Raw genomic sequence first — 48999 nt, forward strand, 5'->3', positions numbered from 1 at the left:
CGCCGTCGGACGTGAAACCGACCGACGAAAACGCGTCGTCCGACGAGTCGCCCGACACGTCCGGCTCGCCGCTCACGCTGTCGCCCGAACTGTCGAGCACATCGACCATGCCCGCCCCGGCATCGGGCCCGGCCGCGACGAAGTAACGACGCACTGCCGCCCGCGCGGCGCACGAAACGAGGCGATGACTTCCCGGTCATCGCCTTTTGTTTTTCAGCGGCCGCGCCGTCACGCGCGCACGCGCCGCCAGCCCCACGTCACCAGCCGCCAGCCGAGCAGCGCGGCGACGATCGCCGCGTAGAGCTTCGGCTGCGCCAGATCGTGCTTGCCCGCCCGCATCCACCAGAAGTGCAGCACGCCGAACAGCGCGATCGCGTAGATTGCGCTGTGCAGCGTCGCCCAGTGGCGACCGAGCCGGCGCACCATCGCGCGCGGCGACGTCGCGGCGAGCGGAATCAACAGCACGAACGCCGCGAAACCGACCGTGATGAACGGGCGCTTGCCGACATCCTTCAGGATCGCGACGACGTCGAACCACTTGTCGAACCACAGGTAGGTCGTGAAGTGCAGCGTCGCGTAAAAGAACGCGAACAGCCCGATCATCCGACGAAAGCGCAGCAATGGCGCGAAGCCCGTGATGCGCCGCAGCGGCGTAACGGCCAGCGTGATGCACAACAGGACGAGCGTCCACAAACCGGTCGAACGCGTGATGAATTCGATCGGGTTCGCGCCGAGCCGGTCGGTCAGCCCGAACAGCACGATGCGTGCGAGCGGGTAGAGGCCGGCTGCGAACACCAGCACCTTGGCCGGCGCGAGCCAGCGCGGCGCGGCAGGACGGTTCGCCCCGGCACGCGCCGTGCGGGCAGCCTGCCCGGCGCCCGCGGCGCGCGCGGGTGTGAGCGTCGAAGGATGCATGTCGTTTCTCACGGTCGCGCTCAGAAATTCTTTTTCAGGTCCATGCCCTGATACATCGATGCGACCAAGTCGCCGTAGCCGTTGAACATCAGCGTCTTGCGCTTCGGCGTGAAGAAGCCGTCCTCGCCGATGCGCCGCTCGGTCGCCTGGCTCCAGCGCGGATGATCGACGTTCGGGTTCACGTTCGAATAAAAGCCGTACTCGTTCGCCGCGTACGTGTTCCAGCTCGTCTTCGGCTGCTTGTCGACGAAGCGGATCTTCACGAGCGACTTCGCGCTCTTGAACCCGTATTTCCACGGCACGACGATCCGCACCGGCGCACCGTTCTGGTTCGGCAGCACCTGCCCGTAGACGCCCATCGTCAGCAGCGTCAGCGGATTCATCGCCTCGTCCATGCGCAGCCCTTCCGAATACGGCCAGTCGAGCACGGGCGTCGACAGGCCCGGCATCTGCGACGGATCGGCCAGCGTGATGAACTGCACGTATTTCGCGTTGCCAGTCGGCTGCACGCGCTTGATCAGCTCGGACAGCGGCACGCCGATCCATGGGATCACCATCGACCAGCCCTCGACGCAGCGCAGCCGGTACACGCGCTCCTCGAGCGGCGCGAGCTTCAGCAACTCGTCGAGATCGAACACCTTCGGGTGCTGCACCTCGCCTTCGACACTCACGCGCCACGGGCGCGGCCGCAACGTGCCCGCGTTCTGCGCCGGATCGCTCTTGTCGGTGCCGAATTCGTAGAAGTTGTTGTAGGACGTGATGTCCTTGAACGGCGTCACCTTGTCGATGGCGACGAATGTCGGGTTGGTTTTTGCCGCGAGCTTCGCCGCCCGCGCGTCGGGTGACGCATACGCGGCGAGCGCCGCGCCGCTGGTGCCGAACAGGCCGCCCGCGGCCGCGAGGCCGGCCGCCTGCAACACGCGCCGCCGATTCTCGAATACCGCGCGCGGCGTGATCTCGCTCGGCGCGATATCCGCGCCGGTCAGTACGTTACGCAAAGGGCGTTTGATCCACATCGTGCAGTTCCTCCCGCATGCGCGACGCGCATGCTTCATCAGCGTTCGACCCGGCCCGTCGCGCGCCGTTCGACGCCCGGTTCGCCCGCTCATTACAAAAGAAAACCGCCGGGCACGCAGTGCACCGGCGGTCTATGGTCGGACGAGCGGCGGAAATCTTACAGCTTGCCGTAGCTGTGCAGCCCGGACAGGAACATGTTGACGCCGAGGAACGCGAACGTCGTGACCAGCAGGCCGGTGAGCGCCCACCAGGCGGCCACCGCGCCGCGCAGGCCCTTCATCAGCCGCATGTGCAGCCACGCCGCGTAGTTCAGCCACACGATCAGCGCCCAGGTTTCCTTCGGGTCCCAGCTCCAGTAGCCGCCCCACGCTTCGGCCGCCCACAGCGCGCCGAGGATCGTCGCGATCGTGAAGAACGCAAAACCGACCGCGATCGACTTGTACATCACGTCGTCGAGCACCTCCAGCGTCGGCAGGCGATCCGCGAGGATCCCGCGCTCCTTCATCAGGTACGCGACCGACACCATCGCCGACAGCGCGAAGCTGCCGTAGCCGATGAAGTTCGCCGGCACGTGGATCTTCATCCACCAGCTTTGCAGCGCCGGCACGAGCGGCTGGATCTGCTGCGCATCGCGCGCGACCGAGTACCACATCAGGAAGCCGACCGCCGCGCTGATGACCAGCAGCACGAACGCGCCGAGCGAACGCGTGCCGTAGTGGCCTTCGTAATACAGATAAAGCAGCGCCGTGATCAGGCTGAACAGGACGAACACTTCATAGAGGTTCGATACGGGGATGTGCCCGACGTCCGCACCGATCAGGTAGGACTCGTACCAGCGCACCATCAGCCCCGTGAAGCCCATCAGCACGGCGACCCACGTGAGCTTCTGGCCGATCGCGGCGCCCGTTTCGGCGCGCGCGAGCAGCCCGATCCAGTAGAAGATCGTCGCGAGCACGAACATCGCGCTCATCCACAGGATCGCCGACTGGCTCGACAGGAAGTACTTGAGGAAGAACGCCGAATCGGCGCGGGCGAGATCGCCCTGGTAGATCTGGATCGACAACAGCGACAGCACGGCGATCGACGCCATCATCAGCCGCGCAGGCTTCCAGCGCCAGCCGAGCGCGACGAGCGCCGGCACGGTGCCGATCATCACTGCCTTGTCGTAGTAATCCATGTGCGCGTTGTAGTGCACGAGCGCATAGCCCGCGCCCGCCACGAGCGCCAGGGCGAACAGCCAGTCGAACAGCGACAGGCGCGCGAGGAACGGACGCTCGTCGAACAACGGCGACGATGCCGGCGCCGGGGCCGACGCCGTACGGGAAGAGGAAACTTGCGTGAGATCCATGATGTTACCGGGTGGAATTCTCGGAATCGGAACCGCCGCCGACAGGCGGGCGGGCCGTCGAAGCCGCACCGGCGGGCGCGGCATCGCGAGGTGCGGCGCGCAAGGCGGCGCCGGCCGCGTCGCGCGTCTGCACGAATTCTTTCTCGAAATCGAAGGTCTTGCGGGCCGTGGACATTGCCATCACCACATCGACGCCCGAACCGGCGTCCTTCAGCCAGAACCAGAGTCGCCGCTCGCGCACGTAGAACATCGAGAAGATGCCGGCGACCAGCAGCAGGCTGCCAAGATACACCAGATTCTTGCCGGGTGCGCGTGTCAGCTGAAATACCGAAGCTTGCACCTGCTTGAAGGAATCAAGCTGCAAATAGACCGGCGATCCATACAAGAAGCTGTCGGATAGCGCATTGATCGCGTTCTGCACGAAGCGGATCGTGTCGGTGCCCTGCTGCGCGGCCGGCTCGCCGGCACGCTCGCGCGCGATCTGCCAGACCTCCCACATCGAGCCCTCGAGCATCCGCAGCAGCAGGCTCGCGGCCTTCTCCTGCTCGCCCTTCGGCACCGAGCGATCGATGAAGGTCGCCACCGCCTGAAAGCCGCCGACCGGCTGGCCATCCGCGCCGCGGCCGACGCTGTCGTCGCTCGCCGCAAAGAGGGTCAGCACCTTCGACGCGCTGTCCTGCAGGCGGCCGCGCAGCGACGCGTCGCCCGGCAGCGAGCGCTGCGCGAAGCGCGCGGCGGCTTCGGTGCGCACGGCCGGATCCTCGAGCGCGGCGCGCAGGCGCATCCATTCGCCGATCGAATCCTGGCTGTCGGCCGGGATCCGCATGTAACGGAACGGATCGTTCGGGCTCGCGCGCACGCCGGCGAGGAACACGCGTTCGCCGTTCATGTCGACGGGCAGCATGTAGTTGTTGAATTCGCGCGCCTGGCCGTCCTTGCCGCGAATCTTGTACTGCACCGACGGGCCGATGTTGTGGAGCTGCGTCGGCTTCGACGTCTTCGCGCCCGAGCCGAGCCGCTCGTCGAATACTTCCTTCAGCGAGCTGGTCGTCGCGACACCGCGCACGTCCGGCTTGCCGTTCGCGTCGGCCATGTTTTCGACGTTGATCGCGCGGAAATCGGAGAATTCGATCGTGTCGCCGTCGGCGCCCGGGACCTGCAGCGGCGCCGAGCTGCCGATCGTGCCCTTCACGGGAACGGTCGCCGCATGGCTGCCCGTCATCGGGTAGGCCGTCATCTGCATTTGCGAGCCGCCGTCCTGGAAGCTCGACTGGTAGATCGACACGCCCTTGTACGTGAACGGCTTGTTGACCTCGACCCGCGCCGGGATCTTCCGGCCGGTCTCGCGATCGATCACGACGATGTCGCTCGCGAACAGCTTCGGCATGCCCGTCGTGTAGTAATCGACGATGAACTTGTCGAGCTGGATCGAGAACGGCAGATCCTGGATCAACGAGCCGCTCGGCTGGTTCAGGATCGCGGTCGACACGAACTGGCCCTCCGGCACCCACGCATAGCCGCGGAACGTCGGGTTCGACGCGGACAGGCGATGGTCGGGCGAAATCTCGCTGATCGTCGCGCTCGTGTTGACCGGGCTCTTGCCGAACATCCACATCTGGAATTTGATCGGCAGGTTGCTATCGAGCAGGCCGCCGATACAGATCACGACGATCGCGAGGTGGGCGGAAATGTAGCCCCACTTGGTCATCGCGCCGCGCTTCGCGGAGATCAGCGTCGCGCCGTCGGTTTCACGCACGACGTGCTTGTAGCCGGCCTTCGTGACGAACGTGGCGAGCGTCGCCGCGACCGTCGCGCGCGTGCCCGACGCCGTGTACTCGGCCTTGTGGTGGAACGCGCGCAGGCTGCCTTCGCGGACCTTGTCCTTCCAGCTCTTCGCATCGGCGAGCATCTTCGGCGCATTGCGGATCACGCACAGCGAGATCGACACGACGAGGAAGATCAGGATCAGCATGAACCACCACGCGCTGTACACGTTGTACAGGCCCAGCGAGCGGAAGATGTCCGCCCAGAACGGCCCGAACTGGTTCACGTAGTTCGGATACGGATCGTCCTGGGTCAGGACCGTGCCGATGATGCTCGCGATCGACAGCACCACCAGCAGCGCGATCGCGAAGCGCATCGAGCTGAGCAGCTCGACCGCGCGTTTCGACGCACCCTGACTCGACTTCGACTGCAACCCCGACGTGGTAACGCTCATTCAAACTCCGACTCAGGGGAAACAGCCCCCACACTCACTATGTTCGCTGCGCCCCAACGGGCGATCGGCACGCTCGGGACGGCCCGGCGAGTGCCAACAAAAAAGGGCAAGGCGACCGCGAACAGCGGCGCCCCACCCTTTTCTTGTTCTGACTCCGGCCGCCCTTCGGGTAGCCGGTCATTCCATGCGCGGTTGACCGCTCAACGCAGACCCGCGATGTAATCGGCGACGGCCTTGATCTCGGTATCCGACAGCCGCGACGCGATCTGATGCATCGCCTCGTTGTTGTTGCGCGCGCCGGCACCCTGCTGGAACGCGGTCAACTGCGCGACCGTGTAATCGGCCCATTGCCCCGACAGACGCGGGTACTGGACCGGGATCCCCTGCCCCGTCGGCCCGTGGCAGCTCGCGCAGGCCGGTACGCCCTTTTCCGCGATGCCGCCGCGATAGATCTTCTGGCCGACCGGCACGGTCGCCGCATTGCGTGCGGTACCGAGCTTCGTCGTCTGCGACCCGTAGTACGCGGCGACGTTGCGCATGTCGTCCGCGCTCAACGCGCTTGCGAATCCGACCATCACCGCGTTGTTACGCACCGGCCCCTTCGCGCCCGGCTGCGTCTTGAAGTCGTTCAACTGCTTGACCAGATATTCGGGATGCTGGCCGGCGAGCTTCGGGAAACTGCCCGACGCACTATTGCCGTCGGCGCCGTGACACGACGCGCAGACCTGCCCGGCAATCGCCTTGCCGCGGTCCAGATCCGGCTTCGCCGCATCTGCCGCGTTTGCCTCCGCTACGAAACCTACGAACCCTGCTGCAACCTGAAGCACCATCAGAGACTTGCACAGTCGATTCATTCGCACACCCTGTTTCGTCTTGTGGGAATTTGAGGTTCTGCAAAAAACGACGGCGTTCAGTCTACCGCAGAAGCCACATAAAAGCGCGAGGCAGGCGCCCGTTGGCCTTCGGTAAAACCGCCGTATTGTACAATATCGTGCTGAAAGCTCCCGCGCCTATCGGGGCTACCCCGCCTCCACCAAGCGGCTCGCGCCGCCCGTCCTTCCGGTTCCCATGGCCTTTCTGCTCCATCAAGCCCGCTTCTACACGACCGTCAACCATCTGCGCGACCTGCCGCCGACGGTCCAGCCGGAAATCGCGTTCGCGGGCCGCTCGAATGCCGGCAAGTCGACGGCGATCAACGTGCTGTGCAACCAGAAGCGGCTGGCCTTTGCGTCCAAGACGCCCGGCCGCACGCAGCATATCAACTACTTCTCCGTCGGCCCCGCCGCCGAGCCCGTCGCGAACCTCGTCGACCTGCCCGGCTACGGCTACGCGGAAGTGCCCGGTGCCGCGAAGGCGCACTGGGAAATGCTGCTGTCGTCCTACCTCGCGACGCGCTCGCAGCTTTGCGGCCTGATCCTGATGATGGATTCGCGCCGTCCGCTGACCGATCTCGATCGACGCATGATCGAGTGGTTCGCGCCGACCGGCAAGCCGATCCACACGCTGCTGACGAAGTGCGACAAATTGACGCGCCAGGAAAGCATCAATGCGCTGCGCAACACGCAGAAGGGGCTCGACGCGTATCGCGACCAGGGCGTGAAGGGCAAGCTGACGGTCCAGCTGTTCTCGGCGCTGAAGCGTACGGGGCTCGACGAGGCCCATGAACTGATCGAGAGCTGGCTGCGGCCGTCCGTCGCCGACGAAAAAAGCGAGCCTGTAGCACAATGAGCGGGCAACGCGCGGCTGGGATCGGCTGTGCGCACCTGACGGCACCTGCGGATTCGGCCGGCTCATAAAAAAACCCGCCGTTGAACGGCGGGTCAAACAGCCTAATCGAAAAACGACAGGCACCCGCTCAGGGAGGAGAAGCGGGGAGCTGCACGCAACGCGTGCCGCTCGATCGCTATCATATACCAACGATCTCGAAAATGACCTAAGGGTTCCGTAAGGTCTTCTTGCCCTGATTTCTGCCAAATCGCCATGAGCTTCCATCCGCTTCATCGTCCGCGCCGGATGCGCCGCGACGACTTCTCCCGCCGCCTGATGCGCGAAAACCGCCTGACCACCGACGACCTGATCTACCCGGTGTTCGTCGTCGAAGGCACCCAGCAACGCCAGCCCATCCCGTCGATGCCCGGCGTCGAGCGCGTGTCGGTCGACCTGCTGATGCAGGTCGCCGAGCAGTGCGTCGAACTCGGCGTGCCCGTGCTGTCGCTGTTCCCGGCCATCGAGCCGTCGCTGAAGACGCCCGACGGCCGCGAGGCGGCCAATCCCGAAGGCTTGATTCCGCGCGCCGTGCGCGAGCTGAAGAAGCGCTTCCCCGAGCTCGGCGTGCTGACCGACGTCGCGCTCGATCCGTACACGAGCCACGGCCAGGACGGCGTGCTCGACGAGAACGGCTACGTGATCAACGACGACACGATCGAGATCCTGATCGAACAGGCGCGCGCGCAGGCGGAAGCCGGCGTCGACATCGTCGCGCCGTCGGACATGATGGACGGCCGCATCGGCGCGATCCGCGAGATGCTGGAAAGCGACGGCCATATCCATACGCGGATCATGGCCTATTCGGCGAAGTTCGCATCGGCGTTCTACGGCCCGTTCCGCGACGCGGTCGGTTCGGCATCCAATCTGGGCAAGGGCAACAAGATGACCTACCAGATGGATCCGGCGAACAGCGACGAAGCGCTGCGCGAAGTACGCCTCGACATCGACGAAGGCGCCGACATGGTGATGGTCAAGCCCGGCATGCCGTATCTCGACATCGTGCGCCGCGTGAAGGACGAGTTCCGCTTCCCGACCTACGTGTACCAGGTGAGCGGTGAATACGCGATGCTGAAGGCCGCCGCGATGAACGGCTGGCTCGACCACGACAAGGTCGTGCTCGAATCGCTGCTCGCGTTCAAGCGCGCGGGCGCCGACGGCGTGCTCACGTACTTCGCGCTCGATGCCGCGCGTCTGCTGAAAGCGCAGCGCTGATCGCGCACCGGCGCGCATCAGCAAAAACGGCGGGACACTTCGGTGTCCCGCCGTTTTTTGTTTATCGCCGATCGAAGCTGTCAGCCGGCCCGAATCTGCGATTCGCCGGTTCGCCCCGGCAAGCCATCGTCATACCGTCGGCACGGCCGCCCGATCGAGGCTGCGCAGGAACGTGTCGGCCGCCTGATAGCCGACCACCCGGCCGATCTCGTTGCCGTTGCGATCGAAAAAGATGATGCCCGGCGGCCCGAACAGGTTGAAGCGCTTGAGCAGCGCCTGATCGTCCGGGTTGTTCGCGGTGACGTCCGCGCGCACGAGGTGAAGCCGCGCGAGCCGCGCCTGCACGCGCGCGTCGGTGAACGTCAGATGCTCCATCTCCTTGCAGCTCACGCACCAGTCGGCATAGAAGTCGAGCATCACGGGCCGGCCCGACGTCTTCAGCAACGCGTCGAGCTCGCCGCTGGAGCGCACCGGCGCGAACGCGGGGCCGTCCGCAGCCGCCGCACTGGCCGTCGCCGCACCGCCGGACGCCACCGTACGCGCCGCCAGCACGGCCAGCGGCTTGACGGGATCGGTCGAGCCCGCAGCCAGGCCCACGAGCAGCGTCGCGGCCCAGATCGCGAGCGCGGCGCCCACGCCGCGGCCCAGGCGACGCCAGATCGACGCGGCGCCGGCGTTCGGCGTGAACAGGCCGAGCGCCGCCGCCGCGATCAGCAGCCACAACGCCGCGAGCACCATCTTCAGCCCGCCGGCCAGCACCGGCCACACGATCCACAGCGCGGCCGCGAGCAGCACGATGCCGAAGAACACCTTCACGCCGTCCATCCACGCGCCGGCGCGCGGCAGCACCGTCCCGGCCCCGACGCCGACCACCAGCAGCGGCACGCCGAGGCCGAGCCCCATCGCGAACAGCGCCGCGCCGCCGAGCAACGCGTTGCCGGTATGCGCGATGAACGCGAGCACCGCGAACAGCGGCGCCGTCATGCACGCGCCGACGACCAGCGCCGACAACGCGCCCATCGCCGCGACCGCGACGAAGTGGCCGCCCGGGCGCGCGCTCGATGCCTCGGCCGCGCCGTTCTGCCAGCGCTCCGGCAACGCGATGTCCTTGCCCGAGATCAGCGACACTGCAAACGCGGTCAGCAGCACGCCGAACGCGCCAAGCACCCACGGATTCTGCAGCCACGCGCCGAGGCTCTGGCCAACCAGCGCGGCGGCGATGCCGAGCACCGTGTAGACCAGCGCCATGCCGACCACGTAGGTCAACGACAACGCAAAGCCACGCGCATGCGTCGCGCGCGTGCCCTGGCCGATGATGATCGCGGACACGATCGGAATCATCGGATACGAACACGGCAGCAGGCTCAGCACGACGCCCGCGACGAAGTAGAGCGCGACGATCGTGAAGAAGCCGTGGCCTTCGAGCAGCGACTGCGCGAAATCGGCGCTCGTGACCTTGTCGAACCAGCTACCCGCGGCAGCCGTGTCGCCGGACGACGATGCGGCGCCGAGCGCGGCGCCATCGACCTTCATCACGTGCTCGGCCGGCGGATAGCAGATCCCTTCGTCCGCGCAGCCTTGCGACGTCACCGCGAGCTCGAACGGCCCGGCCGCCTGCTTCACCGGCACGTGAACGACGACTTCGTCGCGATAGGTCTCGACGTCCTTCTGGAACGTCTGGTCGAACTTCACGTGGCCGGCCGGGAACTGCGGCTCGCCGAGCGTCGCCTGGCCACTCTTCACCGCGAACGCGAACCGCTCGCGATACATGTAATAGCCGTTGGCGATCTTGAAGCGGACGTCCACCTGTCCCGGCGATTCGCTCGCGCTGAACTTGAACGCGACCGACGGATCGAGGAAATCGTCGGCCGCGCGCGCGACGGACAGACCGCCCAGCACGAACACGAACGACAACAGGACCGCAAGAAACCGCAGCGCGCGCACGCGCACCGAAAGCGCCATACCGTTAAACATGAAATAGACGTTGAGTTTCGTTGGTCACCCACTGGCCATACGCGGCCGATGCCGTCGTTTGCCACGAGACGATTTCAGGCGTCTCGTAAGGATGATGCGCGACAATAAATCGCTCCAGTTCGAGCGCCCGCATGGGGCTCGTCTTGAACAGCAACTGGATCTCTTCGGCCGTTTCGACCTTGCCCTGCCAGTGATAGCGCGACTTGATCGTGCCGAGCTCCGATACGCATGCGGCCAGCCGCGCGTCGAGCGCGCCGTCGGCAAGCGCCGCAGCCGTCGCCGCATCGGGCACCGTCGTCAGCATCAGCACCACTATCATCCGCGCCCTCCTCGCTGGTCTGCCGGCTCCTGCCGGCGCCGGTCACCCCCGTTCAGGGGCCGCACCGGTTGCCCCGTATCGTAGCGCAGCCCGCGCGACGCTGCCGGCACCGGCCTGCGACAATCGATCGCAGCCGACATCCCAAAACAAAAAGGGCCAAGCATTCGCTCGGCCCCTTTTCAGATCCTGCTGCGTACCGGAAGCTTACTCTGCTTCTTGCACGTTTTCCGTTTCGTCGACTTCCGGACGGTCGAGCAGTTCGACCAGTGCCATCGGTGCGTTGTCGCCCACGCGGAAGCCGAACTTCAGCACGCGCAGGTAGCCGCCCGGACGGTTCGCGAAACGCGGACCGAGCACGTCGAACAGCTTCGCCACCGAGTCACGATCGCGCAGGCGGTTGAACGCCAGGCGACGGTTTGCCAGCGACGGCTTCTTGCCGAGCGTGATCAGCGGCTCGACGACTTTACGGAGTTCCTTCGCCTTCGGCAGCGTCGTCTTGATGACTTCGTGCTCGATCAGCGAGTTGGACATGTTACGGAGCATAGCCAGACGGTGGCTGCTCGTGCGGTTCAGTTTCCGCAGACCATGACGATGGCGCATTTCAGTTTCCTTGATTCAAAGTTTTGATCCAGCTCTTCTATCGCACCTCGGAGGGTGCACGGGCCGGTAACGAAAAAAAGCAAGATGCGGATTTTAAAGGAAAATCCGCATCTTTGCCAACTACAGCAACAACCGGGCTTACTTGTCGAGACCAGCCGGCGGCCAGTTCTCGAGCTTCATGCCCAGCGTGAGACCGCGCGAAGCGAGCACTTCCTTGATCTCGTTGAGCGACTTGCGACCGAGGTTCGGCGTCTTCAGCAGCTCGTTTTCCGTGCGCTGGATCAGATCGCCGATGTAGTAGATGTTCTCGGCCTTCAGGCAGTTCGCCGAACGAACCGTCAGCTCGAGATCGTCCACCGGACGCAGCAGGATCGGATCGATCTGCGGTGCACGCGACGGCGCTTCGGCTGCCGTTTCCGTGCCTTCCAGCGCCGCGAACACGGACAGCTGGTCGACCAGGATGCGGGCCGACTGGCGGATCGCTTCTTCCGGCGTGATCACGCCGCTCGTCTCGATGTTCATCACGAGCTTGTCGAGGTCGGTACGCTGCTCGACACGTGCGCTTTCAACCGCGTAGCTCACGCGGCGAACCGGCGAGAACGAGGCGTCGAGGACGATGCGGCCGATGATCTTGGCCGTGTCTTCGCCGTAGCGACGGACGTTGCCGGGCACGTAGCCGCGACCCTTTTCGATCTTGATCTGAACGTCGAGCTTGCCACCCTTCGACAGGTGCGCAATCACGTGATTCGGGTTGATGACTTCGCAATCATGAGCCAGCTCGATATCGCCGGCCGTCACGACGCCTTCGCCTTCCTTGCGCAGCGTAACCGTCACTTCGTCACGGTTATGCAGCTTGAACACCACGCCCTTCAGGTTCAGCAGCAGGTTGACGACGTCTTCCTGCACGCCATCCAGCGTCGAGTACTCGTGCACCACGCCTGCGATCGTGACTTCGGTCGGCGCGTAGCCTACCATCGACGACAGCAGCACGCGGCGAAGCGCATTGCCCAAGGTGTGGCCGTAACCGCGTTCGAACGGTTCCATGACCACCCTCGCGTGGTTCTCGCCCAGCGATTCCACGGCGATGATCTTGGGTTTCAGCAAACTGGTTTGCATGGGCTTTCCTTTTCAATACCCTCGGCTCGTTACACCGATAAGGCTGACCGGTAACAACCAGAAAATAAACAGCCGAGGCCCCTCCTTGCGCAACGCAATCGGGGTACCTCGGCCGTCAATCGGATTAACGCGAATACAATTCGACGATCAGGCTTTCGTTGATGTCGCCTGCGATTTCAGCGCGTTCCGGCATTTGCTTGAACGTGCCTTCGAACTTCTTCGCATCGACTGCAACCCAGCTCGGCATGCCGCCTTGCTCGGCCAGCGACAGCGCTTCGACGATACGCGCCTGCTTCTTCGCCTTTTCGCGGATCGCGACGACGTCACCCGCCTTCACTTGCTGCGACGGGACGTTCGCGACGACGCCGTTCACGGTGATCGACTTGTGGCTCACCAGCTGACGCGCTTCAGCGCGGGTCGAGCCGAAGCCCATGCGATACACGACGTTGTCGAGGCGCGACTCGAGCAGTTGCAGCAGGTTTTCACCCGTGTTGCCCTTGCGGCGATCGGCTTCGGCGAAGTAACGACGGAACTGACGCTCCAGCACGCCGTAGATACGCTTGACCTTCTGCTTTTCGCGCAGCTGCGTACCGTAGTCGGACGTACGTGCGCCCGAGGTACGGCCGTGCTGACCCGGCTTGCTGTCGAGCTTGCACTTGTCGGCGAGCGAGCGGCGTGCGCTCTTCAGGAACAGGTCGGTGCCTTCACGGCGGGACAGCTTGGCTTTGGGGCCGATATAACGTGCCACTTTGCATTCCTTTATCAATCAGTCACGCGGATCGAAATCCGCGCTAGTCCGCTCCCTTTGGGGCGAACGGTGGGCTTAGTCAATCAAAAAAGCAACGCCCGTCGACGCTGAGCGGCGACAGGCAATGCGCTAGCACGAACGTGCCAGCACATCCTTAGATACGACGACGCTTCGGCGGGCGGCAGCCGTTGTGCGGAATCGGGGTGACGTCCGAAATCGCGGTGATCTTGATGCCGAGGCCGTGCAGTGCGCGCACTGCCGACTCGCGACCCGGGCCCGGGCCCTTGATCCGCACTTCCAGATTCTTCACGCCGTATTCCATCGCGACGCGGCCAGCCGACTCGGCTGCGACCTGAGCAGCGAACGGCGTCGATTTGCGCGAGCCCTTGAAGCCCTGACCGCCCGACGTCGCCCATGCCAGAGCGTTGCCTTGGCGATCGGTGATCGTGATGATCGTGTTGTTGAACGACGCGTGAACGTGAACCACGCCTTCAGCGACGTTCTTCTTAACCTTCTTGCGAACGCGTTGCGCCGCGGTGTTCGAAGCCTTAGCCATTACGTTTTCCTGTAACTGTCAGTTCCGCTTACTTCTTCAGCGCTTGCGCTGCACGACGCGGACCCTTGCGGGTACGTGCGTTCGTACGCGTACGCTGACCGCGCATCGGCAGGCCCTTGCGATGACGGACGCCGCGGTAGCAACCGAGGTCCATCAGGCGCTTGATGTTCATCGTCACTTCACGGCGCAGATCGCCTTCGACGACAAACTTGCCTACTTCTTCACGCAGCTTTTCCAGGTCTGCGTCGGTCAGATCCTTGACCTTCTTCGAAAAATCGACGCCAGCTGCCACGCAGATGCTGCGCGAACGGGTGCGGCCGATACCGAAGATAGCCGTCAGGCCGATCTCGGTATGCTGGTGATTCGGGATGTTAACCCCTGCGATACGAGCCATTGTTTTTCCTCAAACAAAAAGCGCAAACAAACGCGCGGTCAGCCTTGGCGCTGCTTGTGGCGCGGATCCGAGCTGCAGATCACGCGAACGACGCCTTTGCGCTTGATGATCTTGCAATTGCGGCAAATGCGCTTAACCGATGCCATCACTTTCATGATAATACCCTTTTTTCAAATCACTTCGCCCGGAACACGATCCGCGCACGAGACAGATCGTAAGGCGTCAATTCAACCGTCACCTTGTCGCCCGGCAGGATGCGGATGTAGTGCATCCGCATCTTCCCGGAAATATGCCCCAACACGACATGGCCGTTTTCCAGCTTCACGCGGAAGGTCGCATTCGGGAGGTTTTCAATCACCTCACCCTGCATCTGGATTACATCGTCTTTGGCCATAGTCCTTTCAACGCATCGGGATGTTGCCGCCCTTGAAGTTAGCCTTCTTGAGCAGTGACTCATACTGTTGCGACATAACGTACGACTGCACCTGCGCCATAAAGTCCATCGTGACGACGACAATGATCAGCAGCGACGTTCCACCAAAATAAAACGGCACGTTCCAGCGCAGCACCAGGAATTCCGGCAGCAGACACACGAAGACGATGTAGATCGCACCGGCCAGCGTCAGACGCGTGAGGATGCGGTCGATATATCGTGCGGTCTGATCGCCCGGACGGATGCCCGGAACAAACGCGCCGCTCTTCTTCAGGTTGTCTGCGGTCTCCCTGCTGTTGAACACCAGTGCGGTGTAGAAGAAGCAGAAAAACACGATTGCCAGCGTGTACAGCAGCACATAGACCGGCTGGCCCGGCTTCAGCGCTTCCGCAACGTTATGCAACGTATTGGAAATCCAGCTTCCTGTCGGCTGACCGGTACTGAACCAGCCGAGAATCGTTGCCGGGAACAGAATGATCGACGATGCAAAGATCGGCGGAATCACGCCCGACATGTTCAGCTTCAGCGGCAGATGCGACGACTGCCCACCGTAGATCTTGTTGCCGACCTGACGCTTCGCGTAGTTCACGAGGATCTTGCGCTGACCGCGTTCGATGAACACGACCAGGTAAGTCACCGCGGCGATCAGAACGACGATGATGATCGCCGAAATGATGCTCATCGAACCCGTACGCACCAGCTCGAACAACCCACCCACGGCATTCGGGAACCCTGCTGCGATCCCGCCGAAGATGATGATCGAGATACCGTTGCCCAGACCACGCTCGGTAATCTGCTCACCGAGCCACATCAGGAACATCGTGCCCGTTACCAGCGTCACGACCGTCGTCAGACGGAACAGCATGCCGGGATCGGTGACGAGGCCCGGCTGGTTTTCCAGCGCAGCCGCGATACCGAATGCCTGGAAGGTCGCGAGCACCACGGTGAAATACCGCGTGTACTGCGTGATCTTCCGTTGCCCTGCCTGCCCTTCCTTCTTCAGCGCCTCGAGCTGCGGCGAAACGATCGCCAGCAACTGCATGATGATCGACGCCGAGATGTACGGCATGATCCCCAGCGCAAAGATCGTGAAGCGGGAAAGCGCGCCACCCGAGAACATGTTGAACATGCCCAGGATGCCGCCCGCCTGGCTCTGGAACAGCTTAGCCAGTTGATCCGGATCGATGCCCGGCACGGGAATGTGCGCGCCGATGCGATAGACGATCAGCGCCAGGAGCAGGAACATCGCTCGCCGGCGCAGATCGCCGAATTTCGCCGTGCTTCGACCGGGTTTTGCAAGACTCGGGCTGTTAGCCAAGTACCTTCTCCGATGAATGCAAGTGACGACGCGCTACGCGTGTCACTCGGCGAACGAACCGCCAGCCGCTTCGATCGCAGCGCGCGCACCCTTGGTGGCACCGAGACCCTTCACGACGATCTTGCGCTTCAGTTCGCCCGTCGCGATGATCTTTGCGCTCTTCGTCAGCTCGCCGACCAGGCCGGCTTGCTTCAGTGCGAGCAGATCGATCTCGTCGACCGGCAGCTTCTCGAGGTCGCCCAGGCGCACTTCACCGACGAATTCCTTCGTCAGCGACGTGAAGCCGCGCTTCGGCAGACGACGTTGCAGCGGCATCTGACCGCCTTCGAAACCGACTTTGTGGAAGCCGCCCGAACGCGATTTCTGACCCTTGTGACCACGGCCAGCCGTCTTGCCGAGGCCCGAACCGATGCCACGACCGACGCGACGCTTGGCGTGCTTGGCGCCAGCTGCCGGCTTCAGGTTATTCAATTCCATATCAACTCCTTGATCCGTAGGGCCGCTTACGCGATGACCTTAACGAGGTACGAGACCTTGTTGATCATGCCGCGGACCGCCGGCGTGTCCTGCAGCTCGCTAACCGAGTTGAGTCGGCGCAGGCCCAAGCCACGCACGGTCGCGCGGTGCGATTCGCGGGTCCCGATCAGGCTCTTGACGAGCTGAACCTTGACAGTTTTTTCAGACATGGTGACCACCCGGGCTTAGCCCAAAATTTCTTCGACGGACTTGCCGCGCTTCGCCGCGATGTCTGCCGGGGTCGACTGCTTGCGCAGGCCGTCCAGCGTGGCGCGAACGAGGTTGTACGGGTTCGTCGAACCGTGGCTCTTCGCCACGACGTTCTGAACGCCCATCACGTCGAACACTGCGCGCATCGGGCCGCCGGCGATCACGCCCGTACCTGCCTTCGCCGGAGCGAGGAGGACAGCGGATGCGCCGTGCTTGCCGTGCACTTCGTGTTGCAGCGTGCCGTTCTTGAGCGGCACCTTGAACATGTTGCGGCGAGCTTGTTCCATTGCCTTCTGGACAGCGACCGGCACTTCCTTCGCCTTGCCCTTGCCCATACCGATGCGGCCATCACCGTCGCCAACCACGGTCAGTGCGGCGAAGCCGAGAATACGGCCACCCTTCACGACCTTGGTCACGCGATTGACCGAAATCATCTTTTCGCGAAGGCCGTCGTCGCGCTCGTCAGCCTGAACTTTCGCTTGCATCTTTGCCATGACGAATTCCTTCCTTAGAACTTGAGCCCAGCTTCGCGAGCTGCCTCAGCCAGCGCCTTGACGCGGCCGTGGTAGCGGAAGCCCGAGCGGTCGAAGGCGACGGATTCGATGCCGGCAGCCTTTGCCTTTTCGGCAATACGCTTGCCGATCAGCGTCGCGGCATTGACGTTGCCGCCCTTGCCCGACTTGTCGGCCAGTTCTGCGCGCACTTCCGCTTCGAGCGTCGACGCGCTGGCCAGCACCTTGGTGCCGCAGGGCGAGAACACTTGAGCGTAGATGTGCGTGTTCGTGCGATGCACGGCGAGACGCGCGACCTGCAGCTCAGCGATCTTGATACGCGTCTGGCGAGCGCGGCGCAGGCGAGATTGAGTCTTATCCATGATTGCGCACCCTTACTTCTTCTTCGTTTCTTTGAGGATCACAACCTCGTCGGCATAACGCACGCCCTTGCCCTTGTACGGCTCCGGCGGACGGTAACCGCGGACTTCCGCAGCCACTTGACCGACTTGTTGCTTGTTGATCCCCTTGATCACGATTTCGGTTTGCGTCGGGGTTTCAGCCTTGACGCCTTCCGGCATCTGGTGCACCACCGGGTGCGAGAAACCCAGCGACAGGTTCAGCTTGTCGCCTTGCGCTTGCGCACGGTAACCGACGCCAACCAGCGTCAGCTTGCGCTCGAAACCCTTGGTCACGCCGTGCACGGCATTCGCGATGATCGCGCGCATCGTGCCCGACAGTGCATTTGCTTCGCGGCTTTCGTCGACCGGCGACAGATTCAGCGTGCCGTCGTTGTTCGCCACGTTCACGAGCGGATTGATCGCTTGCGTGATGGTGCCCAGCGGGCCCTTGACGGTGATTGCACCGTCGGCCAGCTTGACTTCCGCGCCTTGCAGCGCGATCGGGCTCTTACCTACTCGAGACATGTTTCTCTCTCCTCGGCTTTAAGCGACGTAGCAGATGACTTCGCCGCCGACGCCGGTAGCGCGCGCCTTGCGGTCGGTCATCACGCCCTTCGGCGTCGACACGATTGCCACACCGAGGCCATTCATGACCTGCGGAATGTCGTTACGGCCGCGGTACACGCGCAGACCAGGCTTCGACACGCGCTCGAGGCGTTCGATGACCGGGCGACCTGCGTAGTACTTCAGCGCGATATTCAGTTCGGACTTCGCACCTTCCGCCTTCACGGCGAAATCGTCGATATAACCTTCGTCCTTCAGGACTTGCGCGATTGCAACCTTGACCTTCGACGAGGGCATCGCGACCGATACCTTCTCGACCATCTGCGCGTTGCGGATGCGAGTCAGCATATCGGCGATAGGATCACTCATGCTCATTTACGTTTCTCCTATTACCAGCTCGCCTTGGTCAGGCCAGGAATCTCGCCACGGAATGCGATTTCACGAATCTTGTTACGCGCGAGGCCGAATTTACGGAACGTGCCACGCGGACGGCCCGTGATCGCGCAGCGGTTACGCTGGCGGGTCGGGTTTGCGTTGCGGGGCAGTTGCTGCAGCTCCAGGCGTGCTTCGTAGCGCTCTTCTTCCGACTTGCTTTGGTCTTCGACGATCGCCTTCAGCGCTTCGCGCTTTGCTGCGAACTTCGCGACCAGGCGGGCGCGCTTCTTTTCACGTTCGATCAGTGCCAGTTTAGCCACGGTAACCTCAGTTTCTGAACGGGAACTTGAAGCTGGCGAGCAGAGCCTTTGCTTCGTCGTCGGTCTTCGCAGTCGTCGTGATGCTGATGTTCAGCCCACGCAGTGCGTCGATCTTGTCGTAATCGATTTCGGGGAAAATGATCTGCTCTTTCACACCGATGTTGTAGTTGCCACGGCCATCGAAAGCACGACCCGACACGCCGCGGAAGTCACGCACGCGGGGCAGGGCAACCGTCACGAAACGGTCGAGGAATTCGTACATCGCGCGGCCACGCAGCGTCACCATCGCGCCGATCGGGTAACCCTGGCGGATCTTGAAGCCTGCGATTGCCTTGCGGGCCTTCGTGACGACCGGCTTCTGGCCGGCGATCTTCGTGAGGTCGCCAACGGCGTTCTCGATGATCTTCTTGTCAGCGATCGCTTCGCCAAGACCCATGTTCAGCGTGATCTTGGTGATGCGCGGCACTTCCATGACCGACTTGTAACCGAACTTCTCGATCAGGCCGGGCACAACCTTTTCTTTGTAAAACTCTTGAAAACGAGCCATTTTTTACTCCGCTGCGTCAGGCGCTCAGTACGGCACCGGTCGTCTTCAGGAAGCGAACCTTCTTGCCTTCCTCGACCTTGATGCCAACACGCGACGCCTTGCCATTCGCGTCGACCAGTGCGACGTTCGAAATATGCAGGGGCATCGTCTTCGCTTCCACGCCGCCCGTCGTACCCTTCATCGGGTTCGGCTTCACATGCTTCTTGACGAGGTTGATACCTTCAACCGTCACATGTTCAGCACCGACAGCCAGCACGACGCCGCGCTTGCCCTTGTCCTTGCCAGTGACGACGATGACTTCGTCACCTTTGCGAATCTTGTTCATCGCGACTCCTTACAGCACTTCCGGCGCCAGCGAAACGATCTTCATGAATCGTTCGCTACGCAGCTCACGCGTCACCGGCCCGAAAATACGGGTGCCGATCGGCTCGAGCTTGTTATTCAAAAGCACAGCGGCGTTGCCGTCGAACTTGATCAGCGAGCCGTCTTGACGGCGCACGCCCTTGGCGGTGCGGACCACCACGGCGTTGTAAATTTCGCCTTTCTTCACGCGCCCGCGCGGCGTTGCCTCTTTGACGCTCACCTTGATGATGTCGCCAATGCCGGCATAACGACGCTTCGAGCCGCCGAGCACCTTGATGCACAGGACTTCACGTGCACCCGTGTTGTCGGCTACTTCGAGCCGAGATTCGGTCTGGATCATGGTTTGTCTTTCCCAACTTAATCCGGATGCACCACCATGATGCATTCGGTCAGTCTTGGTCCCGTCAGCCAATCGGCTGCTTGGGTTGGAACAGCAGCGACGGCAAACGAAACCCGCCATCGCAATTCGGTGAATCTTTCGGACAGACAGGCGCTAGTCCGCTTCCCCCACCAACTTCGCCCGCGACGGGGCTCCCATAAAGAGGGAAGACCGGGATTATAACAAATAATCCCGGTCACGCAAGCAAAAACTTTGCGATTTCAAGCACTTCGTGGAGAAGTGCCCGTTACTGCCTACTGCGCTGCCCGCTTAGATGACGCGAGCGGCTTCGACGAGGCGCGACACCGTCCAGGCCTTCGTCTTCGAAACAGGACGCGTTTCCTGAATTTCGACGAGATCGCCTTCGTTGTAAGTGTTCGCTTCATCGTGCGCGTGGTACTTCTTCGAACGCACGACATACTTGCCGTAGATCGGGTGCTTGACGCGGTGCTCGATCAGCACGGTGACGGTCTTGTCCATCTTGTTGCTGACGACCCGACCGACCAGCGTCCGCTTCAGCGAGGTTTTCACGCTATCGTTCATTTCTGGTTCGCCTTCTGAGTCATGACGGTCCGCACACGTGCGATGTCGCGACGAACCTTCTTCAGCTGGCTCGTGTTCGTGAGCTGCTGGGTCGCGAGTTGCATGCGCAGGCCGAATTGCGCCTTCAGCAGGTCCGCCAGCTCCTTGTTGAGCGCGGCCTGGTCTTTCTGGAGAAGTTCGGAAGCCTTCATGTTTTCTCCTTAGGCGCCGAGCTGGCGCACGATGAATGCCGTCTTCAGCGGCAGCTTGGCTGCAGCCAGACGGAACGCTTCGCGTGCCAGTTCTTCGGTTACGCCGTCCATTTCATAGAGCATCTTGCCCGGCTGAATCTCGGCGACGTAGTACTCCGGGTTACCCTTACCGTTACCCATACGCACTTCGGCCGGCTTCTGCGAAATCGGCTTGTCCGGGAAGATCCGGATCCAGATACGGCCGCCACGCTTGATGTGACGCGTCATTGCACGACGCGCCGCTTCAATCTGACGTGCGGTCAAACGACCGCGACCGATCGCCTTCAGGCCGAATTCACCGAACGACACTGCGTTGCCGCGCGTCGCCTTGCCGGTGTTACGACCCTTCTGCTCTTTACGATACTTTCTGCGTTTCGGTTGCAGCATCGTTATTCTCCAGTCTTGCCGTCTTCGGGCTTGCCGGCGCCACGGCGCGGTGCGCCACGACGAGCACCCGGAGCGCCGCCTTCGCCGTCACGGCGCGGACGACGGTCGCCCGGACGCGCATTGCGACGCGGACGCTTGTCTTCGGCTACTTCTTCCACCACCGGTGCGTCGTTGCGGCCGAGCGTATCGCCCTTGTAGACCCACACCTTGACGCCGATGATCCCGTAAGTCGTCTTCGCTTCCGAAGTCGCGTAGTCGATATCAGCACGCAGCGTGTGAAGCGGCACGCGACCTTCGCGATACCACTCCGTACGAGCGATTTCGATACCGTTCAGACGGCCTGCGCTCATGATCTTGATGCCTTGGGCACCCAGACGCATCGCGTTCTGCATCGCACGCTTCATCGCGCGACGGAACATGATCCGGCGCTCGAGCTGTTGCGTGATCGAGTCAGCGATCAGCTGAGCATCGGTTTCCGGCTTGCGGATTTCTTCGATGTTGACGTGAACCGGCACGCCCATGCGGCGTTGCAGTTCCGTCTTCAGCTGTTCGATATCCTCGCCCTTCTTGCCGATGACCACGCCCGGACGCGAGCTGTAAATCGTGATGCGCGCGTTCTTCGCCGGACGCTCGATGACGACCCGACCGACCGAAGCGTTCTTCAGCTTCTTCTTCAGGTATTCACGAACACCGATGTCTTCCTGCAGCATCGCCGCGAAATTGTTGTTGTTCGCGTACCAACGCGAAGCCCAATTGCGGCTGACAGCCAGGCGGAAGCCAGTCGGATGAATTTTCTGTCCCATCGTATGGCTCCTTAATTCCCGACCGTCACAGTGATGTGACAGGATTGCTTCTCGATGCGGTTACCGCGGCCCTTTGCGCGCGCGGTGAAACGCTTGAGCGATGCAGCCTTGTCGACGTAGATGCTCTTGATCTTGAGCTCGTCGATATCAGCGCCTTCGTTGTGCTCCGCATTCGCGATTGCCGACAGCACAACCTTCTTCACGATGCCAGCCGCCTTCTTCGGCGAGAACGTCAGAACGTTCAGCGCCTTGTCGACCGGCAAACCGCGGATCTGGTCAGCCACAAGGCGCGTTTTTTGCGCCGAGATGCGGGCACCGCGATGAATTGCTTTCACTTCCATCTTGATTGCCCCTTATTTCTTGGCCTTCTTGTCGGCTGCGTGACCCTTGAACGTACGGGTCAGTGCGAACTCGCCAAGCTTGTGGCCGACCATGTTTTCCGAGATGTACACCGGAACGTGTTGACGGCCGTTGTGAACAGCGATCGTCAGGCCGATGAAATCCGGCAGAATCGTCGAGCGACGCGACCAGGTCTTGATCGGCTTTTTGTCGCGCGAAGCTGCAGCCGCCTCAACTTTCTTCAGCAAATGGGCGTCGCAGAACGGACCTTTTTTAACAGAACGTGCCATTGCCTACTCCTTAACGCTTGTGACGGCGCTGGACGATCATCGTCGTCGTGCGCTTGTTGCTGCGGGTGCGGTAACCCTTAGCCGGCGTACCCCACGGGCTCACCGGGTCGCGACCTGCAGCCGTCTTGCCCTCACCACCACCGTGCGGGTGATCAACCGGGTTCATCGCAACGCCACGCACCGTCGGGCGGATACCGCGCCAGCGGTTCGCGCCAGCCTTGCCGATCTGGCGCAGGCTGTGCTCTTCGTTGCCGACTTCACCGATCGTTGCACGGCACTCGATGTGCACGCGGCGGATTTCGCCCGAACGCAGACGAACCTGCGCGTAGACGCCTTCGCGTGCCAGCAGCATGGCCGACGTGCCAGCCGAACGCGCCATTTGCGCGCCCTTGCCCGGCAGCATCTCGATGCAGTGGATCGTCGTACCGACCGGAATGTTGCGGATCGGCAGCGTGTTGCCTGCACGGATCGGCGCTTCCGAACCCGACATCAGCTGTTGGCCGACGGTCAGGCCCTTCGGGGCGATGATGTAGCGACGTTCGCCGTCTGCGTAGAGCACCAGCGCGATGTTCGCGCTGCGGTTCGGGTCGTACTCGAGACGTTCGACCTTTGCCGGGATGCCGTCCTTCGTGCGACGGAAATCGACGATACGGTAGTGCTGCTTGTGACCACCACCCTTGTGACGCGTGGTGATACGACCGTTGTTGTTACGGCCGGCGGTCGAGCTCTGCGAGTCGAGCAGTGCCGCGAACGGCTTGCCCTGGTGCAGGTTCTTGTTGACCACCTTGACCATCGCGCGGCGACCCGGCGATGTCGGCTTAACTTTAACGATTGCCATGATTACTTGGCCTCCGCTTCAAAGTTGATTTCCTGGCCGGGCTTCAGGCAGACGTACGCCTTCTTCACGTCCTTGCGGCGGCCCATCGAACGGCCAAAGCGCTTTTGCTTGCCCTTCTGAACCAGCACGTTGACGGAATCAACTTCAACCTTGAACAGCAGCTCGACAGCCGCCTTCACTTCCTGCTTCGTGGCATCCGGTGCGACTTCGAACACGACTTGCTCGTTCTTGTCGGCAACCAGCGTCGCCTTTTCCGAGATCACCGGTGCGAGCAGGACCTGCATCAAACGATGATCGTTCTTGCGAATCTCGCTCATGACAGCAACTCCTCGATCTGGGCGACCGCAGCCTTCGTGACCAGCACTTTCTTGAAGTAGATCAGCGACAGCGGGTCAGCGTAGCGCGGCTCGACAATCGCCACGTGCGGCAGGTTGCGCGAAGCCAGGTACAGGTTCTCGTCGACCGTGTCGGTGATGATCAGCACGGAGTCGAGACCCATGGTCTTGAATTTGTCGGCCAGCAGCTTGGTCTTCGGCGCTTCGAGGATGATGTCCTCGACGACCGACAGACGGCCTTCACGGGCCAGCTGCGAGAAGATCGAGCAGAGACCTGCGCGATGCATCTTCTTGTTGACCTTGTGCGAGAAGTTTTCTTCCGGCGAATTCGGGAAGATACGACCACCGCCACGCCACAGCGGGCTCGACGACATACCGGCACGAGCGCGGCCCGTACCCTTCTGGCGCCACGGCTTCTTGGTCGTGTGCTTGACTTGCTCACGGTCCTTCTGTGCGCGGTTACCCTGGCGAGCATTCGCCTGGTAAGCGACGACGACCTGGTGGATCAGCGCTTCGTTGTAGTCACGACCGAACACGACGTCCGATGCGTTGACCACTGCACCTTCCTGACCATTTTCGTTCAGGAGCTTGAGTTCCATTATTTCGCCCCCTTGGTCTTGACGGCCGGCGTCACGAAGACCTTGCCGCCCTTCGCGCCCGGAATCGCACCCTTCACGAGCAGCAGCTTGCGCTCTGCGTCGATACGAGCGATTTCGAGGTTCTGCACCGTCACCGTCACGTCACCCATGTGACCCGTCATGCGTTTACCCGGGAAAACACGACCCGGATCCTGCGCCATACCGATCGAGCCCGGCACGTTGTGCGAGCGCGAGTTACCGTGCGTGGCACGGCCGGAGGAGAAGTTGTAACGCTTGATCGTACCGGCGTAGCCCTTACCGATCGACACGCCTTGCACGTCGACCTTCTGGCCCACTTCGAAAAGATCTGCACCAACCACGGCGCCATTCGACAGCTCGGCTGCCTTGGCCGCGTCAATGCGGAATTCCTTGAGGATTTCACCGGCTTCGACACCGGCTTTGGCGAGATGACCTGCCAGCGGCTTCGTCACGCGCGATGCGCGGCGGGAGCCGAATGCAACCTGCACGGCCGTGTAGCCGTCGGTTTCAACAGTCTTGATCTGCGTCACGCGGTTGTCCGACACGTCCAGCACGGTGACGGGAATCGAATCCCCTTCCGCCGTGAAGATACGGGTCATGCCAACCTTGCGACCTACGAGTCCAAGGCTCATCATTTTCTCCATTCCCGACTGCGATTGGTCGGGGCTGATTTACAAAATGCCGGGCACGCAAGGCCCAACTTTTTTACGCGAATACGCGAAAAGCCAAGCAGTATAGCCCGACTTCTCGATTTCCGCAAGCAATACAAAGACTTAGCGCCATCCGGCACGCCGGTCGGCGCCGAAAGCCTTACTGCAGCTTGATTTCCACGTCGACGCCAGCCGGCAAGTCGAGCTTCATCAGCGCGTCGACGGTCTTGTCCGTCGGGTCGACGATGTCCATCAGGCGCTGGTGGGTACGGATTTCGAGCTGATCGCGCGACGTCTTGTTGACGTGCGGCGAACGCAGGATGTCAAAACGCTGGATGCGCGTCGGCAGCGGCACCGGGCCACGGACGATTGCGCCAGTCCGCTTCGCGGTATCGACGATTTCGGCAGCCGATTGATCGATCAGACGATAGTCGAAAGCCTTCAGGCGAATGCGGATTTTCTGTTGCTGCATGACAATTCCTTGAAAAGAGCGAGGCGATATTGCATCGCCGGACACTAAAAGAACGTGAAACATGACACCAGCGGGGAGCGAAGCATCAGGTTCCGGACGGTACTTCCACTGCTAAGCCCGCGATTCTACACGAAATTCCGGAGCAGTGTGGCGTGTTTCTCGGCCCGCGCAACGCGCGGCCGCAAAAACAAAACCGGGCGCCAGCACAAGCTGAGCACCCGGTTTCGGCGGTACAACGGCGTACCGCGGGAATCGCGGACCCCACCGGGACCCGCGGATCGTCGATATTACTCGATGATCTTGGCGACGACGCCGGCGCCGACCGTACGGCCGCCTTCGCGGATTGCGAAGCGCAGACCTTCTTCCATCGCGATCGGAGCGATCAGCTTCACCGTGATCGACACGTTGTCGCCCGGCATCACCATTTCCTTGTCCTTCGGCAGCTCGATCGAGCCCGTCACGTCCGTCGTACGGAAGTAGAACTGCGGACGGTAGTTGTTGAAGAACGGCGTGTGACGGCCGCCTTCGTCCTTGCTCAGCACGTACACTTCAGCCGTGAAGTGCGTGTGCGGCGTGATCGAACCCGGCTTCGCCAGAACCTGGCCACGCTCCACGTCTTCACGCTTCGTGCCGCGCAGCAGGATACCCACGTTGTCGCCTGCCTGACCTTGGTCCAGCAGCTTGCGGAACATTTCAACGCCCGTGCAGGTCGTCTTCACCGTCGGCTTGATACCGACGATTTCGATTTCCTCGCCGACCTTCACGATGCCGCGCTCGACACGACCCGTCACCACCGTACCACGGCCCGAGATCGAGAACACGTCTTCCACCGGCATCAGGAACGCGCCGTCAACTGCACGCTCCGGCGTCGGGATGTACGTGTCCAGCGCGTCGGCCAGGCTCATGATCGCCACTTCGCCCAGCTCGCCCGTGTCGCCTTCCAGCGCCAGCTTCGCCGAACCCTTCACGATCGGCGTGTCGTCGCCCGGGAAGTCGTACTTCGACAGCAGTTCGCGAACTTCCATCTCGACCAGCTCGAGCAGTTCAGCGTCGTCCACCATGTCGCACTTGTTCAGGAACACGATGATGTACGGAACGCCAACCTGACGCGCCAGCAGGATGTGCTCACGCGTTTGCGGCATCGGGCCGTCTGCCGCCGAGCAAACCAGGATCGCGCCGTCCATCTGCGCCGCGCCCGTGATCATGTTCTTCACATAGTCAGCGTGGCCCGGGCAGTCGACGTGTGCGTAGTGGCGGTTAGCCGTTTCGTACTCGACGTGTGCCGTGTTGATCGTGATGCCGCGCGCCTTTTCTTCCGGTGCCGCGTCGATCTGGTCGTATGCCTTCGCTTCGCCGCCGAACTTCTTCGTCAGAACCGTCGTGATCGCTGCCGTCAGCGTCGTCTTGCCGTGGTCAACGTGACCAATCGTACCAACGTTCACGTGCGGCTTGGTCCGCTCAAACTTTTCTTTTGCCATGATTCTCTTCTTTCAAAAAATAATCAGTTGGTAGCTACAGATTTACTTCGACTTCGCGCTGATGATCGCTTCGGCAACGTTGCGCGGAGCTTCAGCGTAGTGCTTGAACTCCATCGTGTACGTTGCACGACCTTGCGTCAGCGAGCGCAGCGACGTCGAGTAGCCGAACATTTCCGACAGCGGCACTTCGGCGCGCACGATCTTGCCGCCGCCAACCATGTCTTCCATGCCCTGGACGATACCGCGACGGCCCGACAGGTCGCCCATCACGTTGCCCATGTAGTCTTCCGGCGTCTCGACTTCGACAGCCATCATCGGCTCGAGGACGACCGGATTCGCCTTGCGCATCGCTTCCTTGAACGCCATCGAACCGGCCATGCGGAACGCGTTTTCGTTCGAGTCAACGTCGTGGTACGAACCGAACGTCAGGTGAACCTTCACGTCGACGACCGGGAAGCCAGCCAGCACGCCCGACTTCAGCGTGTCCTGGATACCCTTGTCGACCGCCGGGATGTATTCACGCGGAATCACACCACCCTTGATCTCGTCGAAGAACTCGTAGCCCTTGCCTTGTTCGTTCGGCTCGAGCGTGATGACCGCGTGACCGTACTGGCCGCGACCACCCGACTGCTTGACGAACTTGCCGTCGACATCCTTCGCCGTCGAACGGATCGTTTCGCGGTACGCAACCTGCGGCTTGCCGACGGTCGCTTCCACGCCGAATTCACGCTTCATCCGGTCGACCAGAATTTCGAGGTGGAGCTCGCCCATGCCCGAAATGATGGTCTGGCCCGACTCTTCGTCGGTCTGCACGCGGAACGACGGGTCTTCCTGAGCCAGACGGTTCAGGGCGAGGCCCATCTTTTCCTGGTCGGCCTTGGTCTTCGGCTCGACCGCCTGCGAAATCACCGGCTCCGGGAACACCATGCGTTCGAGAACGATCGGGTTCGCCGGGTCGCACAGCGTGTCGCCCGTGGTTGCTTCCTTCAGGCCGACCGCAGCAGCGATGTCGCCTGCGCGGACTTCCTTGATTTCTTCACGCTGGTTCGCGTGCATCTGCAGAATACGACCGAGGCGTTCCTTCTTGCCCTTGGTCGAGTTCAGCAGCGTGTCGCCCGAGTTGACGACGCCCGAGTACACACGGAAGAAGATCAGCTGGCCGACGAACGGGTCGGTCATGATCTTGAACGCGAGCGACGAGAACTTCTCTTCGTCCGATGCCTTGCGCTCTGCTTCTTCACCGTTTTCGAGTTCGCCCTTGACCGGCGGGATGTCGACCGGCGACGGCAGGAAGTCGATCACGGCGTCGAGCATACGCTGCACGCCCTTGTTCTTGAACGCGGTACCGCACAGCATCGGCTGGATTTCGCACGCGATCGTACGATCACGCAGCGCCTTGACGATGTCGGCTTCCGGCAGATCGCCTTCTTCCAGGTACTTGTTCATCAGGTCTTCGCTGGCTTCGGCAGCCACTTCGACCATCTTTTCGCGCCATTCCTTGCAGGTCTCCGCGAGCTCGGCCGGGATGTCGACGTAGTCGAACTTCGTGCCTTGCGACGCTTCGTCCCAAATGATCGCCTTCATCTTGATCAGGTCGACGACGCCCTTGAAGTTTTCTTCCGCGCCGATCGGCACCACGACCGGAACCGGGTTCGCCTTCAGGCGCAGACGGAGCTGGTCGTAGACCTTGAAGAAGTTCGCGCCGGTACGGTCCATCTTGTTGACGAACGCGAGACGCGGCACCTTGTACTTGTTCGCCTGACGCCACACCGTTTCCGACTGCGGCTGCACGCCGCCCACTGCGCAGTACACCATGCACGCGCCGTCGAGCACGCGCATCGAACGCTCCACTTCGATCGTGAAGTCGACGTGGCCCGGGGTGTCGATGATGTTGATGCGGTGTTCCGGATAGTTGCCGCCCATGCCCTTCCAGAAGGCCGTGGTAGCAGCGGACGTGATCGTGATGCCACGTTCCTGTTCCTGCTCCATCCAGTCCATCGTGGCTGCGCCGTCGTGGACTTCACCGATCTTGTGGTTCACACCGGTGTAAAACAGAATGCGCTCGGTCGTCGTCGTTTTGCCGGCGTCGATGTGAGCGCTAATACCGATATTGCGGTAGCGCTCGATAGGAGTCTTGCGAGCCACTTTGATCCTCTACTGGGATGACGTGACGCAGCCCTGCTGCATCACGCCTCAACACAAACGGGCGAGGCGCCTGAAAAGCGCACCCGCCCGGAATTTATTTCCGCAAACAGCCCAGCCAGGCGCTTAGAAACGGAAATGCGAGAACGCGCGGTTGGCTTCTGCCATGCGGTGAACTTCGTCGCGCTTCTTCATCGCGCCGCCACGGCCTTCGGCCGCTTCGGAGAGTTCACCTGCCAGGCGCAGGGCCATCGACTTCTCGCTACGCTTCTTCGCAGCCTCACGCAGCCAGCGCATCGCCAATGCCATACGACGCGACGGGCGCACTTCGACCGGAACTTGATAGTTGGCACCACCAACGCGACGGCTCTTCACTTCGACCACCGGCTTCACGTTGTTGAGCGCAACCGTGAACACTTCCAGCGGGTCCTTGCCACCCTTGGTCTGGATTTGTTCGAATGCGCCATAAACGATGCGCTCTGCGACCGACTTCTTGCCGGACAGCATCAGCATGTTCATGAACTTGGCAACATCAACGTTGCCGAACTTCGGATCCGGCAACACTTCCCGCTTGGGGACTTCGCGACGACGCGGCATGATTCTTCCTTTACTTGTTCAGTTGGAGCTGGATTCAGCTCCGCGGCCACCAACAAACCCGATCACATCTTCACGACTAACCAGCTTGGCCGGGTGACCACTTACTCGACAGCACCGGCAATCCGGCACTCCCGCCTTGACCGCCCTGCGGCGATCCCTGATCAAAAACTGCTTACTTGGCAGCCTTTGCACGCTTCGCGCCGTACTTCGAGCGCGCTTGCTTACGGTCCTTGACGCCCTGGGTATCCAGCGAGCCGCGAACCATGTGGTAACGCACACCCGGCAAGTCCTTCACACGGCCGCCGCGGATCAGCACAACCGAGTGTTCCTGCAGGTTGTGGCCTTCACCGCCGATGTACGAAATCACTTCGAAGCCGTTCGTCAGACGAACCTTGGCGACCTTACGGAGTGCCGAGTTCGGCTTCTTCGGCGTCGTCGTGTACACACGGGTGCACACGCCGCGACGCTGGGGGCAGTCCTGCAGGGCCGGGCTCTTGCTCTTCGTCGTTTCCGACTGACGGCCTTTGCGAACCAGTTGGTTGATGGTTGGCATTGTTTATTCCTGAAATTGAACAAAATCTGCACGCCGATTTCGGGCAAAGCGAGAATCGACGCACAGTTGACTTCCGAACCGGCGAATCGGGCGCGAACTATTGAACGCGACTCGGCCCACCGAATACCGGAACCCAGCATGATATTCCGGAAATGCCAACTAAGTCAACGGCTTGCGTGATCTGCCGGCCGATCGCGCGGTTTACGTGAGGGGTCGGAACGCTGTGTCAGGCCGATTCGACGACGTCGATGATCTCGTCGCCGAAGCGCTCGAGCTTGCGCACGCCCATGCCGGGAATGTGGCGCAGGTCGTCGATCGTCTCCGGCGCGTTGCGTGCGATTTCGGCGAGCGTCGCGTCGTGGAAGATCACGTAGGCCGGCACGCCGTCCGTCTTCGCGGTTTCCGCGCGCCATGCGCGCAGCGCGTCCCACCGCGCACGCTCGCGGGCGCCCATGCCGGCCGTCGGGTCGACGCGCGTGCCGCTGCGGCTCGACGACTGGCGGGTGCGCTGCGGCTTCACGTAGCGGCGCAGCGTGACTTTTTCCTCGTTCTTCAGCACGGGCTTCGCGGCCTCGGTCAGCATCAGCGCGCCGAAGCCGCCATGGTCGACCGCCAGGTAGCCGTACGCGACGAGCTGCCGGAAAATCGCGCGCCACTCGGGTTCGGACAGCGCCGCGCCGATGCCGAACGTGCTGAGCTGGTCGTGGCCGCGCTGCAACACCTTTTCGGTACGCCCGCCGCGCAGGATCTCGATCAGGTGGCTCGAACCGAAATTGAAGCCGCTCGCGCGCTGCGCGCGGAACACGCACGACAGCGCCATCTGCGCCTCGCGCGTCGCATCCCACGACGCGGGCGGCTCGAGGCACGTGTCGCAGTTGCCGCACGGCTGGCTCGCCTCGCCGAAGTAATTCAGCAGCCGCACGCGGCGGCACGAGATCGTCTCGCACAACCCGAGCAGCGCATCGAGCTTCGACGTCTGCACGCGCTTGTGTGCGTCGTCCGCATCGGACTCGTCGATCATCTTGCGTTGCTGGACGACGTCGCCCAGCCCATACGCCATCCACGCGTTCGCGGGCATCCCGTCGCGGCCGGCGCGGCCGGTTTCCTGGTAATAGCCTTCGACGCTCTTCGGCAAATCGAGGTGCGCGACGAAGCGCACGTCGGGCTTGTCGATGCCCATGCCGAACGCGATCGTCGCGCACATCACGATGCCTTCCTCGCGCTGGAACATTTCCTGGTGCTTCTGCCGCACCTCGAATTCCATCCCCGCGTGATACGGCAGCGCGCGCACGCCCTGCGCCTTCAGCCATTCAGCCGTTTCCTCGACCTTGCGGCGCGACAGGCAATAGACGACACCCGCATCGGTCGTACCGTCGGCATTCGTGTGCTCGGCGCGGATGAAGTCGAGCAGCTGCGCGCGCGCGTTGTCCTTTTCGACGATCCGGTAACGGATGTTCGGACGGTCGAAGCTCGACACGAACACGCGCGCGTCGTCGAGCGCGAGACGATGGATGATCTCGTCGCGCGTGATCGCATCGGCCGTGGCGGTCAGCGCGATGCGCGGCACGGACGGGAAGCGCTCGTGCAGCACCGACAGCTGGATGTATTCCGGGCGGAAATCGTGCCCCCATTGCGACACGCAGTGCGCTTCGTCGATTGCGAACAGGCCGATCTTCGCGCGCTCGAGCAGCTCGAGGAAGCGCCCCGTCATCAAGCGCTCCGGCGCGACGTACAGCAGGTCGATTTCGCCTTCGCGCAGCGCGCGCTCGGTGGCCGCGGCCTCGGCGCCCGACAGCGTCGAATTCAGGTAGGCCGCGCGCACGCCGACTTCGCTCAACGCGGCGACCTGGTCCTGCATCAGCGCGATCAGCGGCGACACGACGATGCCGGCGCCCTGCCCGGCCTCGCGGCGCAGCAGCGCGGGAATCTGGTAGCACAGCGACTTGCCGCCGCCGGTCGGCATCAGCACGAGGCAATCGCCGCCGCCGGCGACGTGCTCGACGATCTCGCCCTGCTGGCCGCGAAAGGCGGAATAACCAAAGACTTCGTCGAGTATTTCGAGGGCGCGGGACATGAATGAGAACTGGGACGGCTAAGCGATGACCGCAATTTTAACAACCCGCTCGCGCGACGCGTGGCGAATCGCGCGATGTTGGCCGTTCGGTCAGGGTTCGTTCGCGTGCATCACGGGCCTGCCGCGGCCGGATCGGACGCGATCGCCGGGCATGTGCCGCGGCGCTGCGCAGGCACGTGATGCGCGTGAACGAAGGATGAAAAAAAACCGCCCGGCAGAACCGGGCGGTTTCGGTGACAGCGATGATAGCAAGGCAACGCGGCTTGCGCCGCCCCGCGCTTACTCGGCTGCCGGGTGTTGCGGCTCTTCCGCCGGCGCGCTCGGCGTGCCGAAGTCGAATGCCTCTTCCGCTGCGATCTGGTCGAAACGCTCGCGATCCGACGATTCCTTCGCCTTGCGTGCCTTGTGGAACGCGAGACCCGTACCGGCCGGAATCAGACGGCCGACGATCACGTTTTCCTTCAGGCCGCGCAGATCGTCGCGCTTGCCCATGATCGCCGCTTCGGTCAGCACGCGGGTCGTTTCCTGGAACGATGCCGCGGAGATGAACGAGTCGGTCGACAGCGATGCCTTCGTGATACCGAGCAGCACGTTGTCGTACGAAGCCGGGCGCTTGCCCTCGGCGATCATGCGATCGTTCTCGTCCAGCATGTCGGAACGTTCGACCTGTTCGCCCGGGATGAAGCGCGTATCACCGTTGTCGGTGATCTGCACACGACGCAGCATCTGGCGAACGATCACCTCGATGTGCTTGTCGTTGATCTTCACGCCCTGCAGACGGTACACGTCCTGCACTTCGTCGACGATGTAGCGCGACAGCGCCTCGATACCCTGCAGACGCAGGATGTCGTGCGGATCGGCCGGACCGTCCACGATCATTTCGCCCTTGTTGACGACCTGTGCATCGTGAACCAGAACCTGCTTTTCCTTCGCGATCAGGAACTCGTGCTGGTTGCCCTCGAGGTCCGTGATGACGAGACGCTGCTTGCCCTTCGTGTCCTTGCCGAACGACGTCGTACCGGTGACTTCCGCGAGAATGCCGGCATCCTTCGGCGAACGCGCTTCGAACAGTTCCGCCACCCGCGGCAGACCGCCGGTAATGTCACGCGTCTTCTGCGCTTCCGTCGGGATACGTGCGAGCACTTCACCGACCTGCACCTGCTGACCATCCTTCACGGTGATCAGTGCGCCGACCTGGAAGCCGATCTGCACTGCGTGCTCCGTGCCCGGAATCTTCACTTCCTCGCCGTTCGCGTCGAGCAGCTTCACCTGCGGACGCACGCTCTTCGAAGCCTGCGAACCGCGGCGCTTCACGTCGATCACGACCAGCGTCGACAGGCCGGTCACGTCGTCGATCTGCTTCGCGACGGTCACGCCTTCCTCGACGTTCTCGAACTTCACCGTACCACCGTACTCGGTGATGATCGGGCGCGTCAGCGGATCCCACGTGGCGAGCTGCGTGCCGGCCTTGATGGTCGCGCCGTCGAGCTGCAGCAGCGTCGCGCCGTACGGCACTTTGTGACGCTCGCGCTCGCGACCGAAGTCGTCGGTGATCATCGCTTCGCCCGAACGGGAAATGACGATCTGCTCGCCCTTCGCGTTCGTGACGTAGCGCATCGTCGCCGTGAAGCGGACGATACCGTTGCTCTTCGCTTCGACCGACGAAGCCACTGCCGCACGCGATGCCGCACCACCGATGTGGAACGTACGCATCGTCAGCTGCGTGCCCGGTTCACCGATCGACTGCGCCGCGATCACGCCGACTGCTTCGCCGACGTTCACGAGCGAGCCGCGGCCGAGGTCGCGGCCGTAGCAGGCTGCGCACAGGCCGTAACGCGTTTCGCAGGTCAGCGGCGTGCGCACGCGCACTTCGTCGATGCCGAGGCGTTCGATTTCCTCGACCGCCGTTTCGTCGAGCAGCGTGCCCGATTCGTACAGCGTTTCCTGCGTTTCCGGATTCACGACGTCCGCGACCGCGACGCGGCCGAGGATACGGTCGCGCAGCGCTTCGACGACTTCACCGCCTTCGACCAGCGCCTTCATCGCCACGCCGTTCGACGTGCCGCAATCGTCTTCCACCACGACCAGATCCTGCGTGACGTCGACGAGACGACGCGTCAGGTAACCCGAGTTCGCGGTCTTCAGTGCCGTATCAGCCAGACCCTTACGTGCACCGTGGGTCGAGATGAAGTACTGCAACACGTTCAGACCTTCGCGGAAGTTCGCGGTAATCGGCGTCTCGATAATCGAGCCGTCCGGCTTCGCCATCAGGCCTCGCATACCGGCCAGCTGACGAATCTGAACCGCCGAACCCCGGGCGCCCGAGTCGGCCATCATGTAGATCGAGTTGAACGACTCCTGGCGCGTCTCGTTGCCGTCGCGATCGATCACCGGCTCCGTCGACAGCTGCTCCATCATCGCCTTGCCGACCGCTTCCGACGTCGCCGACCAGATGTCGACCACGTTGTTGTAGCGTTCCTGCGCGGTGACGAGACCCGACATGTACTGGCGGTCGTACTCCTTCACCTTCTTCGCGGCGTCGCCGACGATCGTTTCCTTCTGCGGCGGCACGAGCATGTCGTCCACGCAGATCGAGATGCCGGCACGCGTCGCGAGACGGAAACCCGACTGCATCAGCTGGTCGGCGAACACCACCGTCGCGCGCAGACCGCACTTGCGGAATGCCGTGTTGATCAGGCGCGAGATTTCCTTCTTCTTCAGCGGCTTGTTCAGCACCGAGAACGGCAGGCCGTGCGGCAGGATCTCCGACAGGATCGCGCGGCCGACGGTCGTCGCGTACAGCGTGATCTTCGGCACGAATTCCGGCGCGCCTTCCGACGTGTCCTCGTTGCGGACCATTTCGGTGATCCGCACGTTGACGCGCGAGGCCAGCTCGACTTCCTTGTTCTCGTACGCGCGGATGACTTCCGACACGCCCGTGAACGACAGGCCTTCGCCCTTGCCGTTGATCGCTTCGCGGGTCGCGTAGTACAGACCCAGCACGATATCCTGCGACGGCACGATCGACGGATCGCCGTTGGCCGGGAACAGCACGTTGTTCGACGCGAGCATCAGCGTGCGCGCTTCCATCTGCGCTTCGAGCGACAGCGGCACGTGAACGGCCATCTGGTCACCGTCGAAGTCGGCGTTGAACGCCGCGCAGACGAGCGGGTGCAGCTGGATTGCCTTGCCTTCGATCAGCACCGGCTCGAACGCCTGGATACCGAGACGGTGCAGCGTCGGCGCACGGTTCAGCATCACCGGGTGCTCGCGGATCACCTCTTCGAGGATGTCCCACACCACCGGCGTCTGGTTCTCGACTTCCTTCTTCGCAGCCTTGATGGTCGTAGCTACCCCCATCACTTCCAGCTTGTTGAAGATGAACGGCTTGAACAGCTCGAGCGCCATCAGCTTCGGCAGGCCGCACTGGTGCAGCTTCAGCGTCGGGCCGACCACGATGACCGAACGGCCCGAGTAGTCGACGCGCTTGCCCAGCAGGTTCTGACGGAAACGACCGCCCTTGCCCTTGATCATGTCGGCGAGCGACTTCAGCGGACGCTTGTTCGCGCCCGTCATCGCCTTGCCGCGACGACCGTTGTCGAGCAGCGAGTCGACGGCTTCCTGCAGCATCCGCTTTTCGTTGCGGACGATGATTTCAGGCGCCTTCAGCTCGAGCAGACGCTTCAACCGGTTGTTACGGTTGATCACGCGGCGATACAGGTCGTTCAGGTCCGACGTCGCGAAACGGCCGCCGTCCAGCGGCACGAGCGGACGCAGTTCCGGCGGCAGCACCGGCAGCACTTCGAGGATCATCCACTCGGGCTTGATGCCCGAACGCTGGAATGCCTCGAGGACCTTCAGGCGCTTCGCGTACTTCTTGATCTTCGCTTCCGAGCCCGTGTTCTTCAGCTCGGTGCGCAGCGTCTCGACCTGCTCGTCGATGTTGATCGCGCGCAGCAGTTCACGCACGCCTTCCGCGCCCATTTCGGCACGGAATTCGTCGCCGTATTCCTCGACCTTGTTGTAGTAATCCTCCTCGGTCATGATCTGCCGCGCCTTCAGCGGCGTCATGCCCGGTTCGATCACCACGTACGCTTCGAAGTACAGCACGCGTTCGATGTCGCGCAGCGTCATGTCGAGCACCATGCCCAGACGCGACGGCAGCGACTTCAGGAACCAGATGTGCGCGACCGGCGAGGCCAGCTCGATGTGGCCCATCCGTTCGCGACGCACCTTCGCCAGCGTCACTTCGACGCCGCACTTCTCGCAGATCACGCCGCGGTGCTTCAGGCGCTTGTACTTGCCGCACAGGCACTCGTAGTCCTTGATCGGCCCGAAGATCTTCGCGCAGAACAGACCATCGCGTTCCGGCTTGAACGTACGGTAGTTGATGGTCTCCGGCTTCTTCACTTCGCCGAACGACCACGAACGGATCTTGTCGGGCGAGGCCAGACCGATCTTGATCGCGTCGAAAACTTCTTCCTGTTGGACTTGCTTGAATAGATCGAGCAGAGCTTTCATTGCTTTCTCTCCGTAGTCCGATTAATTGCGGTCGAGATCGATATCGATACCGAGCGAGCGGATTTCCTTCACGAGCACGTTGAAGGATTCCGGCATGCCTGCATCGATCACGTGGTCGCCCTTGACGAGGTTTTCGTACACCTTCGTCCGGCCGGTCACGTCGTCCGACTTCACCGTCAGCATTTCCTGCAGCACGTAGGACGCGCCGTACGCTTCGAGTGCCCACACTTCCATTTCACCGAAACGCTGGCCACCGAACTGCGCCTTACCACCCAGCGGCTGCTGCGTGACGAGCGAGTACGGGCCGGTCGAACGCGCGTGCATCTTGTCGTCGACCAGGTGGTGCAGCTTCAGGTAGTGCATGTAGCCGAGCGTCACGCGACGTTCGAACATTTCACCCGTGCGGCCGTCGTACAGACGGACCTGGTTCTTCGACGGGTTCATGCCGAGCTGTTCGGCGATGTCGTCCGGGAACGCGAGGTCGAGCATCTTGCCCATTTCTTCCTCGGTCGCACCGTCGAACACCGGCGTCGCGAACGGCACGCCTTCGCGCAGGTTCTTCGCGAGTTCGAGGATCTCGTCGTCGGTGAAGCTTTCCAGATCTTCCTGGCGGCCCGACTCGTTGTAGATCTTCGTCAGGAACGTGCGCAGCTCCTCGATCTTCGCCTGACGCTGCAGCATTTCGCCGATACGCCAGCCGAGGCCCTTCGCGGCCCAGCCGAGGTGTACTTCCAGAACCTGACCCACGTTCATCCGCGACGGCACGCCGAGCGGGTTCAGCACGACGTCTGCCGGACGGCCATCGGCCATGTACGGCATGTCTTCGATCGGGACGATCTTCGACACGACACCCTTGTTACCGTGACGGCCTGCCATCTTGTCGCCAGGCTGCAGACGGCGCTTCACCGCGAGGTACACCTTGACCATCTTCAGCACGCCCGGCGGCAGTTCGTCGCCTTGCGTGAGCTTCTTGCGCTTTTCTTCGAACGCGAGATCGAACTGGTGACGCTTCTCTTCGATCGAGTTCTTGATCGCTTCGAGCGATGCCGCTGCTTCGTCGTCCGCGAGGCGGATGTCGAACCAGTGGTAGTGGTCGAGATCTTCCAGGTAAGCCTGGTCGATCTTCGTGCCCTTCGCGAGCTTCTTCGGACCGCCGTTCGCGACCTTGCCCACTAGCATGCGGGCGAGACGCTGGAACGCGTCGCCTTCCACGATGCGCAGCTGGTCGTTCAGGTCGAGACGGTAGCGCTTCAGTTCGTCGTCGATGATCTGTTGCGCACGCTTGTCGCGCTGGATGCCTTCACGCGTGAACACCTGGACGTCGATCACGGTGCCGCTCATGCCCGACGGCACGCGCAGCGACGTGTCCTTCACGTCCGAAGCCTTCTCGCCGAAGATCGCGCGCAGCAGCTTCTCTTCCGGCGTCAGCTGGGTCTCGCCCTTCGGCGTGACCTTGCCGACCAGCACGTCGCCTGCTTCGACTTCAGCACCGATGTACACGATGCCCGATTCGTCGAGACGGCCGAGCTGGACTTCCGCCAGGTTCGAGATGTCGCGCGTGATTTCTTCCGGCCCGAGCTTCGTGTCGCGTGCAACGACGTTCAGCTCTTCGATGTGGATCGACGTGTAGCGATCGTCCGCGACCACCTTCTCCGAGATCAGGATCGAATCCTCGAAGTTGTAGCCGTTCCACGGCATGAACGCGATCAGCATGTTCTGGCCGAGCGCGAGCTCGCCCAGGTCCGTCGAGGCGCCGTCGGCCAGCACGTCGCCGCGCGAGACCTTGTCGCCCATCTTCACGATCGGACGCTGGTTGATGTTCGTGTTCTGGTTCGAACGCGTGTACTTGATCAGGTTGTAGATGTCGACACCGACTTCACCCGCGACTGCTTCGTCGTCGTTCACGCGAATCACGATACGGCCTGCGTCGACGTAGTCGACCACACCGCCGCGGAACGCCTGGACCGTCGTACCCGAGTCGACCGCGCAGGTGCGCTCGATGCCCGTACCGACGACCGGCTTTTCCGGACGCAGACACGGCACGGCCTGACGCTGCATGTTCGAGCCCATCAGTGCACGGTTCGCGTCATCGTGCTCGAGGAACGGAATCAGCGATGCGGCCACCGACACGATCTGCGACGGCGCGACGTCCATGTACTGGATACGGTCCGGCGTGACCATCATCGTTTCGCCGGCTTCGCGCGACGACACGAGTTCGTCGATGAGTCGGCCGTCTTCGTCGATCGCGGCGTTCGCCTGAGCGATCATGTAGCGGCCTTCCTCGATCGCCGACAGGTAGTCGATCTGATCGGTCACCTTGCTGTCCACGACCTTGCGGTACGGCGTCTCGAGGAAGCCGTACTCGTTCAGGTGCGCGTACAGCGCGAGCGAGTTGATCAGGCCGATGTTCGGACCTTCCGGCGTTTCGATCGGGCACACGCGGCCGTAGTGGGTCGGGTGCACGTCGCGGACTTCGAAGCCTGCGCGCTCGCGCGTCAGACCGCCCGGGCCCAGTGCGGAAACACGGCGCTTGTGCGTGATTTCCGACAGCGGGTTGGTCTGGTCCATGAACTGCGACAGCTGCGACGAGCCGAAGAACTCGCGAATCGCCGACGAAATCGGCTTCGAGTTGATCAGGTCGTGCGGCATCAGGTTTTCGCTTTCGGCCTGGCCGAGGCGTTCCTTGACCGCGCGCTCGACACGCACGAGACCGGCGCGGAACTGGTTTTCCGCCAGTTCGCCGACGCAACGCACGCGACGGTTGCCGAGGTGGTCGATGTCGTCCACTTCGCCCTTGCCGTTGCGCAGCTCGACGAGGATCTTGATCGTCGCGAGGATGTCGTCGTCCTGCAGCGTCATCGGGCCGACGATCTCGTCACGGCCGACGCGGCGGTTGAACTTCATGCGGCCGACCTTCGACAGGTCGTACGCTTCTTCGCTGTAGAACAGACGGTTGAACAGGGCCTCGACTGCTTCTTCGGTCGGCGGCTCGCCCGGACGCATCATGCGGTAGATCGCGATGCGCGCGGCCGTCTTGTCGGTCGTTTCGTCGACACGCAGCGTCGACGAGATGTACGGGCCCTGATCCAGATCGTTCGTGTAGAGCGTCTGGATGTCCTTGATGCCCGCTTCGCGCAGCTTCTCGAGCACGCTTTCCGTGACTTCGTCGTTCGCGCTCGCGATCACTTCGCCGGTGTCGCCGTCGACGACGTTCTTCGCCAGCACGCGGCCGAGCAGATAGTCTTCCGGCACCGAGATGAACTTGGTCTTCGCGGCTTCGAGGTCGCGAATGTGCTTCGCGTTGATCCGCTTGTCCTTCTGGACGATGACCTTGCCATCACGATCCGTGATGTCGAAACGCGCGACTTCACCACGCAGGCGCTCGGGCACGAACTCGAGTTGCGCGCCTTCGTCCATCAGCGTGAAATTGTCGAACACGAAGAAGTTCGCGAGGATCTGTTCCGGCGTCAGGCCGATGGCCTTCAGCAGGATCGTGACCGGCATCTTGCGGCGACGGTCGACGCGGAAGTACAGGATGTCCTTCGGATCGAATTCGAAGTCGAGCCACGAACCGCGGTACGGAATGATCCGTGCCGAGAACAGCAGCTTGCCCGAGCTGTGCGTCTTGCCCTTGTCGTGTTCGAAGAACACGCCAGGCGAACGATGCAGCTGCGAGACGATGACACGCTCGGTGCCGTTGATGACGAACGAGCCCGTCGGCGTCATGAGCGGAATTTCGCCCATGTACACTTCCTGCTCCTTCACTTCCTTGACGACCGGCTTGTTCGGCGATTCCTTGTCGAGGATGACGAGGCGGACCTTCGCGCGCAGCGCGGAGCAGTACGTCAGGCCTCGCTGCTGGCATTCCTTGATGTTGAATGCCGGCGAGGACAGCGCATAGCTCACGAACTCGAGGCGCGCGAAACCGTTGTGCGAAACAATGGGAAATACCGATGTGAACGCGGCCTGCAAACCTTCAGGCTTACGTTGCGTCGCGGGCACATCGGCTTGCAGAAACGTGCTGAATGATTCAAGCTGAGTAGCCAGCAAGAACGGAACTTGGTGAACGATGGGGCGCTTCGCGAAACTCTTGCGAATGCGCTTCTTCTCGGTGAAGGAATATTGCATACGATCTCCGAATCACGGCGGGTGCTATCGAGGCGGAATACCTGGACGTTTCAAACCCGAGTGTTCACCGACTGAGACCCGATGGCCGTTCGACGGCTTGAACGAGCCGAGAAGCTTGGTGGTTGGCCGCTACCAACCGCTGGCTGACGGCAGCGGATGCCTGTGTTGCCCGCTACCCGACCAAACTTGCCTTCTGCAGTCGCTTCAGAAGACAAAGAGAACCGCCAATCGTGCGTGATTCATCACAACGATCAGGCGGTTTTCTTTGGCTTCTGGGGCCGATTATTCGGGCTCCCGAATGAGTGCCAGAATAACGTCCCCACAAAGCACAAAAAGGCCGGCGGTGAAAATACCGCCAGCCTTCGCACAGCGCGCCGAAACTTACTTGACTTCGACCTTCGCGCCAGCTTCTTCCAGCTTCTTCTTGGCTTCTTCAGCAGCAGCCTTGTCGACGCCTTCCTTGATGGGCTTCGGTGCACCGTCAACCAGGTCCTTCGCTTCCTTCAGGCCCAGGCCCGTCAGTTCGCGAACGGCCTTGATGACCGAAACCTTGTTGGCGCCGGCTTCAGCCAGGACGACCGTGAATTCGGTCTTCTCTTCTGCAGCAGCAGCAGCGCCGCCGCCTGCCGGGCCAGCGACTGCCACTGCAGCTGCCGACACGCCAAACTTCTCTTCGAACGCCTTGACCAGTTCGTTCAGTTCCAGAACGGTCATCCCTTCGACTGCTGCCAGGATGTCTTCTTTTGCGATTGCCATTTGAAATACTCCTAAATTGAATTCGGATACAGCCAGCGATCAGTAACGCTGATGCACGTTCGCTTATGCAGCTTCCGCTTGCTTCTTCTCGGCCAGCGCGGCCAGAGCACGCGCGAAGCCCGAAACAGGCGCTTGCATAACGAACAGCAGCTTCGAGAGCAGTTCTTCGCGGCTCGGGATGCTTGCCAGCGCTTGCACGCCAGCCTTGTCCATCACCTTGCCATCGAACGAACCAGCCTTGATGACCAACTTGTCATTGCTCTTGCTGAAGTCGTTGACGACCTTAGCAGCAGCAATTGCATCTTCCGAGATGCCGTAGATCAACGGACCAGTCATCTGCTCTGCCAGCGGAGCAAACGGCGTACCTTCGACGGCGCGACGCGCCAGCGTGTTCTTCAACACGCGCAGGTAAACCTTTTGCTCACGCGCTTGCGCGCGCAGCTTGGTCAGATCGCCAACCGCAATTCCACGATACTCAGCCAGCACAACGGTCTGGGCCTTCGCGACTTGCGCGGAAACCTCAGCGACGACGGCTTGCTTGTCTTCTCTATTAAGCGGCACGGTTAGCCTCCAGAAACGATACGTTCGGCATGGCCGGCATGGCCGAAACCTCACGTACCTCGTTCAACAACGGCGTCCGACCTCGTTAGGAGTATTTCCACCTCACGCCGCGAATCGCTTCGCGGCCTGCGGCTTCACCACTGCAAAACTTTTTCGGGTTCGCCATCTGCGTTGGCTTGAATTAAGGGGATCACCCGACTGCTGCGCCCCACCAACGGTCTTTGATAACCGGTTGTCCGCCCTGCTGCACGAACAACCGCCCAAAGCCCATGTGGGCCGCTTCGCGAACGAAACGGCCCGAATACTTGCTTACTGTGCTGCCAGCGTAGCCTGGTCGACACGCACGCCGACGCCCATCGTGCTCGACAGTGCGATCTTGCGCAGGTACACGCCCTTGCTCGTTGCCGGCTTTGCCTTCTGCAGCGCTTCGATCAGCGCCGACAGGTTCGAACGCAGCGCGGTCGGCTCGAACGATGCACGGCCGATGGTCGCGTGGATGATACCGGCCTTGTCGACACGGAATTGCACCTGACCAGCCTTCGCGTTCTTGACGGCGGTGGCGACGTCCGGCGTGACCGTACCGACCTTCGGGTTCGGCATCAGGCCGCGCGGGCCGAGGATCTGGCCGAGCGTACCGACGATACGCATCGTGTCCGGCGAAGCGATCACGATGTCGAAGTCCATCTGGCCAGCCTTGATCTGCTCAGCCAGGTCTTCCATACCGACGATTTCCGCGCCTGCTGCACGAGCCTGCTCGGCCTTTTCGCCTTGCGCGAACACGGCAACGCGAACCGACTTGCCCGTACCTGCCGGCAGAACGACCGAACCACGAACGACCTGGTCCGACTTCTTCGCATCGATGCCGAGCTGGACTGCGACGTCGATCGACTCGTCGAACTTCGCGCTCGCGCATTCCTTCACGAGGCTCAGTGCGTCTTCGATCGCGTACAGCTTCTGACGGTCGACCTTGGCGGCAAATGCCTGACGGCGCTTGGAGATCTTAGCCATTTACACGCCCTCCACAGTGATACCCATCGAGCGTGCGCTACCAGCGATGGTGCGAACGGCTGCGTCCAGATCAGCTGCCGTAAGGTCCGGCATCTTGGTCTTCGCGATTTCTTCGGCTTGAGCGCGCGTGATCGAACCGACCTTGTCGGTGTGCGGCTTGCTCGAGCCCTTGTCCACCTTCGCCGCCTTCTTGATCAGGACGGTCGCCGGCGGCGTCTTCATCACGAACGTGAAGCTCTTGTCAGCGAATGCCGTGATGACCACCGGCACCGGCAGACCCGGCTCCATGCCTTGAGTCTGCGCGTTGAACGCCTTGCAGAACTCCATGATGTTCAGGCCGCGCTGGCCCAGTGCCGGACCGACCGGCGGCGACGGGTTGGCTTTACCTGCAGGGATCTGCAGCTTGATAAAGCCGATAATCTTCTTTGCCATTTGAAACCTCATTGGAACGCCGGAGAAGGCGTTCGGTGAGTGATAACGCGCTTTCGCCGCTGGCTACTGACGCTCCTCAACGGCCATGACGCGGGCCGTAAGCGCGAAGGTGGGCAGCCGAGGCTGCCCACCGAATCGGGATCAAACTTTTTCGACCTGGCCGAATTCGAGTTCGACCGGGGTGGATCGGCCAAAAATTGTGACCGACACACGCACACGCGATTTTTCGTAGTTGACTTCTTCGACGGTGCCGTTGAAGTCCGTGAACGGGCCTTCCTTGACGCGCACCATCTCGCCGACTTCGAACAGGGTCTTCGGGCGCGGCTTTTCGACGCCTTCCTGCATCTGCGACATGATCTTCTCGACTTCCTTCGGGGAAATCGGAGTCGGGCGGTTACGCGCACCGCCGACGAAACCGGTGACCTTCGCCGTGTTCTTCACGAGGTGCCACGTTTCGTCCGTCATTTCCATTTCCACGAGCACGTAGCCGGGGAAGAAACGACGCTCGGTCACTGCCTTGTGGCCGCCTTTGACTTCGACCACTTCTTCGGTCGGGACCAGGATCTGACCGAATTTGTCCTGCATGCCAGCACGTTCGATGCGCTCCTGAAGCGCGCGTTGCACGCTCTTCTCCATACCGGAGTAGGCGTGCACGACGTACCAACGCTTTCCGCTCGGGGATGCCGGAGTATCGCTCATATCATTTCCAACCCAGAATCGCCGAGAAAATCACCCATTCGATCGATTTGTCGCTCAACCAGAGGAAAATCGCCATCACGAGCACGAAACCGAACACGACGAGTGTGGTTTGCGTTGCTTCCTTGCGGGTGGGCCATACGACCTTCCGGACTTCCTTGTACGAATCCTTGGCAAACGCGATGAGGCTCTTGCCAGGGGCGGACATCAGCCCGACGGCCACGCCGGCGATGATACCTACCGCCAACGCGGCACCGCGGACATACCACTGCTGATTGGCCAGCCAGAAGAAGCCCACGAATCCGGCCAACACCAGCAATACGCCCAGGGCCAGCATCAGCTTATCGCCGGAGGTATTTACAGTTTCGACGGATGGATTCGCCATAACACCTTAAAACAAATGCCACGTGGGACACGTGGCGATTTTTGGCAGGGGCAGAGGGAATCGAACCCCCAACCTTCGGTTTTGGAGACCGACGCTCTGCCAGTTGAGCTATACCCCTAAACCATGTTGGGGCCGGCTGATGCCAGCCCCAAAACTGTCGATCAACGAATAACTGGCTTACTCGATGATCTTGGCGACGACGCCGGCGCCGACCGTACGGCCGCCTTCGCGGATCGCGAAGCGCAGACCTTCTTCCATCGCGATCGGAGCGATCAGCTTCACCGTGATCGACACGTTGTCGCCCGGCATCACCATTTCCTTGTCCTTCGGCAGCTCGATCGAGCCCGTCACGTCCGTCGTACGGAAGTAGAACTGCGGACGGTAGTTGTTGAAGAACGGCGTGTGACGGCCGCCTTCGTCCTTGCTCAGCACGTACACTTCAGCCGTGAAGTGCGTGTGCGGCGTGATCGAACCCGGCTTCGCCAGAACCTGGCCACGCTCCACGTCTTCACGCTTCGTGCCGCGCAGCAGGATACCCACGTTGTCGCCTGCCTGACCTTGGTCCAGCAGCTTGCGGAACATTTCAACGCCCGTGCAGGTCGTCTTCACCGTCGGCTTGATACCGACGATTTCGATTTCCTCGCCGACCTTCACGATGCCGCGCTCGACACGACCCGTCACCACCGTACCACGGCCCGAGATCGAGAACACGTCTTCCACCGGCATCAGGAACGCGCCGTCAACTGCACGCTCCGGCGTCGGGATGTACGTGTCCAGCGCGTCGGCCAGGCTCATGATCGCCACTTCGCCCAGCTCGCCCGTGTCGCCTTCCAGCGCCAGCTTCGCCGAACCCTTCACGATCGGCGTGTCGTCGCCCGGGAAGTCGTACTTCGACAGCAGTTCGCGAACTTCCATCTCGACCAGCTCGAGCAGTTCAGCGTCGTCCACCATGTCGCACTTGTTCAGGAACACGATGATGTACGGAACGCCAACCTGACGCGCCAGCAGGATGTGCTCACGCGTTTGCGGCATCGGGCCGTCCGCTGCCGAGCAAACCAGGATCGCGCCGTCCATCTGCGCCGCGCCCGTGATCATGTTCTTCACATAGTCAGCGTGGCCCGGGCAGTCGACGTGTGCGTAGTGGCGGTTAGCCGTTTCGTACTCGACGTGTGCCGTGTTGATCGTGATGCCGCGCGCCTTTTCTTCCGGTGCCGCGTCGATCTGGTCGTATGCCTTCGCTTCGCCGCCGAACTTCTTCGTCAGAACCGTCGTGATCGCTGCCGTCAGCGTCGTCTTGCCGTGGTCAACGTGACCAATCGTACCAACGTTCACGTGCGGCTTGGTCCGCTCAAACTTTTCCTTGGCCATTTTCAACTCCCAAAAGGAATTTCACAGGTTGCGCCGCGCGCAAACAAGACACTGACTTTTTACTGCTGGTGCCCATGGGCAGGATCGAACTGCCGACCTCTCCCTTACCAAGGGAGTGCTCTACCACTGAGCCACATGGGCGCTACGCTTCAACTTAGCGGTCTGGAGCGGGTGAAGGGAATCGAACCCTCGTCGTAAGCTTGGAAGGCTTCTGCTCTACCATTGAGCTACACCCGCACGGGCCACTAACGATTCCTTGCCGCTCACTGCGCTGATATCTTGGTGGAGGAGGTTGGATTCGAACCAACGTAGGCGTAAGCCAACAGATTTACAGTCTGCCCCCTTTAGCCACTCGGGCACCCCTCCGTAGAGAACTGACGATTATGGGGGTGCATCGCACTCCTGTCAAGCATATCCGGAAGATTATTTTCACTTTCTTCCCGACTCCTGCTTCCCGCCGATCCCCGCCCTTGCCCGGCTAAGGCAAGCGCGAGATGTTGCCGACCGGCGCCACATCTTCGTCAGACTCCGCCTTCAGCGCGGATCTGCATCTGCGCTAAAAACGAAAGACCGCCATCATACGGCCTCTTTCGCACAATGCCAAGCGGGTAGACACAAAATTTCGGCAAATTTCGTGCCGGGCGTGTTCGGCCAGCAGGGCGTCGGGGGTTCACGGGAGGTTCGTCAGCGCTTCTTGCAGGAAATAGCGGCTTTGCAGCGGGCACTGCAGGCTGCCCGCCCCGATCCAGGCCAACATGGGGACAAATGCTTTCGCGCCCCCTTCCGCAATCGGGGCGAACCGGCCTCATTGCCGAATTCGATCACCCTGTTGCGTTCGACGACTTTCCCGGGGGCACGATATCGTCCCGAATCGCCGGCCTCCCTCCGGTGCCCATCTCCACGCGCCAGCCTGCTTCCTTCATATGCCGCGCTTGCTCTGCAACGGCATTCCTTTGTGGTGCAGCGACATGCCGCGGCTTCGGCAGACTCTTGGTGCCGCTCGAGGTCGATCAGGACGATTCGACAGCCAGCATGACTCTCGGCTGCACCGCCGTTACCGGCGCCGTGCTCCGCGGTTGGGGAGCATCAACGATTGCAGCCCGCGCTCGATTCCTTGATGTGTGGGTCGGCACGCGCCGGCTCTCTCGCGGCACAACAGCGGAATCGGGAAGCGATGGCTCGATGCCGTCTCGAGCGATGAACGCGACGGTTCTGCACGTCCCGCTGCCCTGCTTGCGGGCACTGCTGGCGACGCGCGCCCTGGTCCAGGCCTCTCTCTGGCCTTGCTACCGCCGCGTCGAACGTTCCGCCGGCCGGCATCGCTGTGTCTCGTCGTGCAAACCGCTCAGCGTCAGCATCGAATCGGCATCGCGGCGAATCTTCGGCGTACACCGAGACATCACAACTGTTCGTATGGTGCCCGCCACGTCCAGCTGCGCTCCCAATTTCGGCGCCGCGCTCCACGGATGAGCCGCCGTCACGCCACACGCGCCCAAAGACAGTGGAAAGCGTATAGATGGCGCAGGAGCGTCGACATCCGAAGTGCGCTGCCCGGCAGTGTTCGAGCTGCCCCGGACTCACGACCGGAACACGGCACCGCAGTCTCCATCTGCAGGAGACTCTCTGCCCGGCGATCCGAATACGGTCGCACAAAACGCGCTCTAGGCGTCGACGCCGACAGCACATCCTTCACATCGATGGGAAAAGGCCTAGGCCACGGAGGTGAGGCTACCTATCCGCTCATCGGCGAAATTTACGCGTTACGGAACGGTCAACGGGCGGCCGTCGAGAGGAATCGCACCGCTTTTTGATCTTCTTTGGCCCCGCGATACGCACACGGCTCGGCGGACCGTCGACCGCGACTCAAGCGTAGATCGCGGCCCGATAGGGCTATTTCAGGCGAAGATATAGCGAGTTAGAACGGAAATGTCGCCTAATAGCAACGCCGCGCCTCCCTGGCGGGACGCAGCTCGGTCGCGTGGTTTCGCGAGGAACGCACGCACATTTGGCACTTGCGACAAGAGAGCCGGAAGCGCGGACATCCCACCCGTTCTTGCCACCAACCCGCGGGAGATAGAGCGAGCGCAGGGCGCACCCGCTGCCACGCGATATGCGCAGCGCACCGAGGCAGAAGACGCGCTCGATACACCGGCGATCAAGGCGCGTTGATCGATTATCGGGTGACGTGGGGTAGCCAGACCTGGCGGGCGCCTGTGTCGAACAAGGCCGGCCGGAAGATTACTCTGGCGAAGTTGTCCAAGGCGATTTCTCGCCGCGGCCCTGATGGCCGCCGACACAAACGAAAAATAGAAGGTTCGTGATTTCAGCAACATTAGTTGCTGGCGTACAGGCATCCCGACGGGCGAGATGCATTTGGCCAATCTCGAGGAGACGATTTCGATTTGAGCCAACGCCTTCGACACCCAACTCGTGCCACACGGCGCTTCGCCGCACGCTTTTCTGGCGCGCCAATGCAAAAACCCCCGCCTTTCGGGCGGGGGTTTCTGGCTTAGGGAGCCTGACGATTACCTACTTTCACACGGGAATCCGCACTATCATCGGCGTAGAGTCGTTTCACGGTCCTGTTCGGGATGGGAAGGGGTGGGACCGACTCGCTATGGTCATCAGGCAAAGGGGGTTGTTGCGTTGCTTCGCAGCGCAACCAATCTTGGAAGAAGCAGTAATTTAGGTTGTG

Annotated in this window: 53 protein-coding genes, 4 tRNA genes and 1 rRNA gene (1 of these 58 only partly in view); 3 read left to right on the forward strand and 55 right to left on the reverse strand. The window is 62.0% G+C overall.

From position 1 onward, the window contains the following. A protein-coding gene (locus H0X90_RS18300) for a lipoprotein (protein WP_006491729.1) crosses the window boundary here: on the forward strand, nt 1–146 show its 3' portion. The gene continues 130 nt to the left of window position 1, outside the view; 146 of the gene's 276 nt are visible here — the last part of the coding sequence; its start codon lies beyond the left edge, outside the window; the stop codon is at nt 144–146. Nucleotides 147–228: 82 nt separating this feature from the next. Here H0X90_RS18300 and msrQ read toward each other — a convergent pair whose 3' ends face one another. From msrQ to H0X90_RS18325, 5 genes are all read right to left on the reverse strand, one after another. Then, entirely contained in the window at nt 229–915 is a 687-nt protein-coding gene (gene msrQ / locus H0X90_RS18305; RefSeq protein ID WP_006482924.1) for a protein-methionine-sulfoxide reductase heme-binding subunit MsrQ, read from the reverse strand. 20 nt (nt 916–935) lie between these two features. After that, on the reverse strand, nt 936–1931 hold the full coding sequence (gene msrP, locus H0X90_RS18310) for a protein-methionine-sulfoxide reductase catalytic subunit MsrP (protein WP_060214790.1): 996 nt from the start codon (nt 1929–1931) through the stop codon (nt 936–938). Nucleotides 1932–2089: 158 nt separating this feature from the next. Continuing rightward, nucleotides 2090–3280, reverse strand: coding sequence for a c-type cytochrome biogenesis protein CcsB (gene ccsB / locus H0X90_RS18315; protein ID WP_006494454.1), 1191 nt, complete (start codon nt 3278–3280; stop codon nt 2090–2092). 4 nt (nt 3281–3284) lie between these two features. After that, the gene (locus tag H0X90_RS18320; RefSeq protein WP_006494455.1) at nt 3285–5498 is read right to left on the reverse strand and encodes a cytochrome c biogenesis protein ResB; all 2214 of its coding nucleotides are present in this window, start codon (nt 5496–5498) and stop codon (nt 3285–3287) included. Between the two features lie 200 nt (nt 5499–5698). Beyond that, nucleotides 5699–6352, reverse strand: a complete 654-nt coding sequence (locus H0X90_RS18325; RefSeq protein ID WP_012492295.1) for a cytochrome c — start codon at nt 6350–6352, stop codon at nt 5699–5701. A gap of 214 nt (nt 6353–6566) precedes the next feature. On the opposite strand from H0X90_RS18325, the gene yihA reads away from it, so the two are divergent. Further along, nucleotides 6567–7226 (forward strand): ribosome biogenesis GTP-binding protein YihA/YsxC, encoded by a 660-nt coding sequence (yihA, locus tag H0X90_RS18330; RefSeq protein WP_006477171.1) that lies wholly within the window; start codon nt 6567–6569, stop codon nt 7224–7226. A 252-nt stretch (nt 7227–7478) separates the two neighbouring features. Beyond that, nucleotides 7479–8477 (forward strand): porphobilinogen synthase, encoded by a 999-nt coding sequence (hemB, locus tag H0X90_RS18335; RefSeq protein ID WP_006482872.1) that lies wholly within the window; start codon nt 7479–7481, stop codon nt 8475–8477. Nucleotides 8478–8606: 129 nt separating this feature from the next. Here the strand turns inward: hemB and dsbD are convergent, their stop codons facing one another. The 50 genes from dsbD to rrf form a co-directional block, all read right to left on the reverse strand. Next, entirely contained in the window at nt 8607–10451 is a 1845-nt protein-coding gene (gene dsbD, locus H0X90_RS18340) for a protein-disulfide reductase DsbD (RefSeq protein WP_077188920.1), read from the reverse strand. Then, the gene (gene cutA / locus H0X90_RS18345; RefSeq protein ID WP_034201091.1) at nt 10444–10770 is read right to left on the reverse strand and encodes a divalent-cation tolerance protein CutA; all 327 of its coding nucleotides are present in this window, start codon (nt 10768–10770) and stop codon (nt 10444–10446) included. Before cutA ends, dsbD begins: the two co-directional genes overlap by 8 nt. A 204-nt stretch (nt 10771–10974) precedes the next feature. Next, a complete protein-coding gene (gene rplQ, locus H0X90_RS18350; RefSeq protein WP_006477175.1) occupies nt 10975–11370 on the reverse strand; it encodes a 50S ribosomal protein L17 in 396 nt (131 codons plus the stop codon). 138 nt (nt 11371–11508) lie between these two features. Next, nucleotides 11509–12486 (reverse strand): DNA-directed RNA polymerase subunit alpha, encoded by a 978-nt coding sequence (rpoA, locus tag H0X90_RS18355; RefSeq protein ID WP_006477176.1) that lies wholly within the window; start codon nt 12484–12486, stop codon nt 11509–11511. Between the two features lie 124 nt (nt 12487–12610). Beyond that, the gene (gene rpsD / locus H0X90_RS18360) at nt 12611–13234 is read right to left on the reverse strand and encodes a 30S ribosomal protein S4 (RefSeq protein WP_006477177.1); all 624 of its coding nucleotides are present in this window, start codon (nt 13232–13234) and stop codon (nt 12611–12613) included. Nucleotides 13235–13388: 154 nt separating this feature from the next. Further along, entirely contained in the window at nt 13389–13790 is a 402-nt protein-coding gene (gene rpsK, locus H0X90_RS18365) for a 30S ribosomal protein S11 (RefSeq protein WP_004197937.1), read from the reverse strand. Between the two features lie 28 nt (nt 13791–13818). Then, complete coding sequence (gene rpsM / locus H0X90_RS18370; RefSeq protein WP_006400641.1) at nt 13819–14184, reverse strand: 30S ribosomal protein S13; 366 nt, start codon at nt 14182–14184, stop codon at nt 13819–13821. Between the two features lie 38 nt (nt 14185–14222). Continuing rightward, nucleotides 14223–14339: a 50S ribosomal protein L36 gene (gene rpmJ, locus H0X90_RS18375; RefSeq protein ID WP_004199844.1), complete on the reverse strand. Its 117-nt coding sequence runs from the start codon at nt 14337–14339 to the stop codon at nt 14223–14225. Nucleotides 14340–14359: 20 nt separating this feature from the next. Beyond that, nucleotides 14360–14578 carry a translation initiation factor IF-1 gene (gene infA / locus H0X90_RS18380; RefSeq protein WP_004521905.1) on the reverse strand — a complete coding sequence of 73 codons (219 nt, stop codon included), beginning with the start codon at nt 14576–14578 and terminating at the stop codon, nt 14360–14362. A gap of 7 nt (nt 14579–14585) precedes the next feature. Further along, nucleotides 14586–15935: a preprotein translocase subunit SecY gene (gene secY / locus H0X90_RS18385; protein ID WP_006482915.1), complete on the reverse strand. Its 1350-nt coding sequence runs from the start codon at nt 15933–15935 to the stop codon at nt 14586–14588. 42 nt (nt 15936–15977) lie between these two features. Then, nucleotides 15978–16412, reverse strand: coding sequence for a 50S ribosomal protein L15 (gene rplO, locus H0X90_RS18390; RefSeq protein ID WP_006482880.1), 435 nt, complete (start codon nt 16410–16412; stop codon nt 15978–15980). 26 nt (nt 16413–16438) lie between these two features. After that, on the reverse strand, nt 16439–16621 hold the full coding sequence (gene rpmD / locus H0X90_RS18395) for a 50S ribosomal protein L30 (RefSeq protein WP_006400644.1): 183 nt from the start codon (nt 16619–16621) through the stop codon (nt 16439–16441). Between the two features lie 15 nt (nt 16622–16636). Then, entirely contained in the window at nt 16637–17155 is a 519-nt protein-coding gene (rpsE, locus tag H0X90_RS18400) for a 30S ribosomal protein S5 (protein ID WP_006482895.1), read from the reverse strand. Nucleotides 17156–17169: 14 nt separating this feature from the next. Beyond that, on the reverse strand, nt 17170–17535 hold the full coding sequence (gene rplR / locus H0X90_RS18405) for a 50S ribosomal protein L18 (RefSeq protein WP_006477183.1): 366 nt from the start codon (nt 17533–17535) through the stop codon (nt 17170–17172). A 12-nt stretch (nt 17536–17547) separates the two neighbouring features. Then, nucleotides 17548–18078: a 50S ribosomal protein L6 gene (gene rplF, locus H0X90_RS18410; protein ID WP_006477184.1), complete on the reverse strand. Its 531-nt coding sequence runs from the start codon at nt 18076–18078 to the stop codon at nt 17548–17550. An 18-nt stretch (nt 18079–18096) separates the two neighbouring features. Beyond that, on the reverse strand, nt 18097–18492 hold the full coding sequence (rpsH, locus tag H0X90_RS18415) for a 30S ribosomal protein S8 (RefSeq protein WP_006477185.1): 396 nt from the start codon (nt 18490–18492) through the stop codon (nt 18097–18099). A gap of 14 nt (nt 18493–18506) precedes the next feature. Continuing rightward, on the reverse strand, nt 18507–18812 hold the full coding sequence (rpsN, locus tag H0X90_RS18420) for a 30S ribosomal protein S14 (protein ID WP_006482884.1): 306 nt from the start codon (nt 18810–18812) through the stop codon (nt 18507–18509). A 7-nt stretch (nt 18813–18819) separates the two neighbouring features. Next, on the reverse strand, nt 18820–19359 hold the full coding sequence (gene rplE / locus H0X90_RS18425) for a 50S ribosomal protein L5 (RefSeq protein ID WP_006482882.1): 540 nt from the start codon (nt 19357–19359) through the stop codon (nt 18820–18822). Between the two features lie 16 nt (nt 19360–19375). Continuing rightward, nucleotides 19376–19684, reverse strand: coding sequence for a 50S ribosomal protein L24 (gene rplX, locus H0X90_RS18430; protein WP_006477187.1), 309 nt, complete (start codon nt 19682–19684; stop codon nt 19376–19378). A 9-nt stretch (nt 19685–19693) separates the two neighbouring features. Beyond that, on the reverse strand, nt 19694–20062 hold the full coding sequence (gene rplN, locus H0X90_RS18435; protein WP_006482918.1) for a 50S ribosomal protein L14: 369 nt from the start codon (nt 20060–20062) through the stop codon (nt 19694–19696). 309 nt (nt 20063–20371) lie between these two features. Beyond that, complete coding sequence (gene rpsQ / locus H0X90_RS18440; protein WP_006477189.1) at nt 20372–20644, reverse strand: 30S ribosomal protein S17; 273 nt, start codon at nt 20642–20644, stop codon at nt 20372–20374. Next, the gene (gene rpmC / locus H0X90_RS18445; protein WP_006400652.1) at nt 20641–20835 is read right to left on the reverse strand and encodes a 50S ribosomal protein L29; all 195 of its coding nucleotides are present in this window, start codon (nt 20833–20835) and stop codon (nt 20641–20643) included. The genes rpsQ and rpmC overlap by 4 nt, the downstream gene beginning before the upstream one ends. Nucleotides 20836–20844: 9 nt before the next feature. Then, on the reverse strand, nt 20845–21261 hold the full coding sequence (gene rplP, locus H0X90_RS18450) for a 50S ribosomal protein L16 (RefSeq protein WP_006482873.1): 417 nt from the start codon (nt 21259–21261) through the stop codon (nt 20845–20847). A gap of 2 nt (nt 21262–21263) precedes the next feature. Beyond that, nucleotides 21264–22064, reverse strand: a complete 801-nt coding sequence (gene rpsC / locus H0X90_RS18455; RefSeq protein WP_006482899.1) for a 30S ribosomal protein S3 — start codon at nt 22062–22064, stop codon at nt 21264–21266. A gap of 11 nt (nt 22065–22075) precedes the next feature. Beyond that, on the reverse strand, nt 22076–22405 hold the full coding sequence (gene rplV / locus H0X90_RS18460) for a 50S ribosomal protein L22 (RefSeq protein ID WP_004199272.1): 330 nt from the start codon (nt 22403–22405) through the stop codon (nt 22076–22078). 12 nt (nt 22406–22417) lie between these two features. Then, on the reverse strand, nt 22418–22693 hold the full coding sequence (gene rpsS / locus H0X90_RS18465) for a 30S ribosomal protein S19 (protein ID WP_004199273.1): 276 nt from the start codon (nt 22691–22693) through the stop codon (nt 22418–22420). A 10-nt stretch (nt 22694–22703) separates the two neighbouring features. Beyond that, nucleotides 22704–23531, reverse strand: coding sequence for a 50S ribosomal protein L2 (gene rplB / locus H0X90_RS18470; protein ID WP_006482900.1), 828 nt, complete (start codon nt 23529–23531; stop codon nt 22704–22706). Nucleotides 23532–23533: 2 nt separating this feature from the next. Continuing rightward, a complete protein-coding gene (rplW, locus tag H0X90_RS18475; protein WP_004199275.1) occupies nt 23534–23848 on the reverse strand; it encodes a 50S ribosomal protein L23 in 315 nt (104 codons plus the stop codon). Continuing rightward, nucleotides 23845–24465: a 50S ribosomal protein L4 gene (rplD, locus tag H0X90_RS18480; RefSeq protein ID WP_006477192.1), complete on the reverse strand. Its 621-nt coding sequence runs from the start codon at nt 24463–24465 to the stop codon at nt 23845–23847. Before rplD ends, rplW begins: the two co-directional genes overlap by 4 nt. Further along, nucleotides 24465–25115, reverse strand: a complete 651-nt coding sequence (rplC, locus tag H0X90_RS18485) for a 50S ribosomal protein L3 (RefSeq protein ID WP_006482922.1) — start codon at nt 25113–25115, stop codon at nt 24465–24467. The genes rplD and rplC overlap by 1 nt, the downstream gene beginning before the upstream one ends. A 178-nt stretch (nt 25116–25293) precedes the next feature. Further along, nucleotides 25294–25605 (reverse strand): 30S ribosomal protein S10, encoded by a 312-nt coding sequence (rpsJ, locus tag H0X90_RS18490; RefSeq protein ID WP_004199280.1) that lies wholly within the window; start codon nt 25603–25605, stop codon nt 25294–25296. 287 nt (nt 25606–25892) lie between these two features. Beyond that, nucleotides 25893–27083 carry an elongation factor Tu gene (gene tuf / locus H0X90_RS18495; protein ID WP_006482910.1) on the reverse strand — a complete coding sequence of 397 codons (1191 nt, stop codon included), beginning with the start codon at nt 27081–27083 and terminating at the stop codon, nt 25893–25895. Between the two features lie 42 nt (nt 27084–27125). Beyond that, the gene (fusA, locus tag H0X90_RS18500) at nt 27126–29228 is read right to left on the reverse strand and encodes an elongation factor G (protein ID WP_006482929.1); all 2103 of its coding nucleotides are present in this window, start codon (nt 29226–29228) and stop codon (nt 27126–27128) included. A 123-nt stretch (nt 29229–29351) separates the two neighbouring features. Continuing rightward, on the reverse strand, nt 29352–29822 hold the full coding sequence (gene rpsG, locus H0X90_RS18505; RefSeq protein ID WP_006477195.1) for a 30S ribosomal protein S7: 471 nt from the start codon (nt 29820–29822) through the stop codon (nt 29352–29354). 172 nt (nt 29823–29994) lie between these two features. Then, a complete protein-coding gene (gene rpsL / locus H0X90_RS18510; protein WP_006400662.1) occupies nt 29995–30375 on the reverse strand; it encodes a 30S ribosomal protein S12 in 381 nt (126 codons plus the stop codon). A 226-nt stretch (nt 30376–30601) separates the two neighbouring features. Continuing rightward, complete coding sequence (recQ, locus tag H0X90_RS18515; RefSeq protein ID WP_006493356.1) at nt 30602–32449, reverse strand: DNA helicase RecQ; 1848 nt, start codon at nt 32447–32449, stop codon at nt 30602–30604. Nucleotides 32450–32728: 279 nt separating this feature from the next. After that, nucleotides 32729–36970: a DNA-directed RNA polymerase subunit beta' gene (gene rpoC / locus H0X90_RS18520; RefSeq protein ID WP_006482896.1), complete on the reverse strand. Its 4242-nt coding sequence runs from the start codon at nt 36968–36970 to the stop codon at nt 32729–32731. 21 nt (nt 36971–36991) lie between these two features. Next, nucleotides 36992–41098 (reverse strand): DNA-directed RNA polymerase subunit beta, encoded by a 4107-nt coding sequence (rpoB, locus tag H0X90_RS18525; RefSeq protein ID WP_006482874.1) that lies wholly within the window; start codon nt 41096–41098, stop codon nt 36992–36994. Between the two features lie 381 nt (nt 41099–41479). Then, nucleotides 41480–41854: a 50S ribosomal protein L7/L12 gene (rplL, locus tag H0X90_RS18530; protein ID WP_006482911.1), complete on the reverse strand. Its 375-nt coding sequence runs from the start codon at nt 41852–41854 to the stop codon at nt 41480–41482. Nucleotides 41855–41917: 63 nt separating this feature from the next. Next, entirely contained in the window at nt 41918–42415 is a 498-nt protein-coding gene (rplJ, locus tag H0X90_RS18535; protein WP_006482916.1) for a 50S ribosomal protein L10, read from the reverse strand. 309 nt (nt 42416–42724) lie between these two features. Then, nucleotides 42725–43423, reverse strand: a complete 699-nt coding sequence (rplA, locus tag H0X90_RS18540; RefSeq protein ID WP_006482906.1) for a 50S ribosomal protein L1 — start codon at nt 43421–43423, stop codon at nt 42725–42727. Beyond that, the gene (rplK, locus tag H0X90_RS18545; protein ID WP_006477201.1) at nt 43424–43855 is read right to left on the reverse strand and encodes a 50S ribosomal protein L11; all 432 of its coding nucleotides are present in this window, start codon (nt 43853–43855) and stop codon (nt 43424–43426) included. Nucleotides 43856–43996: 141 nt separating this feature from the next. Beyond that, nucleotides 43997–44554: a transcription termination/antitermination protein NusG gene (gene nusG, locus H0X90_RS18550; RefSeq protein WP_006400672.1), complete on the reverse strand. Its 558-nt coding sequence runs from the start codon at nt 44552–44554 to the stop codon at nt 43997–43999. 1 nt (nt 44555) lies between these two features. Then, nucleotides 44556–44936: a preprotein translocase subunit SecE gene (secE, locus tag H0X90_RS18555; RefSeq protein WP_006482892.1), complete on the reverse strand. Its 381-nt coding sequence runs from the start codon at nt 44934–44936 to the stop codon at nt 44556–44558. Nucleotides 44937–44978: 42 nt separating this feature from the next. Beyond that, a tRNA-Trp gene (locus H0X90_RS18560) sits at nt 44979–45054 on the reverse strand. Nucleotides 45055–45113: 59 nt separating this feature from the next. Further along, the gene (gene tuf / locus H0X90_RS18565; RefSeq protein WP_006482910.1) at nt 45114–46304 is read right to left on the reverse strand and encodes an elongation factor Tu; all 1191 of its coding nucleotides are present in this window, start codon (nt 46302–46304) and stop codon (nt 45114–45116) included. A gap of 66 nt (nt 46305–46370) precedes the next feature. Then, a tRNA-Thr gene (locus H0X90_RS18570) sits at nt 46371–46445 on the reverse strand. Between the two features lie 22 nt (nt 46446–46467). Beyond that, nucleotides 46468–46541, reverse strand: a tRNA-Gly gene (locus tag H0X90_RS18575). Between the two features lie 43 nt (nt 46542–46584). Then, a tRNA-Tyr gene (locus H0X90_RS18580) sits at nt 46585–46670 on the reverse strand. 2150 nt (nt 46671–48820) lie between these two features. Then, nucleotides 48821–48933 (reverse strand): 5S ribosomal RNA (gene rrf, locus H0X90_RS18585). Nucleotides 48934–48999: the final 66 nt, after the last annotated feature.

The organism is Burkholderia sp. 9775_39, from assembly GCF_015712225.1.
Taxonomy (GTDB): Bacteria; Pseudomonadota; Gammaproteobacteria; order Burkholderiales; family Burkholderiaceae; genus Burkholderia; species Burkholderia cenocepacia.

What these genes read in the sequence shown, in the direction of transcription:
- msrQ (WP_006482924.1), bottom strand. Translation starts at nt 915, where the DNA reads ATGCATCCTTCGACGCTCACACCCGCGCGCGCCGCGGGCGCCGGGCAG.
- msrP (WP_060214790.1), bottom strand. Translation starts at nt 1,931, where the DNA reads ATGTGGATCAAACGCCCTTTGCGTAACGTACTGACCGGCGCGGATATC.
- ccsB (WP_006494454.1), bottom strand. Translation starts at nt 3,280, where the DNA reads ATGGATCTCACGCAAGTTTCCTCTTCCCGTACGGCGTCGGCCCCGGCG.
- H0X90_RS18320 (WP_006494455.1), bottom strand. Translation starts at nt 5,498, where the DNA reads ATGAGCGTTACCACGTCGGGGTTGCAGTCGAAGTCGAGTCAGGGTGCG.
- H0X90_RS18325 (WP_012492295.1), bottom strand. Translation starts at nt 6,352, where the DNA reads ATGAATCGACTGTGCAAGTCTCTGATGGTGCTTCAGGTTGCAGCAGGG.
- yihA (WP_006477171.1), top strand. Translation starts at nt 6,567, where the DNA reads ATGGCCTTTCTGCTCCATCAAGCCCGCTTCTACACGACCGTCAACCAT.
- hemB (WP_006482872.1), top strand. Translation starts at nt 7,479, where the DNA reads ATGAGCTTCCATCCGCTTCATCGTCCGCGCCGGATGCGCCGCGACGAC.
- dsbD (WP_077188920.1), bottom strand. Translation starts at nt 10,451, where the DNA reads ATGTTTAACGGTATGGCGCTTTCGGTGCGCGTGCGCGCGCTGCGGTTT.
- cutA (WP_034201091.1), bottom strand. Translation starts at nt 10,770, where the DNA reads ATGATAGTGGTGCTGATGCTGACGACGGTGCCCGATGCGGCGACGGCT.
- rplQ (WP_006477175.1), bottom strand. Translation starts at nt 11,370, where the DNA reads ATGCGCCATCGTCATGGTCTGCGGAAACTGAACCGCACGAGCAGCCAC.
- rpoA (WP_006477176.1), bottom strand. Translation starts at nt 12,486, where the DNA reads ATGCAAACCAGTTTGCTGAAACCCAAGATCATCGCCGTGGAATCGCTG.
- rpsK (WP_004197937.1), bottom strand. Translation starts at nt 13,790, where the DNA reads ATGGCTAAGGCTTCGAACACCGCGGCGCAACGCGTTCGCAAGAAGGTT.
- rpsM (WP_006400641.1), bottom strand. Translation starts at nt 14,184, where the DNA reads ATGGCTCGTATCGCAGGGGTTAACATCCCGAATCACCAGCATACCGAG.
- rpmJ (WP_004199844.1), bottom strand. Translation starts at nt 14,339, where the DNA reads ATGAAAGTGATGGCATCGGTTAAGCGCATTTGCCGCAATTGCAAGATC.
- infA (WP_004521905.1), bottom strand. Translation starts at nt 14,578, where the DNA reads ATGGCCAAAGACGATGTAATCCAGATGCAGGGTGAGGTGATTGAAAAC.
- rplO (WP_006482880.1), bottom strand. Translation starts at nt 16,412, where the DNA reads ATGGAATTGAATAACCTGAAGCCGGCAGCTGGCGCCAAGCACGCCAAG.
- rpmD (WP_006400644.1), bottom strand. Translation starts at nt 16,621, where the DNA reads ATGTCTGAAAAAACTGTCAAGGTTCAGCTCGTCAAGAGCCTGATCGGG.
- rpsE (WP_006482895.1), bottom strand. Translation starts at nt 17,155, where the DNA reads ATGGCAAAGATGCAAGCGAAAGTTCAGGCTGACGAGCGCGACGACGGC.
- rplR (WP_006477183.1), bottom strand. Translation starts at nt 17,535, where the DNA reads ATGGATAAGACTCAATCTCGCCTGCGCCGCGCTCGCCAGACGCGTATC.
- rplF (WP_006477184.1), bottom strand. Translation starts at nt 18,078, where the DNA reads ATGTCTCGAGTAGGTAAGAGCCCGATCGCGCTGCAAGGCGCGGAAGTC.
- rpsH (WP_006477185.1), bottom strand. Translation starts at nt 18,492, where the DNA reads ATGAGCATGAGTGATCCTATCGCCGATATGCTGACTCGCATCCGCAAC.
- rplE (WP_006482882.1), bottom strand. Translation starts at nt 19,359, where the DNA reads ATGGCTCGTTTTCAAGAGTTTTACAAAGAAAAGGTTGTGCCCGGCCTG.
- rplX (WP_006477187.1), bottom strand. Translation starts at nt 19,684, where the DNA reads ATGAACAAGATTCGCAAAGGTGACGAAGTCATCGTCGTCACTGGCAAG.
- rplN (WP_006482918.1), bottom strand. Translation starts at nt 20,062, where the DNA reads ATGATCCAGACCGAATCTCGGCTCGAAGTAGCCGACAACACGGGTGCA.
- rpsQ (WP_006477189.1), bottom strand. Translation starts at nt 20,644, where the DNA reads ATGAACGATAGCGTGAAAACCTCGCTGAAGCGGACGCTGGTCGGTCGG.
- rpmC (WP_006400652.1), bottom strand. Translation starts at nt 20,835, where the DNA reads ATGAAGGCTTCCGAACTTCTCCAGAAAGACCAGGCCGCGCTCAACAAG.
- rplP (WP_006482873.1), bottom strand. Translation starts at nt 21,261, where the DNA reads ATGCTGCAACCGAAACGCAGAAAGTATCGTAAAGAGCAGAAGGGTCGT.
- rpsC (WP_006482899.1), bottom strand. Translation starts at nt 22,064, where the DNA reads ATGGGACAGAAAATTCATCCGACTGGCTTCCGCCTGGCTGTCAGCCGC.
- rplV (WP_004199272.1), bottom strand. Translation starts at nt 22,405, where the DNA reads ATGGAAGTGAAAGCAATTCATCGCGGTGCCCGCATCTCGGCGCAAAAA.
- rpsS (WP_004199273.1), bottom strand. Translation starts at nt 22,693, where the DNA reads ATGGCACGTTCTGTTAAAAAAGGTCCGTTCTGCGACGCCCATTTGCTG.
- rplB (WP_006482900.1), bottom strand. Translation starts at nt 23,531, where the DNA reads ATGGCAATCGTTAAAGTTAAGCCGACATCGCCGGGTCGCCGCGCGATG.
- rplW (WP_004199275.1), bottom strand. Translation starts at nt 23,848, where the DNA reads ATGAGCGAGATTCGCAAGAACGATCATCGTTTGATGCAGGTCCTGCTC.
- rplD (WP_006477192.1), bottom strand. Translation starts at nt 24,465, where the DNA reads ATGGAACTCAAGCTCCTGAACGAAAATGGTCAGGAAGGTGCAGTGGTC.
- rplC (WP_006482922.1), bottom strand. Translation starts at nt 25,115, where the DNA reads ATGAGCCTTGGACTCGTAGGTCGCAAGGTTGGCATGACCCGTATCTTC.
- rpsJ (WP_004199280.1), bottom strand. Translation starts at nt 25,605, where the DNA reads ATGCAGCAACAGAAAATCCGCATTCGCCTGAAGGCTTTCGACTATCGT.
- tuf (WP_006482910.1), bottom strand. Translation starts at nt 27,083, where the DNA reads ATGGCAAAAGAAAAGTTTGAGCGGACCAAGCCGCACGTGAACGTTGGT.
- rpsG (WP_006477195.1), bottom strand. Translation starts at nt 29,822, where the DNA reads ATGCCGCGTCGTCGCGAAGTCCCCAAGCGGGAAGTGTTGCCGGATCCG.
- rpsL (WP_006400662.1), bottom strand. Translation starts at nt 30,375, where the DNA reads ATGCCAACCATCAACCAACTGGTTCGCAAAGGCCGTCAGTCGGAAACG.
- recQ (WP_006493356.1), bottom strand. Translation starts at nt 32,449, where the DNA reads ATGTCCCGCGCCCTCGAAATACTCGACGAAGTCTTTGGTTATTCCGCC.
- rpoC (WP_006482896.1), bottom strand. Translation starts at nt 36,970, where the DNA reads ATGAAAGCTCTGCTCGATCTATTCAAGCAAGTCCAACAGGAAGAAGTT.
- rpoB (WP_006482874.1), bottom strand. Translation starts at nt 41,098, where the DNA reads ATGCAATATTCCTTCACCGAGAAGAAGCGCATTCGCAAGAGTTTCGCG.
- rplL (WP_006482911.1), bottom strand. Translation starts at nt 41,854, where the DNA reads ATGGCAATCGCAAAAGAAGACATCCTGGCAGCAGTCGAAGGGATGACC.
- rplA (WP_006482906.1), bottom strand. Translation starts at nt 43,423, where the DNA reads ATGGCTAAGATCTCCAAGCGCCGTCAGGCATTTGCCGCCAAGGTCGAC.
- rplK (WP_006477201.1), bottom strand. Translation starts at nt 43,855, where the DNA reads ATGGCAAAGAAGATTATCGGCTTTATCAAGCTGCAGATCCCTGCAGGT.
- nusG (WP_006400672.1), bottom strand. Translation starts at nt 44,554, where the DNA reads ATGAGCGATACTCCGGCATCCCCGAGCGGAAAGCGTTGGTACGTCGTG.
- secE (WP_006482892.1), bottom strand. Translation starts at nt 44,936, where the DNA reads ATGGCGAATCCATCCGTCGAAACTGTAAATACCTCCGGCGATAAGCTG.
- tuf (WP_006482910.1), bottom strand. Translation starts at nt 46,304, where the DNA reads ATGGCCAAGGAAAAGTTTGAGCGGACCAAGCCGCACGTGAACGTTGGT.